General features: G+C 65.9%; 48 protein-coding genes (2 of these 48 cut by a window edge). 11 read left to right on the forward strand and 37 right to left on the reverse strand.

All coding sequences use genetic code 11. The features are described from left to right. On the forward strand, positions 1-776 hold the 3' portion of the coding sequence (locus tag AC3QL3_RS17520) for a hypothetical protein (RefSeq protein ID WP_492895370.1). Its footprint begins 256 nt before the window's first position; 776 of the gene's 1,032 nt are visible here — the last part of the coding sequence; its start codon lies off the left edge, out of view; it ends in the stop codon at positions 774-776. Here AC3QL3_RS17520 and AC3QL3_RS17525 read toward each other — a convergent pair. Then, positions 773-3,265: a winged helix-turn-helix domain-containing protein gene (locus AC3QL3_RS17525; RefSeq protein ID WP_492895371.1), complete on the reverse strand. Its 2,493-nt coding sequence runs from the start codon at positions 3,263-3,265 to the stop codon at positions 773-775. The genes AC3QL3_RS17520 and AC3QL3_RS17525 overlap by 4 nt on opposite strands. A 102-nt stretch (positions 3,266-3,367) precedes the next feature. Continuing rightward, positions 3,368-3,766 (reverse strand): hypothetical protein, encoded by a 399-nt coding sequence (locus AC3QL3_RS17530; RefSeq protein WP_492895372.1) that lies wholly within the window; start codon positions 3,764-3,766, stop codon positions 3,368-3,370. A 145-nt stretch (positions 3,767-3,911) separates the two neighbouring features. Between AC3QL3_RS17530 and AC3QL3_RS17535 the strand changes: the two genes are divergently transcribed. The 4 genes from AC3QL3_RS17535 (at position 3,912) to AC3QL3_RS17550 (ending at position 8,694) form a co-directional block, all read left to right on the forward strand. Further along, on the forward strand, positions 3,912-4,808 hold the full coding sequence (locus AC3QL3_RS17535; RefSeq protein ID WP_492895373.1) for an ATP-grasp domain-containing protein: 897 nt from the start codon (positions 3,912-3,914) through the stop codon (positions 4,806-4,808). Between the two features lie 266 nt (positions 4,809-5,074). Beyond that, positions 5,075-6,616, forward strand: coding sequence for a choice-of-anchor Q domain-containing protein (locus AC3QL3_RS17540; RefSeq protein ID WP_492895374.1), 1,542 nt, complete (start codon positions 5,075-5,077; stop codon positions 6,614-6,616). A 229-nt stretch (positions 6,617-6,845) separates the two neighbouring features. Further along, entirely contained in the window at positions 6,846-7,592 is a 747-nt protein-coding gene (locus tag AC3QL3_RS17545) for an electron transfer flavoprotein subunit beta/FixA family protein (RefSeq protein WP_492895375.1), read from the forward strand. 160 nt (positions 7,593-7,752) lie between these two features. After that, positions 7,753-8,694, forward strand: a complete 942-nt coding sequence (locus AC3QL3_RS17550; RefSeq protein ID WP_492895376.1) for an electron transfer flavoprotein subunit alpha/FixB family protein — start codon at positions 7,753-7,755, stop codon at positions 8,692-8,694. 54 nt (positions 8,695-8,748) lie between these two features. On the opposite strand, the gene AC3QL3_RS17555 is transcribed toward AC3QL3_RS17550, so the two are convergent. Together AC3QL3_RS17555 and AC3QL3_RS17560 are read right to left on the reverse strand one after the other, a co-directional pair. Continuing rightward, positions 8,749-10,335 (reverse strand): GMC family oxidoreductase, encoded by a 1,587-nt coding sequence (locus AC3QL3_RS17555; protein WP_492895377.1) that lies wholly within the window; start codon positions 10,333-10,335, stop codon positions 8,749-8,751. A 30-nt stretch (positions 10,336-10,365) separates the two neighbouring features. Beyond that, a complete protein-coding gene (locus AC3QL3_RS17560) occupies positions 10,366-11,175 on the reverse strand; it encodes an MOSC domain-containing protein (RefSeq protein WP_492895378.1) in 810 nt (269 codons plus the stop codon). An 86-nt stretch (positions 11,176-11,261) separates the two neighbouring features. On the opposite strand from AC3QL3_RS17560, the gene AC3QL3_RS17565 reads away from it, so the two are divergent. Further along, a complete protein-coding gene (locus AC3QL3_RS17565) occupies positions 11,262-12,545 on the forward strand; it encodes an NTP/NDP exchange transporter (RefSeq protein ID WP_492895379.1) in 1,284 nt (427 codons plus the stop codon). A 4-nt stretch (positions 12,546-12,549) separates the two neighbouring features. Here the strand turns inward: AC3QL3_RS17565 and AC3QL3_RS17570 are convergent, their stop codons facing one another. The 6 genes from AC3QL3_RS17570 to glyA form a co-directional block, all read right to left on the reverse strand. Further along, on the reverse strand, positions 12,550-14,880 hold the full coding sequence (locus AC3QL3_RS17570; RefSeq protein ID WP_492898973.1) for a TonB-dependent receptor: 2,331 nt from the start codon (positions 14,878-14,880) through the stop codon (positions 12,550-12,552). Between the two features lie 453 nt (positions 14,881-15,333). Beyond that, the gene (gene ribB / locus AC3QL3_RS17575; protein ID WP_492895380.1) at positions 15,334-16,449 is read right to left on the reverse strand and encodes a 3,4-dihydroxy-2-butanone-4-phosphate synthase; all 1,116 of its coding nucleotides are present in this window, start codon (positions 16,447-16,449) and stop codon (positions 15,334-15,336) included. Next, complete coding sequence (locus AC3QL3_RS17580) at positions 16,446-17,051, reverse strand: riboflavin synthase (RefSeq protein ID WP_492895381.1); 606 nt, start codon at positions 17,049-17,051, stop codon at positions 16,446-16,448. The genes ribB and AC3QL3_RS17580 overlap by 4 nt, the downstream gene beginning before the upstream one ends. Before the next feature lie 2 nt (positions 17,052-17,053). Next, a complete protein-coding gene (gene ribD / locus AC3QL3_RS17585) occupies positions 17,054-18,172 on the reverse strand; it encodes a bifunctional diaminohydroxyphosphoribosylaminopyrimidine deaminase/5-amino-6-(5-phosphoribosylamino)uracil reductase RibD (protein ID WP_492895382.1) in 1,119 nt (372 codons plus the stop codon). A gap of 85 nt (positions 18,173-18,257) precedes the next feature. Beyond that, a complete protein-coding gene (nrdR, locus tag AC3QL3_RS17590; protein WP_492895383.1) occupies positions 18,258-18,782 on the reverse strand; it encodes a transcriptional regulator NrdR in 525 nt (174 codons plus the stop codon). 132 nt (positions 18,783-18,914) lie between these two features. Then, positions 18,915-20,171: a serine hydroxymethyltransferase gene (gene glyA / locus AC3QL3_RS17595; RefSeq protein ID WP_492895384.1), complete on the reverse strand. Its 1,257-nt coding sequence runs from the start codon at positions 20,169-20,171 to the stop codon at positions 18,915-18,917. 180 nt (positions 20,172-20,351) lie between these two features. Between glyA and ettA the strand changes: the two genes are divergently transcribed. The 3 genes from ettA to AC3QL3_RS17610 all read left to right on the forward strand — a co-directional run bounded on the left by ettA (position 20,352) and on the right by AC3QL3_RS17610 (position 24,316). After that, positions 20,352-22,013 (forward strand): energy-dependent translational throttle protein EttA, encoded by a 1,662-nt coding sequence (gene ettA / locus AC3QL3_RS17600; RefSeq protein WP_492895385.1) that lies wholly within the window; start codon positions 20,352-20,354, stop codon positions 22,011-22,013. Between the two features lie 160 nt (positions 22,014-22,173). Next, complete coding sequence (gene pyrF / locus AC3QL3_RS17605) at positions 22,174-23,001, forward strand: orotidine-5'-phosphate decarboxylase (protein WP_492895386.1); 828 nt, start codon at positions 22,174-22,176, stop codon at positions 22,999-23,001. A 100-nt stretch (positions 23,002-23,101) separates the two neighbouring features. Continuing rightward, complete coding sequence (locus tag AC3QL3_RS17610; RefSeq protein WP_492895387.1) at positions 23,102-24,316, forward strand: hypothetical protein; 1,215 nt, start codon at positions 23,102-23,104, stop codon at positions 24,314-24,316. A 37-nt stretch (positions 24,317-24,353) separates the two neighbouring features. On the opposite strand, the gene def is transcribed toward AC3QL3_RS17610, so the two are convergent. Continuing rightward, entirely contained in the window at positions 24,354-24,884 is a 531-nt protein-coding gene (def, locus tag AC3QL3_RS17615) for a peptide deformylase (protein ID WP_492895388.1), read from the reverse strand. Between the two features lie 160 nt (positions 24,885-25,044). On the opposite strand from def, the gene AC3QL3_RS17620 reads away from it, so the two are divergent. Together AC3QL3_RS17620 and AC3QL3_RS17625 are read left to right on the forward strand one after the other, a co-directional pair. Continuing rightward, positions 25,045-26,997, forward strand: a complete 1,953-nt coding sequence (locus tag AC3QL3_RS17620; protein ID WP_492895389.1) for an OPT family oligopeptide transporter — start codon at positions 25,045-25,047, stop codon at positions 26,995-26,997. Between the two features lie 198 nt (positions 26,998-27,195). Next, positions 27,196-27,840, forward strand: coding sequence for a hypothetical protein (locus AC3QL3_RS17625; RefSeq protein ID WP_492895390.1), 645 nt, complete (start codon positions 27,196-27,198; stop codon positions 27,838-27,840). Positions 27,841-27,870: 30 nt separating this feature from the next. On the opposite strand, the gene AC3QL3_RS17630 is transcribed toward AC3QL3_RS17625, so the two are convergent. From AC3QL3_RS17630 to AC3QL3_RS17755, 26 genes are all read right to left on the reverse strand, one after another. Continuing rightward, positions 27,871-28,776: a glycosyltransferase family 2 protein gene (locus tag AC3QL3_RS17630; RefSeq protein WP_492895391.1), complete on the reverse strand. Its 906-nt coding sequence runs from the start codon at positions 28,774-28,776 to the stop codon at positions 27,871-27,873. A 12-nt stretch (positions 28,777-28,788) separates the two neighbouring features. Beyond that, a complete protein-coding gene (locus AC3QL3_RS17635) occupies positions 28,789-30,654 on the reverse strand; it encodes a hypothetical protein (RefSeq protein WP_492895392.1) in 1,866 nt (621 codons plus the stop codon). After that, positions 30,651-31,589 (reverse strand): class I SAM-dependent methyltransferase, encoded by a 939-nt coding sequence (locus tag AC3QL3_RS17640; protein ID WP_492895393.1) that lies wholly within the window; start codon positions 31,587-31,589, stop codon positions 30,651-30,653. The genes AC3QL3_RS17635 and AC3QL3_RS17640 overlap by 4 nt, the downstream gene beginning before the upstream one ends. Next, positions 31,553-32,758: an ABC transporter ATP-binding protein gene (locus AC3QL3_RS17645; RefSeq protein ID WP_492895394.1), complete on the reverse strand. Its 1,206-nt coding sequence runs from the start codon at positions 32,756-32,758 to the stop codon at positions 31,553-31,555. Before AC3QL3_RS17645 ends, AC3QL3_RS17640 begins: the two co-directional genes overlap by 37 nt. Beyond that, complete coding sequence (locus tag AC3QL3_RS17650) at positions 32,755-33,525, reverse strand: ABC transporter permease (protein WP_492895395.1); 771 nt, start codon at positions 33,523-33,525, stop codon at positions 32,755-32,757. Before AC3QL3_RS17650 ends, AC3QL3_RS17645 begins: the two co-directional genes overlap by 4 nt. Before the next feature lie 155 nt (positions 33,526-33,680). After that, complete coding sequence (locus AC3QL3_RS17655; RefSeq protein WP_492895397.1) at positions 33,681-34,640, reverse strand: peptidylprolyl isomerase; 960 nt, start codon at positions 34,638-34,640, stop codon at positions 33,681-33,683. 116 nt (positions 34,641-34,756) lie between these two features. After that, a complete protein-coding gene (locus AC3QL3_RS17660) occupies positions 34,757-36,163 on the reverse strand; it encodes a hypothetical protein (protein WP_492895399.1) in 1,407 nt (468 codons plus the stop codon). Between the two features lie 124 nt (positions 36,164-36,287). Then, positions 36,288-37,769, reverse strand: a complete 1,482-nt coding sequence (locus tag AC3QL3_RS17665; protein WP_492895400.1) for a hypothetical protein — start codon at positions 37,767-37,769, stop codon at positions 36,288-36,290. A gap of 177 nt (positions 37,770-37,946) precedes the next feature. Further along, positions 37,947-38,360: a hypothetical protein gene (locus AC3QL3_RS17670; RefSeq protein WP_492895401.1), complete on the reverse strand. Its 414-nt coding sequence runs from the start codon at positions 38,358-38,360 to the stop codon at positions 37,947-37,949. After that, positions 38,350-40,749, reverse strand: coding sequence for a type II secretion system secretin GspD (gspD, locus tag AC3QL3_RS17675; protein WP_492895403.1), 2,400 nt, complete (start codon positions 40,747-40,749; stop codon positions 38,350-38,352). Before gspD ends, AC3QL3_RS17670 begins: the two co-directional genes overlap by 11 nt. Beyond that, entirely contained in the window at positions 40,749-41,501 is a 753-nt protein-coding gene (locus AC3QL3_RS17680) for a hypothetical protein (RefSeq protein WP_492895404.1), read from the reverse strand. The genes gspD and AC3QL3_RS17680 overlap by 1 nt, the downstream gene beginning before the upstream one ends. Continuing rightward, positions 41,498-42,121 carry a type II secretion system protein GspM gene (gene gspM / locus AC3QL3_RS17685; protein WP_492895405.1) on the reverse strand — a complete coding sequence of 208 codons (624 nt, stop codon included), beginning with the start codon at positions 42,119-42,121 and terminating at the stop codon, positions 41,498-41,500. Before gspM ends, AC3QL3_RS17680 begins: the two co-directional genes overlap by 4 nt. Next, positions 42,111-43,631: a PilN domain-containing protein gene (locus AC3QL3_RS17690; RefSeq protein ID WP_492895406.1), complete on the reverse strand. Its 1,521-nt coding sequence runs from the start codon at positions 43,629-43,631 to the stop codon at positions 42,111-42,113. The genes gspM and AC3QL3_RS17690 overlap by 11 nt, the downstream gene beginning before the upstream one ends. Continuing rightward, positions 43,632-44,657, reverse strand: coding sequence for a type II secretion system minor pseudopilin (locus AC3QL3_RS17695; protein WP_492895408.1), 1,026 nt, complete (start codon positions 44,655-44,657; stop codon positions 43,632-43,634). It abuts the gene before it with no gap. Then, positions 44,654-45,373, reverse strand: coding sequence for a prepilin-type N-terminal cleavage/methylation domain-containing protein (locus AC3QL3_RS17700; protein WP_492895409.1), 720 nt, complete (start codon positions 45,371-45,373; stop codon positions 44,654-44,656). Before AC3QL3_RS17700 ends, AC3QL3_RS17695 begins: the two co-directional genes overlap by 4 nt. Then, a complete protein-coding gene (locus AC3QL3_RS17705) occupies positions 45,370-46,002 on the reverse strand; it encodes a type IV pilus modification PilV family protein (RefSeq protein WP_492895410.1) in 633 nt (210 codons plus the stop codon). The genes AC3QL3_RS17700 and AC3QL3_RS17705 overlap by 4 nt, the downstream gene beginning before the upstream one ends. Positions 46,003-46,030: 28 nt before the next feature. Next, a complete protein-coding gene (locus tag AC3QL3_RS17710; RefSeq protein ID WP_492895412.1) occupies positions 46,031-46,447 on the reverse strand; it encodes a GspH/FimT family pseudopilin in 417 nt (138 codons plus the stop codon). 131 nt (positions 46,448-46,578) lie between these two features. Continuing rightward, a complete protein-coding gene (gene gspG / locus AC3QL3_RS17715; RefSeq protein ID WP_492895413.1) occupies positions 46,579-47,004 on the reverse strand; it encodes a type II secretion system major pseudopilin GspG in 426 nt (141 codons plus the stop codon). A gap of 53 nt (positions 47,005-47,057) precedes the next feature. Then, positions 47,058-48,275 (reverse strand): type II secretion system inner membrane protein GspF, encoded by a 1,218-nt coding sequence (gspF, locus tag AC3QL3_RS17720; protein ID WP_492895414.1) that lies wholly within the window; start codon positions 48,273-48,275, stop codon positions 47,058-47,060. Between the two features lie 127 nt (positions 48,276-48,402). Then, complete coding sequence (gspE, locus tag AC3QL3_RS17725; protein WP_492895415.1) at positions 48,403-50,148, reverse strand: type II secretion system ATPase GspE; 1,746 nt, start codon at positions 50,146-50,148, stop codon at positions 48,403-48,405. A gap of 173 nt (positions 50,149-50,321) precedes the next feature. Next, complete coding sequence (locus AC3QL3_RS17730) at positions 50,322-51,038, reverse strand: exosortase H-associated membrane protein (RefSeq protein WP_492895417.1); 717 nt, start codon at positions 51,036-51,038, stop codon at positions 50,322-50,324. A gap of 86 nt (positions 51,039-51,124) precedes the next feature. Next, positions 51,125-55,048 (reverse strand): phosphoribosylformylglycinamidine synthase, encoded by a 3,924-nt coding sequence (purL, locus tag AC3QL3_RS17735; protein WP_492895418.1) that lies wholly within the window; start codon positions 55,046-55,048, stop codon positions 51,125-51,127. Positions 55,049-55,181: 133 nt separating this feature from the next. Continuing rightward, a complete protein-coding gene (locus AC3QL3_RS17740; RefSeq protein WP_492895419.1) occupies positions 55,182-55,949 on the reverse strand; it encodes a DsbC family protein in 768 nt (255 codons plus the stop codon). Positions 55,950-55,965: 16 nt separating this feature from the next. Continuing rightward, on the reverse strand, positions 55,966-56,706 hold the full coding sequence (locus AC3QL3_RS17745) for a DsbC family protein (protein ID WP_492895420.1): 741 nt from the start codon (positions 56,704-56,706) through the stop codon (positions 55,966-55,968). Between the two features lie 341 nt (positions 56,707-57,047). Next, positions 57,048-57,530, reverse strand: coding sequence for a hypothetical protein (locus tag AC3QL3_RS17750; protein ID WP_492895421.1), 483 nt, complete (start codon positions 57,528-57,530; stop codon positions 57,048-57,050). A 21-nt stretch (positions 57,531-57,551) separates the two neighbouring features. Then, positions 57,552-57,671 carry the 3' portion of a LamG domain-containing protein gene (locus AC3QL3_RS17755; RefSeq protein ID WP_492895422.1) on the reverse strand. Its footprint extends 1,080 nt past the window's final position, so only the last 120 of its 1,200 coding nucleotides appear in the window; its start codon lies off the right edge, out of view; its stop codon occupies positions 57,552-57,554.

Consider the following 57,671-nt stretch of genomic DNA (forward strand, 5'->3'; position numbering starts at 1 on the left):
CCGGCTCGACGCTCGATGCGATGCAGCGCGAAGTCGCCAGCTACTGGGATGCCGCCGGCCGTTTGCACCGCCTCGCCGCGATGCCGGGGCTGGCGACGATCGGCGCCGTCAGCCAAGCGCATGCGATCACCGATACGCCGCGCGTGGTCGGCAGCGCGCGCCGCAACGATCGCGTGCGCATCGCGTTCGACTGGACCGAGTCGAGCGGCATGCGCGCGCTCGCATCCGCCAACGCGGAAGAAACGCGCGCGATCGCGATCAACGCCGACGGTCATCGCATCGGCGGCTGGGAGCGCAGCGGAGAACGTGTGCGCCCACTGCAATGGCGCGACGGCCGCTTGCTGGCGAACGCACGCGACGCCGAGCCCGGCGAAATCTTCGGCGCCAGCCGCGATGCCGCCACCCTGCTCGGCTGGCTTTCCGCAAGCGGCGCCTACCTGCTCCAGCCCGACGTCGGCATCCGCCGTCTGCGCGGCGAGACGCGCGTACGCTTGCGTGCCGGCAGCGACGACGGCCGCGTGCTGGCCGGCGAACGCGGTAGCGGCGACGAACGCGACGCGTGGCTGTGGCTCGACGCGGACGGTTTCGTTTCCCTGCGCGACTGGCTCGCGCAGCGCGGCGTGACGTTACCGCCGGACTGGCGCCCGCTTGCACTGACCGCGGTCAGTGCCGACGGCAAGCGCGTCGGCGGTTGGGGTAAGCGCGACGGCGACCGCCTCGATTCCTTTCTGGTCGATCTCGAAGAAGTCGTCTGCAGTCCGCGCGCGACGCGCTAAGGCGACAGGCGCGGATCGCGTTCGCCGGCCAGAGCGCGCAACTTCGGCTCGGCGGCAGCCGCCAATGCAAGCTGATCGGAGGCGCGGTAGTACGCACTCAGCGCACGCGCCGCGTTGTAGTCCTTCTCCGCATACGGCTTCAGGCGGCCGGCGACCGGTACCGCCGCCTCGAACTCGCGCCGCTCGATCAGATGGCCCAGCCAGACCGAAGCGAATGCGATGATCGTGCTCGGTTCGCCGACTTTTTCGGCCGCCGCCAACGAAGAGGCGAACAACGGGCGCGCCTCGTCGTAGCGGCCGCGCGCCTGCAACAGCTGGGCGCGACTGAAGTCGAGCAGGGCCGTCTGGTCGGCATCCAACGGCTCGCCCGACAGCTGCATGCGTCGCTCGATCAGCTGCGCGGCCAGCTCGAGCCTTCGCACGCGCAAGGCGGCATCGACGCCGATGAAGCAGCTCCACGACACCGCGATCCCGGTAGCGAACCCCTCGCTGCTGGCGGCGCGCTGTAGCGACTCCAGCGCAAGATCGGCCACCTGCGCGTAGTCGCCGCGCTGACGCAGCCAGTCCAGCCGCAGCATCACGAATTCCGAATCGACCGCCGCAGCGCCGGCGCCGTCGTAGCGATCGATCACGCGACCGGCTTCGCCGAGCTGTCCGACGTTGAGCAAGGCGCGCGTGTACGCGGCGGCGATGCGCGTCTTCATGCGTTCGTTGTCGACCGGCTGCGCCAGTTCGAACGCCTGCCGGCCGGTTTCGAGCGCGCCGGGGAAATCGAGCAGGCCGAATTGCACGTAGATCTTGTTGTGCAGCGCCGTCAGCAGCATGTCGCGCGCGCCGAATGCGGTCAGCACGCGTATCGAGCGCTCCTGCGCTTCCAGCGCCGGCGCCAGACGGCCGCGATACAAGTCGGCCGCAGCCACGTTGATGTCGAGCTTGGCGATGCCGATGCGATCGTCGGCGCGATCGAGCGCGACGCGCGCGCGGCCGAAGTCGGCCATCGCTTCTTCGAAGCGGCCGCGGTTGGCGTAGGTGGCGCCGCGACCGGCATAGGCGTTGCCGAGCAGCTGCTCGCTGCCGCTCTCGCGCAAGCGTGGGATCGCTTCGCTGAAGGCGGTTTCGGCGGCGACGAAATCGGGGCGTTGCAGCTCGGCGCTGCCAAGGCCTAGCCAGGCTTGCGGCAGCAATTCGCGCGCCTGCGGCGAGGCGTCGTCGATCAAGGCGCGAAAGGTCTGCCGTGCCTCGTCCAGGCGTCCGCGGCGCAGCGCGGTCTGGCCTGCGCGCAGACGGAATTGCGGATCCTCGGCTGCCAGTACCGCATTCGCGCCGAGCAATTGCTGCGCCTGCGCGAGATCGCCGCTGAGCAGGGCGGCGTCGATGCGCTGCAAGACCTCCTCGTGCGAGGACGGCGGCGCCAGCCGGCCGGTCGGATGCAGATCGCGCAGCATCGGTTCGAGCGCGGCGCGCACCGCGTCCAGCGGAATCGGGGCGGTGCCCGAGTAGCTGCGCAGCGTTTGACCGTGAAACAGATCGAGCGCGACGCGCCAGCCGGTTTCGGTCTTGCGCGCATGCGCCTGCACCACGTGCGTGGCGCCGGTCAGCGCCAGCAGGCGCGACAGTTCGGCGCTCTCCAGCTGGCCGGCCGGCTTCGCGTCCGCGGTGAGGCTGAGGATCTGGTCGTTGGGCAGGACGCGACGCTCGCCGCCTTCCTTCAGCGCGACACCGATATAGTCCATCACGCCGAGCCGCATCCAGGCGACGTCGGCCGGCGCCGCCTCGACCAGCACCGGCATGACCAGATAGGTGCCGTCGCTTTCCGATTGCGAGGTGGGATGCAGCGCCGACGACGCGGCAGGCGGCGCAGCCGCGGGGCGCAGCACGACCAGGTAAACCGCGCCGATCACCGCGGCCACAGCGAGGATGCCGAACACGCCCAACAGCCAGCGGCGCGGACGCGGCGATGCGGCAGACGCGGTGGACGGCGCCGCTTCCGCGCCAATCGATGACGACGGCGCGGCCAGCACGGCCCCATCGGGCAACGATTCGGTGAAGGTCGACTCGGCCGGCGCAGACGGATCGGACCCGTCCAGTTCCGATCCGCTCAACTCGGATTCGACGGTCGCCACTGCGCCCATCGCTGCCCGCTCCGGCGTGCCGTGCTCGTCGCCGGCGTCCAACTCGACACGCTCGGTCGGAACGACCCAGCGATAACCGAAGCGCGGCATCGTGCGGATGGTGTCTCCGTCGCCGTCGCGCAGCACTTGCCGGACGCGCGACAGCGTCTGCGCCAGCGTGTGATCGTTGATGTCGGCGCGCCCCCACACCGCCGCGATCAGCTCGTCGCGCCCGACCGCGCGGTCGCGATGCTCGACCAAGTAGACCAGGCAGTCGAACGACTTCAGCGGCAACGCGATGCGCTGACCGTCACGCCACAGTTCGCGCTGCCGCGGATCGAGCTGGTAGCTGCGGAAGCGATAGACGGTCTTGAGCATCGAACGGAGCGGCGCCGCCGGCGGGCGAAGTCGCGCATCATGGCATAGCGCGCCGGCGATCGATCCGTGCGGCGCTTCGAGCGGCGACTCCGGTGTGGCGGATCAAGACTCGATGCGCAATCTCACGCCGGCGACCACGCGCTCGAGCTTGAGCAGCTTCGCGATGCGCGGCGCCTTGATCGCCAGTTCGGTGTCGGAGATCCAACGCAGTTCCAGAGCTTCGTCGTTGTCGAGAATCAAGGCATTGCCACCGTCAGGCGGCAGCTCCTCGCCTGCAGCCAGAATCGACAGTTCCGTGCTGCTGCGGGTGGTGGCACCGCAATCGCGCCTGAACGCGACCGCGTGCAACGCGCCGGACGGCGATGCGATGCTGGCGGTGACCTCGTTGCCGCTGAGATCCAAGCAGCCGGCCAGACCTGCGAAAACCGTAGCGAGCAGCGCGATGGCTGCGACGCGTCGCAGCGCCCACCACGACGCGAAAGTCTTGTTCGGCTCGATCATGTTTGGCTCGACTGCATGGGTGTCCGCAGTATGCCGCCGCCCGCGACTGAATCGCGCGCATCGCGAACGCTTCGACCGCGGTGAAGCCGGAGCGCGCTCGTGCGATGCTTCGCCGTTCGCCGCAACGCCCGGAGTAGCACCGCCGATGAATCCGCCCCGCATCGCCCTGGTCAGCGTCGCCGCCGCGCGCGCGCTCGACGAAGATCTTCCACCGCTGCTCGATGCGCTGCGCGACGCCGGCGCCGAGGCCGAGGTCGCCGACTGGGACGACACCGCGCTGGACTGGTCGCGCTTCGATCTCGCCGTGCTGCGCTCGGCCTGGGACTACACCGATCGCCTGCCCGAGTTCCTCGCCTGGGCCGCGCGGGCCGGCACGCAGATGCGCCTTTTGAATCCGCCCGAAGTGCTGCGCTGGAATACCGACAAGCACTATCTGAGCGATCTCGAACGTGCCGGCGTCGCGATCGTGCCGAGCCGCTTCGTCGAACCCGGCGCCGCGCCGGCTGCCGCGCTCGACGCCTTCCTCGCCGCGCACGCCGACAGCGCCGAGCTGGTGGTCAAGCCGGCGGTCGGCGCCGGCTCGCGCGATGCGCAGCGGCACGCGCGCAGCGCGCGCGAGGCGGCGATCGCGCACATCGCGCGCCTGCTCGATGCGGGCCGCAGCGTGCTGCTGCAACCCTATCTCGAACGCGTCGACGAGCACGGCGAGACCGCCTTGATCCATTTCGACGGCGTGTTCAGCCACGCGATCCGCAAAGGTCCGCTGCTGTTGCGCGGCGAAGGCTCGACCAAAGCGCTGTTCGCCGCCGAGCGGATCACGCCGCGCGCAGCCGAGGCGGCCGAACGCACGTTGGCCGAACGCGCGCTCGATGCGATTCCGTTCGCGCGTCCCCTTGCCTACGCGCGCGTCGACCTGATCCACGACGCCGACGGCACGCCGCGCCTGCTCGAACTCGAACTGGCCGAGCCGTCACTGTTCTTCGCGCACGCGCCGGGCGCCGCGGCACGCTTCGCGCAGACGATCCTCGCGCGCGTGCGCTGAAGCGCGTGCACGCCTCTGACGTGCGTGCTGGTCAAGAAATGAGCATGCGACTTGACAGCCGCATGACAGCGCCGTTTCCGTCACTTGCTCCAGAGCTTGTCCACAGGGCCATCCACGGACCGTGTGGACAAGCGGCTCGCCGGCCGGCGATCGCCGATGAGGATTTCCGACGCGTTCTTGCGTAACAGCGAGTAAGCGAACAGCGAATTCGAATGTCGCGCCGACACGCGGCACGGCACAGCTTCGCTCGATCAGGGGAAATCCGCATGCCTTCGACCCGCTTCCGCCGAGTCACGCCAGCGTCATCCGAGTCGCGTCCCGCCTTGCCTCCTCGCGCGCTCGCCGCAGCCCTGCTGATCGCACTGGTGCCGATCGTCGCCAACGCGGCCACGATCTCGGTCACCACGCCCGACGATGCCAGCGGCGCCAGCATCCTCACCACCTGCACGCTGCGTCAGGCGATTCTGTCGATGAATGCGGGAACGCTCAAAGGCGGTTGCGCCAATGCCACGCCCGAGGCCGCTTTCGGCAGCGACGATACGATCACCTTCGCCGCCTCCAGCATGAGCGGCGCCGTGACAGCGGGCACGGTCACGCTGCAAGACCCCGACGACGGCGCCGCCACCGGCGGCACGCTGGAGATCAGCGCGAACCGGCTGACCATCGACGGCAGCGAATGGCGCGACGGCGCGTACGGCGGCGTGACGATCGCGCGGCCGGACGGCGCGGCAGATTCCTTCGGCATCCTTCGCGACACCGCCGCGGCCGGCGCTTCGCTCACGCTGAAGGGCTTGATCATCCGCAACGGCAAAGCGTTCGGCGGTTCCTGTGACGGCGGTGCACACGGCGGCGGCCTCTGCGTGCCGAGCGCCGACCTGAGCCTGATCGCCAGCACGGTCAGCGGCAACTCGGCGGACTACGCAGGCGGCGCGATCCATGCGGGCTCCGGTACGCTGACCCTGATCGACAGCCTCGTCCGCGGCAACTCGGCTTATCGCGGCGGCGGCATCCATACCGGCTCCGGCGCGCTGACCGTGAGCGGCAGCCGCATCGAAGACAACTACGCCTGGCGCGGCGGCGGCATCCTTTCCGACTCCGCCACGCTGAACCTGATCCGCAGCACGATCAGCGGCAACTCCGCGCGCCGAGGCGGCGGCATCTTCTCCGAGTCCGGTGCGCAGACGCTGAGCGACTGCGCGATCAGCAGCAACTGGGCTTACTACGACGGCGGCGGCATCTATTCGTCCACCGGCACGTTGACCCTGAGCGGCAGCACCGTCGACGGCAACGCGGCGCGCTATACCGGCGGCGGCCTCTTCTCCGACTCCGGCACTTTGAACCTGAGCGACAGCACGATCAGCGGCAACTCGACCTTTCGCACCGGCGGCGGCATCCTTTCGCGCGGTACGCTCGCGCTGATGCACACCACCGTGTCGCTGAACAAAGCGGGCCAGTCAGGCGGCGCGATCGAAGGCAGCGGCCACGGCAGCATCGAACGCTCGATCGTGGCCGGCAACATGCAGGCCTCCGGCGACGACATCGCTCTGACCGGGGCGTGGAGCGGCCGCTACAACCTGTTGTCGGCGACGAGTCTCGAACTCGGTCCGCTGCAGGACAACGGCGGCCCCACGCGCACGATGCTGCCCGGCGCCGGCAGCGCGGCGATCGACGCGATCCCGGTGCCGGACTGCGGCGCGGCCGTCGACCAGCGCGGCGTGATCCGGCCGCAGGGCACGGGCTGCGACATCGGCGCGGTCGAAGTCGTGTCGGACCTGCTCTTCGTCGACGGTTTCGATCGAGCGCACTGAGCGGCCGTGAACACACGGCTGGTCAAGAAATAAGCACCCCGGCTTGACAGGCGCATCACACGGTCGTTTCCGCTACTCGATCCCAAACTTGTCCACAGCGCTGTCCACGCCGTTTGTGGAAAACCCATCGCCCTGTTGCGATGCCGCACCGACGCGCCGTTTCCGCTAAAATCGAAGTTCTTTGCGCCGGCCGCACGGCCGCGCGGCTTCCAGCGAGGTTCGATATCCGATGAAGATCCTGGTCGGTTACAAGCGCGTCGTCGATTTCAACGTGCGCATCCAGGTCAAGCCGGACGGCTCCGGCGTGGTCACCGACGGCGTCAAGCTGTCGGCCAATCCGTTCGACGACATCGCGCTCGAAGAAGCGCTGCGCTTGCGCGAGAAAGGCATCGCCAGCGAAGTCGTGGTCGTCACGATCGGCCCGGCCGATGCGCAGGCGCACATCCGCAACGGTCTGGCGATGGGCGCCAATCGCGCGATCCACGTCGTCACCGGCGAGGCGATCCAGCCGCTGACCGCCGCGCGCGCGCTGCTCAAGCTGATCGAGAAAGAACAGCCGCAGATCGTGCTGCTCGGCAAGCAGGCGATCGACGACGACTGCAACCAGACCGGCCAGATGCTGGCGGCGCTGTGGGATCGCCCGCAGGCGACGTTCGCCTCGAAGGTCGAGGTGAACGGCAATGTCGCGCGCGTCACGCGCGAAGTCGACGCGGGCCTGGAGACGATCGAAGTCGACCTGCCGGCCGTGATCACGACCGACCTGCGCTTGAACGAGCCGCGCTTCATCAAGCTGCCCGACATCATGAAGGCGAAGGCGAAGCCGATCGAGACGATCGAGTTCGCCAGTCTCGGCGTCGAATCGGGCGATCACCTCAAGACCACCCACTACGCGCCGCCGGCCAAGCGCAGCAAGGGCGTGATGGTCAAGGACGTGGCCGAACTGGTGTCGGCGCTGAAAGCCAAGGGCTTGGTGTAAGCGCGTTGTTCCTTCTCCCGCCGGCGGGAGAAGGTGCGCGCAGGGCGGATGAGGGAGTTCCCGAAATGCCGCCACGAGTTTCCTCTCACCCGCGCCTCCGGCGCGACCTCTCTCGCAAGCGGGAGAGGTGACTGATCTATCGAATCGGACGGAAAGAACGATGAGCAAGATCCTGATCGTCGCCGAACACCTCGACGGCAAACTGAACTCCAGCACCGCGCGCTGCGTCACCTGCGCGAAGGACCTCAAGGCCGAGTCGATCGACGTGCTCGTGCTCGCCGCCGATGCGGCCGGCGTCGCCGCCGAAGCGGCCAAGCTCGACGGCGTGAGCAAGGTTTTGACGGTCGCGCGCGGCGAGAACGCGCACGCGCTCGCCGCGGTGTTCGCGCCGCAAGTCGCGGCCGCCGCGAAGAACGGCTACACGCACGTGCTGGCGCCGTCGACCACCTTCGGCAAGGACCTCGCGCCGCGCGTCGCCGCCCTGCTCGGCGTGGCGCAGGTGTCGGACCTCTCCGCGGTCGAAGGCGCGCATACGTTCAAGCGCCCGATCTACGCCGGCAACGCGATCGTCACGGTCGAAGCGCCGGCCGACCAGCTGCTGGTCGCGACCGTGCGCACCGCTTCGTACGCGGCGGTCGGCAGCAGCGGCAGCGCGGCGGTCGAAGCGCTCGCGCTCGACGTCGCCCTGCCCAGCCATACGCGCTTCGTCGAACTCGCCCAGGGCAAGAGCGATCGCCCGGACCTGCAGAGCGCGAGTCGCGTCGTCTCCGGCGGCCGCGCGCTCGGCTCGAGCGATGCGTTCAAGATCATCTACGCCCTGGCCGACAAGCTCGGCGCCGGCGTCGGCGCTTCGCGCGCGGCGGTCGACGCCGGCTACGTGCCGAGCGACCTGCAGGTCGGCCAAACCGGCAAGATCATCGCGCCGGAGCTGTACGTCGCGATCGGCATCTCCGGCGCGATCCAGCACCTGACCGGCATTAAGGACGCCGGCACCATCGTCGCGATCAACAAGGACGCCGAGGCGCCGATCTTCGAGATCGCCGACTACGGCCTGGTCGGCGATCTGTTCACCCTGGTGCCGGAACTCACCAACGCGGTGTGACCGCGCCACGCTTTCCCCTCTCCCGCTGTGCGGGGAGGGAAAGCGTCGTCCGTCTCAGCCTGCCGACAGCAACTCCGCCGCGCGCTCGGCGATCATCATCGTCGGCGCATTGGTGTTGCCGCTGACCAAGTTCGGCATCACCGAGGCGTCGATCACGCGCAGGCCGTCGATGCCGCGCACGCGCAACTCGCTGTCGAGCACAGCCGCATCGTCCCGCCCCATGCGGCAGGTGCCGACCGGGTGGTAGATCGTTTCCGCCTTGCGCCGCACGAAGTCGGCCAGGTCGGCCTCGCTGCGTGCGGCGGCGCCGGGGAAGATCTCTTCGCCGCGATACGCCGCAAAGGGTTCCTGCGCGAGGATTTCACGCGCGATGCGCGCCGCCTCGACCATGACCTTGAGATCGAAGCCTTCGGCATCGCCGAGATAATTGGCGTGGATCGCCGCCGGCGCCGCCGGATCGGCCGACTTCAGCCGGATCGAGCCGCGGCTCTTGGGGCGCAGGAAGCAGGCATGCACGGTGTAGCCGGAACCGGGCAGCTTGTTGCGGCCGTGATCGTCGAGCAGGGCCGGCACGAAATGAAATTGCACGTCGCAGCGCGCATCGGGCGCGTAGCGCGTGCGCACGAAGCCGCCGGCTTCGGCGATGTTGGAGGTGCCGATACCGCGGCGCCGGAACAGGAATTCGAGCGCGACCGCGGCGTCGTTGACGGTGTCGTAGGTGACCTTGCGCGTCGAACGCACCAAGGTGCAGATGTCGAGATGGTCTTGCAGATTGGCGCCGACCTCGCGCGCATCGAGCGCGACCGCGATGCCGTGCTCGCGCAAATGCTCGGCCGGACCAATGCCCGACAACATCAACAGCTGCGGCGAATTGATCGCGCCGCCGGCGAGCAGCACCTGCCCGGCCTCGATGCGTTCGAGACGCCCACGCTGGCGATACTCGACCCCGACCGCGCGCGCGCCGTCGAGCAGCACGCGCGTTGCTTGCGCGTGCGTCAGCACGCTCAGGTTCGCGCGCGCGCGCGCCGGCTTCAGGTACGCCGCCACGGCCGAGCAGCGCATGCCGTCGCGCTGGGTGACCTGGTAATAGCCGACGCCTTCCTGCGTGGCACCGTTGAAGTCGTCGTTGCGCGCGATGCCGCACGCGGCGGCGGCGTCGATGAAGGCCTGCGACAACACGTTGTGGTAGCGCAGGTCCGATACCGCCAGCGGACCGCCGGTGCCGTGCCAGGCGTCGGCGCCGCGCGCGTTGTCTTCGCCGCGCTTGAACACCTCGAGCACGTTCGACCAACCCCAGCGCGGATCGCCGGTGGCCGCCGCCCATTCGTCGTAGTCGGCGGCGGCGCCGCGCGCGTAGCACATCGCATTGATCGAACTGGAGCCGCCGAGCACGCGTCCGCGCGGCCACCACAAGCGGCGCTGCTGCAGCGCCGATTCCGGCTCGGTCGAATAATCCCAGTTGATGCGCTTGAGCGCGAACAGCTTGCCGAGACCGGCCGGCATGTGGATGAAGGGATGCCAGTCGCGGCCGCCGGCTTCGAGCAGCAGCACGCGATGCGCGGGGTTCGCGCTGAGGCGATTAGCCAGCACGCAGCCGGCCGAACCGGCACCGACGATGACGAAGTCGTAGCTCGAAGCCATCGCACCCTTCCCGCCTGACCAGCACGCACGTTAAAACGATCGTTCGAGAATCTCAACCGCATCGCCCACCCGCAGGCGACCGCGGCCACGCGGAATCAGGTTCTGCCCGAAGGTGACCCCGCTCGGCGAGCGCCGATAGCCGACCAGCGCGCGCAGCGGTTCGCCGGACGGATCGAACTCGCCGCGTTCGTAGTCGACCGTGGTGAACACGCAGCGCGTGCACGGCTTCACCACGTCGAACTCGATCGCGCCGATGCGGATGCGCTTCCAGCCGTCTTCGGCGTGCGGCTCGGTGCCGGCGACGACCAGGTTCGGACGGAAGCGCAGCATCGGCACCGGCCGCGCCAGCTTCGCGTTCAACGCATCGAGCGCGGCTTGCGAGATCAGCAGCAGCGGATAGCCGTCGGCGAAGCTGACTTCGTCGCCGGGACGGCCGTAGTCGGGGCTGACCGCGCGTACGCAGTCGGCGTCCATATGCACCAGGCGCGCGGGGAGGCCGAGGAACGCGCCGATCCACGCATCGGCTTGCGCCGACGCCGTACTCGCTTGCACCGTGTTCTTCCACACCGTCACCTCGATGCGCGAGGGGGAAGCGGACGGCTGCAGATGCAGCGGCGGCATGCCCGGCGCGCTCAAGCGCAGCGCGGCGCCGTCGATCTCGGCGCGCACCAGGGTCAGGCGCGAATGCTGGCGTGCGGTGAGAAAACGGCCGTGCTCGTCGGTGACCATCCAGCGGCGGTCGCCGGCGAGTCCGCGCGGCTCGACCACGGCTTCCTGCGGCGCCAGCGCCGCGCCGGACTTGAGCGGGAACAGATGGATGGTCGAGAGGACGGCGCTCATCGATCCAGTATGCAGCAGCGGCTCAGCGCCCGCTCGCGCGGACGCGCGATGCCCTGCTAGGCTTGCGCCGCCTTCGAGGGACACCCGTGTCGAGCCGCCCCGCCATCCAGCGCCACGAAGTCTTCGCCGTCGTCGTCGCGTTCGTGTATTTCTTCCTCGTGCTGGCGGCCTACTACGTGATCCGGCCGGTGCGCGATCAGCTCTTGGCCGCGGTCGGCTCAACCGCGCTGCCGATTTTCTACGCTGCGGTGTTCATCGCGACGCTGGCGCTGACGCCGCTGTTCGGTGCCTTGGTCGCGCGCTTTCCGCGCCGCCGCTTCGTGCCGGTGGTGTATCTGTTCTTCATCGCCGGCATGATCGCGTTCATTCCGTTGTTCAACGCGCAGGATGCGATCGACGCGCGCCTGCTCGGCTCGGCGTTCTTCGTCTACGGCAGCGTGTTCAATCTGTTCGTGGTGTCGGTGTTCTGGAGCTTCATGGCCGACCTGTTCGACGCCGAACAGGCGCGGCGCCTGTTCCCGATCATCGCGCTCGGCGGCGCGGTCGGTGCGATCGCAGGTCCCGCCCTGACCAAGGCGCTGGTGTTCGTCATCGGCGTGCCCGGCCTCTTGATCGTCTCGGCCAGCCTGCTGAGCCTGTCGATCGGGTGCATCTTCGCGTTGTCGCGCTGGGCGCAGCGGCATCCGGTTTCCGGCGACGAGCGGCGCGAACAGCGCATCATCGGCGGCAGCTTCCTGGCCGGCGCGATCGAGACGTTCAAGTCGCCGCTGATGCGGCGCGTCGCGCTCTTGATGCTGCTCGGCGATGCGGTCGGCACCGTCATCTACGCGCTGCTCGCCGACTACAGCGGCGCGACCTATCCCACGCGCGAAGCGCGCACGAACTTCGCCGCGAGCATCGATCTGTACGCCAACATCCTGCAGGTCGTGCTGCAGCTCACCGTGACGCGCAGCTTGATGGTGCGTTTCGGACCGGCACCGCCGCTGGCGATCGACGGCGCGATCAAGGCGCTGATGCTGGCGGGCCTGGCGGTGTTCAGCGGCGCCTGGATCGCGGTCGCCACGGTGATCACGCGCGCCAGCGCCTACGGCGTGTTCAAGCCGGCCTTCGACAGCCTGTACACGCACGTCGACGCCGAGACGCGCTACAAGACCAAGAACTTCATCGACACCTCGGTCTGGCGCTTCGGCGACTTGGTCATCACCAGCGGCTTCAACGGTCTGCGCACGCTCGGCATGACCTTGCCCGGCTTCGCCGCGCTGGCGATGCTCGCCGCCGGCTGCTCGGCTTGGATCGGTTGGGGCACGGCGAAGTCTCTGGTGGACCCGAAGACTCCGCCGCCGCCGCGCGACGCCGATCGCGCGGCTTAGTGCCTCAGTGCCAGTTGTAGTCGAGCGACACGCCGACGATGCGCGGTTCGTTGTAGACCGCCGCCATGTAGTTCTCGATCACGCCCTTGAGATTCTTTTCGTTGGTGATGTTGCGCGCGAACAGCGCCACTTCGTACTCGCCTGAGTTGGCGGTGTAGCCCAGCTTCAAGCCGCCTTCGAAATTGCCGCTGGCGTTGAATTCCTTGGAGTCGTACAGGACGAAGCTGGTGTAACCCTGCTTGTTCCAGTCGGTGGCGACGAAGAAAGTGCCGTTGCCGACCGGGATGTCGTAGCGCGCGGCCAGATTGATGCTGTACTTGGGCGCGTTCGGCAGCGGATTGCCGTCGATCTGCGCGAAGGTGTTCGCGCCGATCTTGATGGTCGGGTCCTTCACCGTGCACACCACCACGCCGTTGAGCGCGCACACCTGCGCATACACGCGCTTGTCCTGGATTTCGCTGTGCAACAGGCTCAAGCCGGCGGTCAGCGAAAGGTTCGTGATCGGACGCCAGTCGAGGTCGGCTTCCAAACCGCGCGCACGTGCCTTGTCGGCGTTGAACAAGACGCCGTTGCCGTTGGAGTCGTTGCCGTTGAGCTGGATGTCGTCGACCGTGTAGGTGAAGGCGGCCACGTTCAAGCGCAGACGATTGTCGAACAGGCTGGTCTTGATGCCCGCTTCCCACGACAGGATCGTTTCCGAATCGGCGGTGGTGAAATCGGCGTTGAACACCGCCGAGCGGCCCTGGATGGTCGGTCCGCGGAAGCCGCGCGCCACGCGGGCGTACACGTTGACGTCCGGATTGATCGCGTAGATGGCGCTCAGATCCCAGCTCGGCGTGGTGTCGGACATCTTCACGTCGCGGCGGCCGGTATAGGTCGATACGCCGGCGGCGCTGTCGGCGGTCTTGAGCAGGCGCGTGTGCTTGCTGTCGCGCGTCTCGCGCACGCCGGCGGTCACGGTCAGCGCATCGGTGACTTGATAGCTCAACTGCCCGAAGCCGGCCCAGGAGGTGTTGCCGTTGCGCAGGCGCACCCAGTTGTTGGGATTGCGCGCCGGCGGATTGAGGAACCACGCGCGCTGGTAGAAATCGGTGGTGTCGCGACCGTCGAAGTAGAACGCGCCGATCTGCCACTTCAACGCCTGCTCGCCTTCGCTGGCGAGGCGGAATTCCTGCGTGAACTGATCGAGATCGCGCACCTGGCCCATCGACTGGCCGTAGCCGTTGGGCGCGCCGTTGACCGGGAAATTCGCGGCGGCGCCGCCGTCGGTATCGCCGCGGCTGTAGCCGGAGGTGGTCTCGTAGGCGCTGATCGAGGTCAGCGACATGCCGGCGAAGTCGTAGATCGCCTTGATCGAGCCGCCGTAGGTCTTGTACGCCTGCGGGTTGTCTTGCGCTTCGTCGTAAGCGACCTTGTCGCGCGGCACATCGACTTCGTTGGAGCCTTTCACGATGGCGTTGCGCAGGAACAGCGTCGAGGTGCCGTCGTAGTCGCGCGCATGCGCCGAGGCGAGCACCGAGAAATTCTCCGATGGCGTCAGCAAGAATTGCAGGCGCAGGTTGCGATCGTCGAAACCGCCCATTGCGTCCTTCTTCGGCGTGACCGTGCCGTCGGCGCTCGGGCCTGCGTAGATGTTGTCGACCCAGTTGTCGCGGTGCTGATACAGCGCCGACACGCGGAAGGACAGGATGTCGGTGACCGGACCGCCGAAGCCGCCGTCGAACGAAATGCTGTTGTAGCTGCCGTAGTTGAATTGCGCGCGGCCCGAATACTCCTGGCTCGGCTTGATGCTGTCGAACTTGATGATGCCGGCGGTGGTGTTGCGCCCGAACAGCGAACCCTGCGGGCCGCGCAGCACTTCGACTTGATCGAGGTCGTACACCGGATTCGACTTCAGCACGACGTGCTCGAGCACGACGTCGTCCTGAATGATCGAGACCGGCTGCGAAGCGCCGAGATAGAAATCGATGTTGCCGAGGCCGCGGATGTAGAAGCGCGGGAAAATGCGCCCGGTCGTGGTTTCGGCGTACAGACCCGGAACACGGCCGGATAGCGCCAGCAACGTGTCGTCGCCGCCGGCGGTGAATTCGCGCATGGTCTCGCCTTGCACCACGCCGACCGAAACGGGCACCTTCTGCAAGTTCTCCTCACGCCGCTCGGCGGTCACCGTGATGGTGTCCAACGACGCCGTCGACGGCTCAGCCGAGGGCCCGCCCCCAGTCTGTCCGTCGGCGCTGGTTACGGCGGGCTGCGCACTCTCCTCAGCCGACGCCGTTGCCGCCAGCGAAACCAACAGCAGGCTGGCGCAAGCGCGGGCGAGCGCATTTCTGCGCAGGACGGCGAACGGCTGGCGGGAACGGACGACACCGTGAGACGACGGCTGGCGTACAGCGGAGGAAGCATGCATCGGGACGGGATCCTTACGTAATCGATGGGCGCGGCGGCGGCGGGCTGACCAGCCCGTCCGTGGCGTTTCGCGGCGCGCCACGGTACGTCGAGTGTGTTGCGCGCCGGTTGCATCCCCCCGGTCCGCAGCCGCGCAACGGCTGCGGCGCTCGACGACGACCGCGCATCGTTTCACGGCGATTCGCGTCCGTCGCGGTACGGCATCACGCCCTGGAGCGGCGGCGGCGCGCGGCCGCGGCGGCCGTCTTTCCCGACCGGCCGCTGGCGCGGACGGCCACGACGGATCGGGCCGGGCTGGGCGGAGTTCGGTGATTCGATGTCAGCGCTGCGCCTCAGAGGCACGCAATCGCGAAACGGAAGGCCGCTGCGCCGGCCGGCACGGCTAGTCTTTCGAGGCGATGCCGCCCGTGCTGTCTTCGTAGCCGACCACTTCCAGGCCGAAGCCGTCGAGTCCGTGGAAACGTCGCGGCGTGCCGAGCACGCGCAGACGGCGCACGCCGAGGTCGACCAGGATCTGCGCGCCGCGGCCGTGCTGACGGCCGTCGTAGGCGGCCTCGTTGCGCTCCTGCCGCTCGCGCGTGAGCCGATCGAGCGCTCGCGCCGCCTCGTCCGCATCCGACAGCACCACGACCACGCCGCGCCCTTCTTCGGCGACGCGGCGCAGCGCGGCGCTGACGGTCAGGCCGCATGGCGTGTCGGTCAGATGCAGCACGTCGCTCAAGGTGTCGCGCACGTGCACGCGCGTCAGCACCGGCGCGCCGTCGTCGATGCTGCCGCGTACGAGGGCGAAGTGCGGCGGCGCGGCGAGCGTGTCGCGATAACCGATCAGGCGGAACGGGCCGAACTCGGTGTCCACCTCGCGCTCGAACGCACGCGCGACGGTCTTTTCGGTCTCCAGCCGGTAGCGGATCAGGTCGGCGATGGTGCCGACCTTGAGTCCGTGCTGGCGCGCGAACTCGATCAGCTGCGCGCCGCGCTTCATGGTGCCGTCGTCGTTGACGATCTCGACCAGGATGCCCGAGAGCATCGGCAAACCGGCCAGTCGCACCAGGTCGATCGTCGCTTCCGTGTGCCCGGCGCGGGTCAGCACGCCGCCCTCGCTGTAGCGCAGCGGGAAGATGTGGCCGGGCCGGGCGAAGTCGGCAGCTTGCGAGGTCGGATCGGCCAGCGCGCGGATCGTGCGCGCGCGATCCGCCGCGGAGATGCCGGTAGTCGTGCCGTGGCGATAGTCGACCGAAATCGTGAATGCGGTGCGATGGCTTTCGCTGTTGTCGCTGACCATCTGCGGCAATTGCAGCTCTTCCAGCCGCGCGCGCAGCATCGGCTGGCAGATGATGCCGCTGGAATGGCGCACGATGAAGGCGATCGCTTCTTCCGTCACCGCTTGCGCGGCCATGATCAGATCGCCTTCGTTTTCGCGGTCCTCGTCGTCGGCGATGACGACCATGCGGCCGGCGCGGATTTCCGCTGCCAGCTCTTGCACCGTTGCGTAACTCATGCGGACACCTCGCGTTCGCCGTGCAGTCTTTCCACGTATCGCGCGACCACGTCGACCTCGAGGTTGATCGCATCGCCGACCTTGCGTGCGCCGAAGGTCGTCGCCGCCAGCGTATGCGGGATCAGGGTGACGCCGAAGCGATCGCCGGCGACTTCGTTGACGGTGAGGCTGGTGCCGTCGACGCAGACCGATCCCTTCACCGCGATGTAGCGCATCAAGGCGGCCGGTGCACGGAACGTCCAGCGTTGCGAGCCGCCGTCGTCGCGTACTTCCGCGACCGCGCCGACACCGTCGACGTGGCCGGAGACCAGATGCCCGCCGAGCCGGTCGGCCAGGCGCAGCGATTTCTCCAGATTGACCGCATCGCCGAGCGCGAGCGCGCCGAGCGTGGTCAGGCGCAGCGTTTCCGCCGACACGTCGGCGGAGAAACGAGTGCCGTCGAGTTCGACTGCGGTGAGGCAGACACCGGCGACGGCGATGCTGTCGCCGAGCGCGACGTCGGCGAGGTCGAGCGCGCCGGCTTCGATCACGATGCGCGCGTCGCCGCCGCGCTGCGCGCGTTGCGCGATGCGGCCGACGGCTTGGACGATTCCTGTGAACATGACTACTCCATGGCCTGATTCGTTGGGCGCAGCAGCAAACGCAAATCCTCGCCGAGCTGACGCCGATCGACCACGCGCAGCTTCCAGCTCGTCGTCATCTCGCCCAGCGGCGGCAGCGCCAGCAATGGCTGCGCGGCATCGCCGAGCAACACCGGCGCGACGTACAGCAAGAGCTCGTCGACGAGGCCGGCGGCGAACCAGGCGCCGCTCAGCCTGGAGCCCGCTTCGACCTGCAGTTCGTTGACGCCGCGCTGGGCCAGCTCGGCCAGCACCTGCGCCAGATCGAGGCCGACATCGCGCGTTTCAACCGCGACGCGCTCGGCGCGCTCGAAATCCGCGTGCGCGGGATGCGCGCCGGCGGCATGAAAAATCAGCGTCGGCGCGCTGCCGTCGAGCACGTTCGCTCCGCGCGGCGTGCGTAACTGCCGATCGAGCACGATGCGCAGCGGCGCGAAACCGGCGCCTCGTTCGGACGCAGCCGTGGCAGGAAGGCGCACGGTCAGCCGCGGATCGTCGGCCGCTACGGTGCCGCTGCCGGTCAGAATCGCCGAGCTGCGCGCACGCCAGCGCTGCACGTCGGCACGCGCCGCTTCGCCGGTGATCCATTTCGATGCGCCGTTCGCCAAGGCCGTGCGGCCGTCCAGGCTCATCGCCAGCTTCAAGCGCAGCCACGGCCGGCCGCGCTCGACGCGCGCGAAGAAGCCGCGGTTGAGTTCGCGCGCCGCCTCGCGCATCAGACCGGATTCGACCGCGATGCCGGCCGCACGCAGACGAGCGACGGCACCGCCTTCGCGCTGGAATGCGTCTTCGCTGGCGATCACCACGCGTGCGACCTGATGCGCGATCAGCGCATCGGCACACGGCGGCGTGCGGCCGTGCAGGCCGCAGGGTTCGAGGGTGACGTAGGCGGTGGCGCCGCGCGCACGCGGCCCGGCCGCGCGCAGCGCGAACACTTCCGCGTGCGGCTCGCCGGCGCGCTGGTGCCAGCCCTCGCCGACGACCTCTGCCTCGTGCGCGATGACGCAACCGACGCGCGGATTGGGCTGCGTCGTCGTCAGGCCGCGTTCGGCCAAGCGCAAGGCGCGCGCCATCAGCGCGTGGTCGAGAGCGGAAAACGTCATGGCAACCGGATGAGAACGCTGCGGCCGTCATCGCCGCGAGGGCGGAAATGGCGAGCCGGGAGAAACGGCGACCGCACTGCCACTGCTAACGCTTTTTGCCCGGCACGGCGACGCGCGCCTCGCCGAGCAGGGGCAGCTGCAGGCCCTCGATCACCGGCAGATCGCGTTCGAGCCGCTCGATCTCTTCGCGGAACGCCTGCACGTCTTCGAAGCTGCGGTAGACCGAGGCGAAGCGCACGAAGGCGACCTGATCGAGCTTCTTCAGCGCGCGCATGACCAGCTCGCCGATCTGCCGCGACGGCACTTCGCGCTCGCTGCTCTTGCGCAGATCGTCGATGACCGCGCGCATCGCGGCGTCGACCGCATCGCCCGAGACCGGGCGCTTGTGCAAGGCCAGCTCGAAGCTGGTGCGCAGCTTGCGATCGTCGAAGGCTTCGCGACGACCGTCGTTCTTGATCACGCTCGGCAGCTTGATCTCGGCCGTCTCGAAGGTGTTGAAGCGCTCACTGCATCGCTCGCACTCGCGCCGGCGCCGGATCGTGGCGCCGTCGTCGGACACGCGCGAGTCGATCACGCGGGTGTCCTCGTGCTGGCAGAAGGGGCAGTGCACTAGGGGGCCGGGATTGGGGATTGGGGATTTGAGATTGGAGAGAGCAAGAGCAGCCGACAGGGGAACGAACGCGAACGGGAAACGGGCTCGTTCTTACCGAATCCCCAATCCCCAATCCCCAATCCCGGCCCCTCATCCATACACGGGATACTTCTTGCACTGCGCCTCGACCTTCGCGCGCGTCTGCTCGACCACCTCGGCTTTGCCGGGGGCGTCGAGCAAATCGCAGATCCAGTTGGCGAGGTCGACGCAGTCCTGCTCGAGGTAGCCGCGCGTGGTCACCGCCGGCGTGCCGATGCGCAGACCCGAGGTGATGAAGGGCGAGCGCGGATCGTTCGGCACGGCGTTCTTGTTGACCGTGATGTGCGCTTCGCCGAGCGCGGCCTCGGCGTCTTTGCCGGTGACCTCGCGTCCGATCAGGTCGAGCAGCATCAGATGATTCTCGGTGCCGCCGGAAACGATCTTGTAGCCGCGCGCGATGAAGGTCTTCGCCATCGCCTGCGCGTTCTTCACCACCTGCTGCTGATAGGTCTTGAAGGCCGGCTCCAGCGCTTCCTTGAACGCGACCGCCTTGGCCGCGATCACGTGCATCAGCGGCCCGCCTTGGATGCCGGGGAAGACGATCGACTGCAGCTTCTTCTCGATCTCCGGCGCCAACCCCTTGGCGACGATGATGCCGCCGCGCGGACCGCGCAAGGTCTTGTGCGTGGTCGAGGTGACCACGTGCGCATGCGGCAGCGGACTCGGATAGACGCCGGCGGCGACGAGACCTGCGATATGCGCCATGTCGACGAACAGGTAGGCGCCGATCTGATCGGCGATGGCGCGGAAACGCGCCCAGTCGAGCACCTGCGAATAAGCCGAGAAGCCGGCCACGATCATTTTCGGCTTGTGCTCCAGCGCCAGCTTCTCGATCTCGGCGTAGTCGACCTTGCCGGTCGCAGGGTCGATGCCGTACTGCACGGCGTTGAAGATCTTGCCCGACAAGTTGACCTTGGCGCCGTGGGTCAGGTGGCCGCCGTGGGCCAGGCTCATGCCGAGGATGGTGTCGCCGGGATTGAGCAGGGCGAAGTACACCGCCTGGTTCGCCTGCGAGCCCGAATGCGGCTGCACGTTGGCGTAGTCGCAGTCGAACAGCTGCTTGACGCGTGCGATCGCCAGGCTCTCGGCGATGTCGACGTATTCGCAACCACCGTAGTAGCGCTTGCCGGGATAGCCTTCGGCGTATTTGTTGGTCAGCACCGAACCTTGCGCCTCGAGCACGCGCGGGCTGGCGTAGTTCTCCGACGCGATCAGTTCGACGTGATCCTCCTGACGCCGGCGCTCGGAGGCGATCGCCTGGGCGAGTTCGGGATCGAAACCTTCGATACGGGCATCCTTGGAGAACATCGCGGGAACCTGTGCAGACGGACGGGGAGCGCATGTTACCGCTTTGTGGCGCGCTTTTCGGTGCTGTGGCGGGCCGAACATGACGCGCCGCCCGCCGATCGGCGATAATGCGAGGCTTCCCGTTTCCATCGGACCCGGCTCTGTCTTCAGCGCCGTCGCGTTCTTCGCCCGGAGTCAGGCATGCAATACATCTACACGATGATCGGCGTCAGCAAGGTCGTCCCGCCGAAGCGTCAGATCATCAAGGACATTTCGCTGTCGTTCTTCCCCGGCGCCAAGATCGGTCTGCTCGGCCTGAACGGCGCGGGCAAGTCGACCGTGCTGCGCATCATGGCCGGCGTCGACACCGATTTCGTCGGCGAGGCGCGCCCCAATCCGGGCACCAAGATCGGCTATCTGGAGCAGGAACCGAAGCTCGATCCGAGCAAGAACGTGCGCGAAGTGGTCGAGGAAGGCGTGTCGGAGATCATCGGCGCGCAGAAGCGGCTGGAAGAGGTCTACGCCGCCTACGCCGAGGAAGGCGCCGACTTCGACAAGCTCGCCGCCGAGCAACAGCGGCTGGAGAACCTGCTCGCCGCGAACGACGCGCACGCGCTCGAACGCCAGCTCGAAGTCGCCGCCGACGCGCTGCGCCTGCCGCCGTGGGAGGCCAACGTCGCCAAGCTCTCGGGCGGCGAGAAGCGCCGCGTCGCGCTGTGCCGCCTGCTGCTGTCAAAGCCGGACATGCTGCTGCTCGACGAACCGACCAACCACCTCGACGCCGAGTCGGTCGAGTGGCTGGAACACTTCCTCGCCGACTTCCCCGGCACCGTCGTCGCGGTCACTCACGATCGCTACTTTCTGGACAATGCGGCAGAGTGGATTCTGGAACTCGACCGCGGCCGCGGCATTCCGTGGAAGGGTAACTATTCGTCCTGGCTGGAACAGAAGGACGAGCGCCTCAAGCAGGAAGAAAGCCAGGAAAAGGCGCGCCAGAAAGCGATCCAGCGCGAGTTGGAATGGGCACGCCAGAACGCGAAGGGCGGCCGCTCCAAGGGCAAGGCGCGCCTGGCGCGCATCGAAGAGCTGCAGTCGGTCGACTACCAGAAGCGCCAGGAAACCAACGAGATCTTCATTCCGCCGGGCGAGCGCCTGGGCAACTCGGTGATCGAATTCAAGAACGTGTCCAAGTCGTTCGGCGACCGCCTCTTGATCGATGACCTCAGCTTCAACGTGCCGGCCGGCGCGATCGTCGGCATCATCGGCCCGAACGGCGCCGGCAAGTCGACCTTGTTCAAGATGATCACCGGGCAGGAAAAGCCGGATCAGGGCGAAATCGCCAAAGGCCAGACCGTCAACATCGCCTACGTCGATCAGAGCCGCGAGAAGCTCGAAGGCAACCACAACGTGTTTCAAGAAGTGTCGGGCGGCGCCGACATCCTCAACATCAACGGCATCGAGATTCAGTCGCGCGCCTACATCGGCCGCTTCAACTTCAAGGGACCCGACCAGCAGAAACTGGTCGGTACGCTGTCGGGCGGCGAACGCGGCCGTCTGCACCTGGCCAAGACGCTGCTGCAGGGCGGCAACGTGCTGCTACTCGACGAACCGTCGAACGACCTCGACATCGAAACCTTGCGCGCGCTCGAGGACGCCCTGCTCGAATTCCCGGGCAACACCTTCGTGATCTCGCACGATCGCTGGTTCCTCGACCGCATCGCCACGCACATCCTCGCGTTCGAGGGCGATTCGCACGTCGAGTTCTTCCCCGGCAACTACCGCGAGTACGAGGAAGACAAGAAGCGCCGCCTCGGCGACGACGCGTCCCAGCCGCACCGATTGCGCTACAAGAAACTGGCTTGATGCCCCTCTCCCGCTCGCGGGAGAGGTTTCGGATGAGGGTGCTTCCGGAGCAGCAATACAAGGTTCCCCTCATCCAGCTTCGGCACCCTCCCTCCGTCCGACGACGGATGCCGATCCCGCGAATGGGAGAAGGGAATACACCTTGTGCAGGTTCGGGCGCATGACCTTTATCGAGATGCTCAGGCAGGCTTGGCGCCGCAACGACTCGCTGGTCTGCGTCGGCCTCGATCCAGAGCCGGCGAAGTTCCCCGGCGCGCTGCGCGACGATCCGGATGCGATGTTCGAATTCTGCCGCGCGATCGTCGACGCCACGGCCGATCTGGTCTGCTGCTTCAAACCGCAGATCGCGCATTTCGCCGCGCAGGCGGCCGAGGATGCGCTCACGCGCCTGATCGCGCACATCCACGCGGCGCATCCGGGCGTGCCGGTGATCCTCGACGCCAAGCGCGGCGACATCGGCTCGACCGCGCAGCACTACGCGACCGAAGCGCTCGATCGTTACGGCGCCGACGCAGTCACCGCCAATCCCTATCTCGGCCGCGATTCGGTGCAGCCGTTTCTCGACCGCGCCGACAAGGGCGTGATCGTTCTTTGCCGCACCTCCAACCCGGGCGCGCGCGACCTGCAGGATCTGCTCGTTCGTGGTGCCGGCGGCAGCGAGCGCAGGCTGTATCAGCACGTCGCCGAAACCGTCGCGCGCGAGTGGAATGCGAACGGGAACTGCGCCGTGGTGGTCGGTGCGACCTACCCGGAAGAACTCGCCGACGTGCGCCGCCGCGTCGGCGACTTGCCGATCCTGGTACCCGGCGTCGGTGCGCAAGGCGGCGACGTCGCGGCGGTGCTGCAGAACGGCAAGACCGCGGACGGCACCGGTCTGATCATCAGTTCCTCGCGCGCGATCCTCTACGCCGGTAACGGCGAGGATTTCGCCGACGCGGCGCGCACGGCTACCGCCGCTTTGCGCGCCGACATCAACCGCTATCGTTGAACTCCGAGTTCCGGCGTATTAGCTTCCGCGGCATCCGATTGCGCTGATCGTCGGATTTCGAAACCCGGCCTCTTGGGAGCCGTCGATGCATGCATTTTCGATGACGCTTCTCGTTGGACTCGGCCTCGCCGCAGCGGATGCCGGCAACGCCTCGAGCCAGCCCGTACGCGTGGCCAAACCCGACGGTGCGAACGGACCGATCGCGGGTTGTTTCGGAAGCAGCGTCGCTCTCTCCGGCAATGTCGCCTTCGTGGGCGACCCGTGCGAAGGCGGCCAAGGCGCCGTCTACCGACTGCGGCGCCGCGGTGCCGGCTGGATCGTCGATGCGCGCATCGAGGCGCCGGCGGAACCGCCGATCACCGGCGGCTTCGGCGCCTCGATCGCCTTGAATGGGAACGTGCTCGGCATTGGCGCGCCGCAAGGGGGCAAGGGCGGCTACGTCTATCAGACCGGCAATATCCTGGCCGAGCCACCGAGCATTGCGGAAGGCAGCGTGCCGTCCGCGTCGACTTACGCGGGATTCGGCGCCTCCGTGGCCGCCTATCGCGACTCGCTCTCGGGAAGCCCTTTTCTCGCCGGCGCATCCGCCGGCGGCTGCCCTTCCGGACTCGAACGCGGCTTTGTGATGGGCGTGCCCGAAGGGATGCGGACCTACGTCTGCGCGCCTACCCAATTGGGCGAATGGGCCGGCTTCGGACAAGCGCTGGCGTCGCACGCCAATTCCCTTCTGATCGGCGCGCCGAGCATCGGTCCGCCGCTGGGCGCGGTAGGAACGGGCTATCTCTACGACCTCGGCATTCCCGGTCTGTACGCGCCTTCGCTGCAAGCTGTCTTCGTCCCGACCGATCCCGACCCGAACCGCCGATTCGGTCGTGCGATCGACATGAATGCGTCCGTCGTCGTGTTCGGCGCTCCGACCACGACGGTTTCGACGCCGGGGAACGTATGGGTTTATGAAGGGGCGTCGGCGAATTGGAAGCTCGCCGCGACTCTGGCCGAACCCGCGTCGCAACCCGCTTCAACGTTCGGCTCGAGCGTAGCGCTGGGAGCCGACGTGCTCTGGATCGGCAGCCCTTCTAGCGGCGGCGGCGCGATCTACGAGTACGCCCGCTCGTCCGCCGGCTGGAGCCTGAGTGCCCGCGTCGAGGCTCAAGCGCAAGACAACTTCGGCGGCCTCGGAACTTCTCTCGCGCTCGATCGTGCCACCTGGATCGCCGGCGCGCCTTCCGCCAACGCGTACGACTCGCAGCATTGGACGGGGGCGGTCTACTTGTCGAGCGCCGATTATCTGTTCGAGGGCGGCTTCGATCGTTGAAGCGGTTCGTCGCGAAATTCGCAGCACGGCCAAGGATTCAGTCGTCGGCGAGTTCGAGTCCCGGAAACAACACGTCGGCAAAGCCGAAGCGCGAGAAATCGGTGATCCGCATCGGGTAGAGGGTGCCGATCAGGTGATCGCACTCGTGCTGCACCACGCGCGCATGGAAACCTTCGGCGACGCGGTCGATCGGCACGCCGTCGGGATCGAAGCCGGTGTATCGGATCGACGCCCAGCGTTCGACCACGCCGCGCAGACCCGGCACCGACAGGCAACCCTCCCAGCCCTCCTCGCGTGCGTCCGTCAGTGGGGTCAGGGTCGGATTGAGCAGGATCGTGCGCGGCACCGCGGGCGCCTCCGGGTAGCGCTCGTTGCGGTCGAAGCCGAAGATCACCAGCTGCAGGTCGACGCCGATCTGCGGCGCGGCCAGGCCGACCCCGTTGGCTGCGTGCATGGTGTCGAACATGTCGGCGATCAGCTCGCGCAGTTCGGGCGTGCCGAAGCGCTCGACCGGCTGCGCCACGCGCAAGAGGCGCGGATCGCCCATTTTCAGGATCGGATGAATCATGCCGGCACCTCGGGTCGCTAGCGCGACATTATCGCGCAGCGGAGCGGCCGGCTCGTACTGCGGCCCGAGCCGCGCGTGACGCGTGGCGGAGCTTGTGTTTTGATACGGCCGCGGACCGCGTCGTGCTGTTCGCGCGACCACCTCCAGCAAGGGGCAAAGCATGAATTCCCAACCCGCTGCGGCCAAGCCCGTCGCGCAGCTCACGGTGCGCGCCGTGATTCTTTCGATGATCCTGGCGATGATCCTCGCCGCCGCGAACGCGTATCTGGGCTTGTTCGCCGGCCTGACCATCGCCACGGCGATTCCCGCAGCGGTGGTCTCGATGGGCGTGCTGCGCCTGCTCGGCGGCGGCACCATCTTGGAAAACAACATCGTGCAGACCGGCGCCTCCGCCGGATCTTCGATCGCGGCGGGCGTGATCTTCACCATTCCGGCCTTGATCATCCTCGGTTACTGGCAGGACTTCCGTTATTCCTGGGTGCTCGCGATCGCCGGTCTCGGCGGCCTGCTCGGCGTGCTGTTCTCGGTGCCGCTGCGCCGCTCGATGATCGTCGAGGACCCGCTGCCGTTTCCGGAAGGCAAAGCGGCCGCGGAAGTGTTGAAAGCGGGCGAGAATCCCGGACCGGGGCTGAAGATCCTCGGGCTCTCGGGCGCGATCGGCGCGGTGGTCAAACTCGCCGCCGAAAGCGGCCTGCGCATGATTCCGGACGCTGCGGCCGGCGGCACCTTCGTCGGTAAGGCGATCGCTTACCTCGGCACCAACCTCTCGCCCGCCCTGCTCGGCGTCGGCTACATCGTCGGACTCAACGTGGGCATCGTCGTGCTGTCGGGCAGCATCCTGTCCTGGCACATCGCCATTCCGCTGTACAACACGTTCTTCCTCGACGGCAACACGGCGCTGGCGGCGCAGGTCGCCGGCAAGGACGCGGTCACTACCGCGTTCGCGATCTGGAGCACGCAGGTGCGCTACCTCGGCGTCGGCACCATGCTGATCGGCGGCGTGTGGACGTTGTTCTCGCTGCGCAAGTCGCTCGCTTCCGGCATCAAGAGCGGCCTCGCGGCCGCGCGCAAGGGCAACAGCGGCATCGTCGCCGAGACCGAGCGCGACCTGCCGATGAAGTGGATGCTGATCGCGTTGATCGCGTTCGTCGTGCCGCTCGCCCTGCTCTATCAGGCGATCGTTTCCAACTGGGGCGTCAGCATCCCGATGACGATCATCATGATCGTGGCGGGGTTCCTGTTCGTTTCGGTATCGGCCTATCTGGCCGGTCTGGTCGGTTCGTCCAACAACCCGGTATCGGGCATCACCATTGCGACGATCCTGTTCGCTTCGCTCGTGCTGGTCGCCCTGATGGGGCGCGATTCGCAGATCGGCGCGGTCGCGGCCATCATGATCGGCGCGGTGGTCTGCTGCGCGGCGGCGGTGGGCGGCGACAACCTGCAAGATCTCAAAGCCGGTTATCTGGTCGGCGCGACGCCGTGGAAACAGCAGGTGATGTTGGCGATCGGCGCGTTCTCCTGCGCGTTGATCATGGCGCCGGTGCTGAATCTGCTCGCTACCGCATACGGCATCGGTGCACCGACGGCTGCGCATCCCAATTCGCTGTCCGCACCGCAGGCGACGCTGATGGCGTCGGTGGCCAAGGGCATGTTCGGCGGCAAGTTGCCGTGGACGATGATTGGCATCGGCGCGCTGATCGGCGCCGCGGTGATCGCGTTCGACGAATGGCTGAAAGCGCGCAAGTCCAGCTTCCGTGTGCCGGTACTGGCTGCGGCGATCGGCATCTATCTGCCGCTGGAGCTGATGGTGCCGATCTTCCTCGGCGGCCTGCTCGCGCATTTCGTCGAGCGCAAGCACGGCGTCGATCCGCATGACGAAGCCGAACGCGATCGCATCCATCGCCCCGGCACCTTGTTCTCCGCCGGCTTGATCACCGGAGAAGCGCTGATGGGCATCGCCATCGCGATTCCGATCGTGATCAGCGAACGCGCCGACGTGTTGGCGCTGCCAGCCTCGTTGCATTTCAACCAGTGGGTCGGCCTTGGCGTGCTGGCGCTGATCGGCTGGCTGCTGTATCGCACGGCGGTTCGCAAGTCGCCGTCCGGCGCCTGATCCGCGATGAATGCCACAAGGACGTGGCATTCAATCAATAGAAATTTCCTCGGCGCGGCAACGAAAACTTAAGAACGCCGGCACGAGTACCGAGCAAAATCCGGTACGGGAGTTCGATCCGCCGTTCCTAGGCGGTTCGTGGGGAAGACACGATTCGTACCCGACCTATTCGCCTGGCACGCAACCGGAGTTTCGCCCATGCTGAGTGTTGCCGCTCTAATCCTCGCCGCCTCCGCCAGCGGCGCAGTGGATTCGATTTTCCTGGACCCGTTCGAGGGTACCGACATCGATGGCTGTCCTTTCGGTTCGCCTTCGCGGGCGAGTTTCAGCAATATTTTCTATCCATCCGGTGACGGCGGCTCCAATCCCAGCAACCCGCCGCTGCGTCACAACGTCGATCTGAGCCTATTCGAGAACATTTGGGGACATTTCACCTCGACCGACGCGACCGTCTACTGGCCAGGCACGGCGGGTGCTCTTCCGGTGCTCAGGGCGTTCGGGCGGAATCAGTATCTGGCGGCGAAGTTCCACGTGCCCGCCAACGTATCCCTCAGTCTCGCCGGACAGTTTCAGCATGCGAGTTACTACGGCGGCCCACCCTTGACGATGTCGATCAGTCAGACGTGCGCGGATTTCGAGCCGGAGAACGCGGCTTGCCAAATAACGAACGCCGAATCGGGACGCTTGATGATCAACTGGAAGACCATCGAGCAGGCCAGTCGATGCTTGCTGGCGCCAGGCACCGACTACTTCGTGAACATCAAACTGTCCGATCCTACGGACTACGATCCGAACTGCAATCGCAGTTCCTGCTACATCGGCGTATTGAATCTGCACAACTGACCGGAGCAGCAGGCCGCATTCTTCGCGCGGCTAACGCCGCGCGGAGGCACGTTTCTCGCGCAGCCAGAGCGCGGGAACGCGCAGAGCGTAGTGCGACCAGATACCCAACCAAACCACGCCGCGCAGCATGGGATTGCGCGCGGCCGGATCGAACTTGACGAAATAGCGCCACATGCCGCGATGCTTGTGGCGAGCGACAAAAATCGCACGATGATGGCTCGAACTTCCTTGAGCATGGACGACGCGTAAGGAGTTGACGATCGCAACATCCCAGCCGACTGCGCGCACGCGGCGGCACAGATCGAGATCCTCGGCGTGCAGGAAATAGCCTTCGTCGAAGCCGCCGATGCGGTCGAAGACGTCGCGGCGCAGGTACATGCATGCGCCCGATACCGCTTCGACGCTTTCGACATCGGCTTTGGCTGCGCCGGCAGCCGGCATCGCAATTCCTTCCAGCATCGGCCAACGCGAAGCAAGCCGCGACAAGCCTACAACGGTCGACAAGGCGCGACGCAAGGTCGGATCACGGCGCCGATTGCTGCGTTCCGACACGCCATCGGGTGCGCGCACGTCGACGCCCAACAAGCCGATGCTGCGATCGGCCGCGGCTAAACGCAGCCCCTCGATAGTGCTCGGCTCCAGCAGGCAGTCCGGATTGAGGAACAGCAAGGCGTCGCCGCGCGCCGATCGGGCGCCGCGATTGCAGGCCGTGCCGAAACCGAGATTGGTCGGGTTACGCAGCACCAGCAATCTGGAATCGTTTGGATGCTCGGCGCAAACCTTCTCGATTTCGCCATCGGTCGACGCGTTGTCGACCAACACGATCTCGACCTCCACTGTCGAGGAGAATGCGGCTGCGACCGCTTTGCGCAGCAGCGGACCGCTGTCGGCGGCGACGATGACGACGCTGGTCAGACCGGGAGCGATGTCGGTCATGACCGACATCGCTCAAACCGCGCCGAGCAAACGTTCACCCTGATCGCGAGAGTATTCCCACAAGGCCGGCCAGGCTTCGAAAGCATCGGCCAGCTGTCGCGTTTCGTTGCGCAGCAAGGTCGCGCAGGCGCTGTGGTCCGCTGTCTCGCTCCAGTCACCCAGCCGCGGCGGCGCTTTTGCGATCAGCGCGCGGCCATTCGATTCGATGATCGAGCGCACGTCGGCCTGCCAATACACCGGCGCGTCCTGGGCACCGTCGTATTGCTGCTGCAGGCGTTCGACCAGATCGGCGCGCGCGTAGGCCAGATACTCGCGCAGCTGAAGCAAACGCCCGCTCTCGCTCGCGGCTCCGATGTCGCGCAAGTGCGCGGCCAGGAGCTGCAGGCGCTCGGCCGGCGCCTCGGCATAGAAGTCCGACAGTTGGCGCTGCACGAAGTCGCTGACGAAGTAGTTGAAGCGCGGCGTATGCGCGGCCAGCGTTCTGATCGAGCGTTTGCGTTGCGTTTCCTGCACGTGGCCGACGGCGACCGGCAGCTCTAGCGTCAGTGCCTTCGAATGACACAATCGAACGATCTGCGAGAACAGGGCATCCTCGCCGCGCCCGACCGGGTTCGTGCACGGCAGCAGCACGCTGTTGTCGAAGGCGAACGGCGTGAAAGTGGCCGCGGCCGACGCCCGCGCCTGGCGGCATCCGTACCAGATGCTGCCGAGTTCGACGTTGCGCAAATAGCTGTCGCGGTCGCGCACGAATTCGGCGCGCTCTTCCGCTGGAAGCTGGTACAGCCAGGTGCCCGATTCGGTACGTGAGCTGCCGTAGCTGCCCTGGTGGGTGGTGAGAATCGGCGCATCGCCGTCGAGGTGATCGAGCCGGCTGAGAGAAAGGCCGCGCAGCGCGTTGCGTTCGATCGCATAGTCGGCTCTGCCCGTCAACGCGCCGAGCGGGCTTCCCACCGCCGCGAGATGCAACTCGAACGGGTCCGCATCGACCTCCTCGCCGGCACCGAGCGCATTCTCGACATTGCGGTAGAACTGCGTGCTCGCGCGCGCCAAAGGGTTGGGGTCGAGACCGCTGCGTGCCTGCTCGGGGCGGCGCAAAGGCAGGCGATGGTCGTCGTCGAACAAGGCCAGACGCGCGCCGGCCGAAAGCAACAGGGCGAGATTCCAGCCGGCGCCTCCGCCGAAACGGCCGCCGTCGCGGGTTCCTCCCAAAAGGTGCGGAAGGACTGCTGCGGCAGCCGGTACGGCGCGTGCGAGACGCGCGAGCAAGCGCTCTCGTTCGGAGCTGCCGACGTAGGTGAGCTTGCAGCCGGAGGAGCGCGCAAACTCGCGCAGCAGGTCGCGATGGCGGTTCGCCGCTTCGCGTGAGGTCGAGTCGTCGAGCAGAACGTAATGTCGATTGGCGCGGAAACGGCGCTCGTAGTCGGCCAGCGAACCGAGCAGGTGCTCGAGCTGGGCCGGGCGATCGCAGGCGCGAATGAATACCGCACGTAGCGGCGCCGGCTCACGCACGGCCGAGCGAGCAAGACGCGTGAGGAAATCGCTGTCGGACACGAGCAAACCGCGCGCGATCAGGCCTTCGAACACGCGCGTGACGCCATCGCGCTGCGTCTGCAGTCCCGGTACTGACGCGATCACGCGCGCGACGTGTTCATCCAGTGTGCGGAATTCGCGGCTCTGGTCGAGCGCCTGCAGCACCTGAAAGGTCATCACGTGCGTATCGCCGCTGCGTTTGACCTGGAAAATGCACTCGTTGTTGGACAGCGACGCGACGACGCCGTCTTCAGACGCGTACAGCGGCGCGTTCGGGTTCGGCCGCGGCGGTTGCGACACGGCCGGAATGTTGCCGTAGTCGATCTTGTAGTTGAGTTCGGTGCTCATTCTTTTGACGGTTTGCGGCGCCACCAGGATCGGTCGCGGGGGGCATATTCGGTCTGTGGAGGGCGCGCCGTTGCGTCGGCGCGCAATTGCGCAACTTCGGCTTCGAGCTCGGCAATGCGAGCGCCGGCGCTCATGTTCTTGCGGATTTCGTGATTGTAGTGCGCATACACCGATTCCTCGCGATCGCCGAACAGCGAAAGCTCGGGCAGCGCCGGCAATTCTCGTTTCGCGCACACGGCGATGTAGTACAGCGGCGCGTGCTCGAGGCCGGCGACGACCTCGCCATGCTGCTGCGCGGTCCAGGTTTCGCTATTAGCCAGAGGCGATTCCATTGCCCATACCGCGGAATGGAACAACAGCTTTTGCCCGAACAGGCGAACTTGCGGGAAATGGCGCTGCAGCAGCGCCAAGAGCTCGTCCCGATACAGTTCGCGCACGTGGAATTCGTTGCGGAAGCCGGCGAGTTCGCTGTAGGTGCGCTTGTCCGGCGAGGAAATGAGCAGGACACCGTCATCGGAAAGCACGCGCGCAAACCCGTCCAGCAGCTCTTCCTGCGCGGCGAGGTGCTCCAGCGTTTCGAACGAGACGACCAGGTCGAAGGCGTTCGGAGAAAACGGCAACGCCGTCGCGTCGGCACGCTCGAAGCGCAAGCGAGGCTTCTCGCCGTAGCGGGAGCGCGCGTGGGCAATCGCATCGGCGGCGATATCCACGCCGACCACCTCGGCGGCGACGTCCGCCAGCAAGGCCGACCCGTAACCCTCGCCGCAGGCGGCATCCAGCACACGCTTGCCGCCGGCAAGGCTGCGCGCGAAGGCGTAGCGATGCCAATGCTCGTACCAGATTTCGCGCACGCATTCGGGGGTGAAACGCTCGCCGGTGAACGGCAGCGGCGCATCGCTCATGGCGCCCACTCCCCTGTCTTCAGGTCGTTCCATCGATGCGCGAGACGGACCAAGCCGAATTCGCGCGAGGCACCGCGGATGATCACGCCGCGCTCCACCGTGTCGAATATGCGCACGCCCTCGGTGTCCATCGGATGGATGCGTATGCCGTAGCTGCCCGGCAGCAGAGCGAGATCGTCGAATTCGAGTTCGCACACGTAGTCGCCATCGGCAGCGCGTTGCGGTTCTCGGCCGTCGATTTCAGTGCTGACGCCGTAAACCGGCGTGCCGTCGGCGCGCACGATGCCGACCATGACACAAGGCACGCGGCCGTCGCGAGACCGCAGGCGCACGCGCACGCGCAGGGCGTCACCGGCCTCGAGCATCAGCGCCTGTTCCGATTCGCTGCCGTTCAACTCCACGCTGAGCACGCAGAACTCGACCCCGGCCTGAGCGACTTCGCGCCGTTCCGGTGCAGGCGCCGATTTGCGCTCGTGGTAGGCGAGGTAAGCCTGTGTCACGTCGAACACGTCGCCCGACATCGCGATCTCCCCGCCGCGCAGCCAACACGCATGGCGGCAAAGCTTCTGCACATGGTACATGCTGTGCGAAACGAGGATCAGCGTGCCGCCGCCGGCGAGATAGTTCTCGATCCATTGCACGCATTTCTTCTGGAACGACTCGTCGCCGACCGCGAGTACCTCATCGGTAACGAGCAGATCGGGTTTCAGCGACGCGATTACCGCGAACCCCAGTCGCACGACCATGCCGGAGGAGTAGTGCTTGACCGGCTCGTCGATGTAGTCGCCGATGTCGGCGAATTCGATGATTTCGGGCAGCCGCTCGCGCAGCTCGGGACCGGCGAGCCCGTGCAGCGCTGCCGCCATCTCCACGTTGTCGCGACCGCTGTACTGCGGATGGAAGCCGGCTCCCAGTTCGAGCAAAGCGCCAAATTCACCGTTGACGCGGACCGTGCCGGCGGTCGGCGTCAGCACGCCGGCGATCAGCTTGAGCAGGGTCGATTTGCCGGCGCCATTCTCGCCGATAAGACCAAGCGACTCGCCACGACGGATTTCGAGATCGATGTCGTGCAGCACGCTGATGCGTTCCGGATTCCCGCTTCCCAGCAGCAGACGGCCAAGCGAACGCAGGCGGTCGGCGTTGCGATGCACTTTCGGATACGCCTTGCCGAGCCCACGCGCTTCGACCAGTAGCTCGCTCACAGGAAGTCCTCGAAATGCGGGTCGAGCCGTCGAAACAGCCGATGGCCCACAAACAAGACGACGATGCCGACGAGGAGCGCTATGCCGAGATGCCGGTAATCGAAACGGCCGTAGTCGAGCAGCAGCGCACGAAACGATTCTGCGTAGAAGGTGAACGGATTGAAGTCGATGAGGCTGCGAAAGCGCTCCGGCAGCAGGGCTCGGTCGTAGTAGACGGGCGCCGTGAACATGAGGAGCGGCAGGACCTGGCCGAGGACCTGAACCAGATCGCGCACGAACACCTGGATTGCCGCGCAGATCAAGGCGCATCCGAGCGTTAGTGCGAACAGTGGCAGGTACAGCAAGAAGGCGACCGGGAGAAATTGCAGCGCGATTCCGTAACCGATCGCCGCCAGCACCAGCATGACCGCCGCGAAACCGACGAAGTGAATCGTGAAGCTCGTTGCCGCGGTAGCGACGACGAGAATTTCTCGCGGCAAGGCGACTTTGCCGATCAGTGCCGCATTGTCTTGAATCGCCGTGGTGGATCGCAGCACGGCGTCGGAGAAAGCCGTCCAAGGCCAGAACGCCACCGCAAGGAACGGAATGTACGCGGGCGCGTCGGCGCCCGGAACCCTCGCCTTGAACACGTGCATGAAGACAAAACTGGTGATCGCGAGCTGCAGCAAGGGCTGCAGTAGCAGCCACAAGCCGCCGGAAAAGCTACCGGCGAAACGGCTGCGCAGCTCGCGCCGGATGAAGCGAAGCGTCAACGCGATATTGGACATCGGTCGACCGTCGGTGTGGAGTGGTCCGGTCTCGACGAGGCAAATGCATTCGCATCGAGGATTCTCCCATTACGGGAATGGCATGCCACAGCGACGCGATTCGTTCGTGCATCCGTCAAGATCAGAGTCACGTCGCTTGAGCCGCAACGAGGAAATCACTTTCCTCCGGCGGCGGCCTTCTCTTCTGCCTGCGCCGGCGTAGGAACCGCGCCGTAGCGGGTACGCAGGGATTCGACGAGCGCTGCATTGGCGTCCAACGGACGATTGCGCATCGTATCGGTGTGGTTCCTCACCGTCTTGTCGACGAATTCCGAGCGCAAGCGCTGGAGGATTTCCGGTCGCGCTTCGTCGAAACTGCGTTGACGAGCATCGGTACGGTCCACCAGACGGATCACGTGAAACCCGTATTCGGTCTTGACCACGGGCGAGATCTCCCCTGGCCGCTTGAGCGCCTTGGACGCTTGCGAGAACTCGGGCACGTACTTAGTGCTGCCCGCATCCTTCATCAGACCCTGGTTCTTCTCTTTGCTCGGGTCTTCGGAGTACTTCTCGATCAAAGCGTCGAATTGATCCGGCTTGGCCTTGGCCTCTTTCTCGACCGTGGCCGCGAGGGCCTTGGCTTCGTCTTCGCTGTGCGACTTCGTTGAAATGAGGACGTGCTTGACGTTGAGCGTCTCGGGAATCAGGTATTTATCTTTGTGCCCGATGTAGTCTTCCCGCGCAAGCGCGTTGAAGTCCGGAATCTTGATGTTGTCCTTGAAGTGCTGCAGCTCCACTTTCCCGAGCACGTCGTCGGTCGCGAGCGCGATCTGATTCTGGACGCCCGGATCCTTTTCCAATCCCGCCGCACGCGCATCCGCAGCCAGCTGCTTCTGCACGAGAAGATTGAGAATCACCGACTCCAGCCGCTTGGGGCTGTCGAAGAATCCCGGCCGCTCGTTCTCTGGCATGCGTGCCGCGAAAGCGTCGATGTCGGCCAGCGTGACGATGTTGTCGCCTTGCTTGGCGACCGTCGTGCTCGGCCCAATCGAACCTTGAGCATTCGCGGGATTGGACAGACTGAAAATCGCGGCCGCGAGAAGACCCGCGCATGCAGACGATCGCATGGACGACATCAAGCATTACTCCAGTTTCTAAAATGACGCGCTCCCGCATTGGAAATGCGGGAGCGTCGAATGGTTCCCGGTACGAACCCCGCCGCCTCTCGCGAGAAGGCGGGGTCGCAATGTCGTCAGTTGGCGATGTTGTGCAAGCTGACTGCAGCTCCGAATACGCAATTGCTGGAGGTGCAGTTGGGGTCGCTCGCAGCCGGATCGGTCAACTTCACGTTGAGGTAGTAGTCGGTGTTGGGGGCGAGTTGACAACGCCCAGCCTGCTGTATGGTCTTCCAGCTGATCATCGTTCTACCAGCGACAACTCCTTCCACCAAGCAGGCGGAGCTGCCTGCGCTGAAGTCACCGCAATTGGGGCTGATCGACATCGTGAGCGCCGGTCCGCCGAAGTAGTTGGCATGAGTGAATTGGCCGGAGGCCGAAGAGGCAACACCAGAAGGCACGTGGAACTTCGCTGCCAGGAACTGATTGCGGCCGAACGTCTTCATCACCGGGAACGAACCGGAGTAGCCCGGCCATGCCTTGGTGGCATCGGTGGAAGTGAAGTGACCCCAAATGTTCTCGAACAAGGTGAGATCCACCGCGCGGCGCGTCGGCATGTTGTTGATCTGACCGCTGCCGCCGTCGCCAGACGGATAGACGATGTCGCTGCGAACTGCGCGCGTCAGCGTTCCGCTCGTGCAGGAGCCGACGCTTCCGTCGGTGACGTCGACGATCAGATCTTGACTCGACGTCGAACCGACCGAGTTTTCGCACACGAGCTTGAGCGTATACGTACCCGCCTGCGAGGCGGTGACGGAACGCGAGACCGTGGTGCCCGGCGTCGTCGCGGTCCACCCCGTCAACGTTGCCAGAGGCGCGCCGCCCAGCGATGCCGTGCCGGTGCAGCTCGTGGCGCCCGATACATTCCAGCTGACGTTGAACGGAACGTTGACGGCAGGCTGTGCCGGGGTCGCGCTCAACAGGAAGTTGTCGGGTTGCGGCCGCGTCGGGGCGCCGACGGCGACCAACGAACCTTGCTTGAAACCGCTGTCGTTCGTGCAGGTGACGCTGAGATTGTAGTTACCCGCCGTAGCCGGCGTGACTTGCACCGTGTGCGCCGTCGCGCACTGCGCGCCTTGACACGCCGTGGTGCCGACCGGCCAACCAGAAAGTCCGGCGGTTCCGCCGTAGGTGCACAGCGTCGCTGGCTGCCCAGCCGACCAGGTGACCGTCGCCGGAGAACCGACGGTAACTTGCTGAGGAACGCTCAGCGCGGCCTGGAAGTCGGCACCCGAAGTGCCGCAGCCATTTCCAGCGAGCGTTACGCCGGTGGCTTGAAGATCCGTGCTGCCCGGAACCAGCTGCAGGCCTTGTCCGTCGGTGGTGGCTACGCAATTGGTGGACTGAGCCGTCGTCATGCGGACGGTGACCTGCGCGACGGCAGACGAACTGATTACGGACAGCGCCAGGGCGGCGGCCGGAATCAAGCGACGCGAAATGGGAGCGAGCATTGGATTTCCAAGCGAATAGGGCGAACGCTGCATTATAGCCTTCCTTGATTGCTTTGCCATATCGAAGACTTAGGGTGATTCTGAGGCGCTTCGCACAGGCCATAAAAAAAAAGGGGGCCTTGCGGCCCCCTCGGTAACACCAGTTACATCATCCCACTTACGAGCAAGCGCCGCCCGCGGTCGCCGCCGAGCAGGAACGGCTCGCGCGGTGACGGAACAGACCGCCGTAGTTGGCGAGACGATCCGGGTTGTTCTCCGGGTTCGCGTTGATGACGTTGTAGCCGTAGAAGCCGGTGGCCGGCAGACCGTACAGGGTGACCGCACCCTGGGTCGGGCTGATACCCGTATCCAGGTAGTGGGTACCGCCCGTCAGGTCGAGCTTCAGCCAGCCCGCGGAAGCGATCGGCGGGATGTTCGAGTTCAACACCGAACCGAACACGCCCGACACTTCGCCCGTCGTCGCATCATTGATGAAGCTGATGATGTTGACTTCGTAACGCAGCGAGCTCGGCGCATCGACGACCGGCGGCGAGAAGTCGTCCGGCTGCGTCGTGAAGCCTTCTTCCTGATCGTACAGGTTGATACCGACGCGGATGTTCGACGTGCCGGTGAACGCGCTCTCGAACGGCGGGAACGGAACGCCAGCGTAGATCGCACCGTCGACGTAGTAACGCTTGGTCGGGAAGGTGACCACCCAGTCGGAGCTCGCACCGATGCCGCCGCCAACGAGGTACTCGTTGTACAGAGCGTCGGACATGTACACCGCGCTGACCGCGTCTTCGCCCTTCGCGTAGTCGGCGATCAACAGCTGACCACTGATGAAGAGGTAAGCGCGCGCAACACCGCCGGTCGCTTCATCCGAGTTGGCCTGCTGCAGCGACGGTTCCAGAGCGGACGAACCCGAGTAGATCGGAATGGCGGTGAAGCCGTCGATCGCGTCGGCGTTGTAGCCGAAGAACGTGCCTTCCTGACCATTGATGACCGCAGCCGAGCCGAACAGACCGCTCGTCGGAGCATCGAGATCGCCGGAAACGTTACCGTTGGTGATCTGACCGCAACCCGGGGGCGTGCCGGCATTCGGCTCGTACGGGCTTTCCTGGTCGTGCGTGATGCGACCTTCGGTCGCGCTACCCGGACGGATATCGCCCATCGAGATGATCTCGAAGTAGCCTTCACGCGTACGCTCGATGTTCTGCGGGCCGTCGTCCGGCGCGTTGAACGGAGCCGGAGCGCCACCCGCGTACGCGTTCTTACGGAACGCGACCTGGCCACTGGCCGGGAACGGCGGATAGGTACAGCTCTTGTCGGCCGTCTTCACCACGGCGCCGCCGGTGTCGGCGTGATCCGGCTGCGTGATGACCGCAGTCCAAACGTCGTGCGCGGACAGGAACAGGTTGAAGTCGAGCACTTCGCGGCTGTTGTAAGCCTCGAGGAAGCGAACCTTGACCGCCTTGCCGACATCCGTGGTATTGACCACGGACAGCATGGTGTCCTGACCCTTGTTGACGGTGTAGTACGGATAGATAAGAACCTGACCGAGACCATCGGGGTTGAGGTCGACGGCATTCGCCAGGCCCGCGAAACCAGCGACGCCGGCGATACCGGCGACGACGGCAGTCGTCAAGCTGTTTCTCTTCATCGCAACACTCCTAAATTTGACCACAGGGCTTTTTGCTTTACCGCCAACCTCGCTCCGATGATGGAACGCATGCCTCGAGGGCAAGGGCGAGGTTAGGCAACAGCGCCGCCATGTTAAGGCAAAGGAAACGGACACGCAATCCCTCTCCTCACTCCTCAATTCCGGCAACGAATTCAGTTACTTAGGAAGGAAGTACCAATCCCCATCGGTGAGGATCCAGGTTTCGTTTTGAGTGGTCGTCACCTCGGCCGGAACCGTCGTGGCGCCAGGCAGGGTCACCGAGTAGGTCACGTCGACGAAGACCTTGCAGTTGTCCGCCTCGCACTCCTTCCGATTGAACTTCGCCACCTTCCAGCGCACCGGGCGGTTGTTCATCGACGCCGCGTAGTCCTCTCGCGTCTTGGTTTGGCGAAAACCCGGGGTGAGATAGTCGTAGGCCTTCTCGCCCTGGCGCGCGATCAGATAGTTCCAACGCTCCACGGAACGCCGGTCGATATTGTCCGGGCTCGACTTGTCGGTGCAGCCGGCGACGGCGCCGAGTACGGCAGCGAGCGCGAGCGCCGCGCAGAACTTGAACGGCTTAGTGGTCACGCGGCTGGTCCTCTTGTGGCTTGGCGGCTTCCGGGATCGGGTAAGTTCGTGCGGGTGCCGGCGCGGGTGATTGCGGCTGCGCGGGTTGCGACGACGCCCCTTCCCTCACGCGCAGCGGCGCCAGCGATTCAAACTGCTTGCTGTAGTCCAGTGTCATCTGCGTTCCTTCGTCGCTGTTGTTGATGACGCGTGGCGTAATCAACACGATCAGCTCTGTCCGATCCTTGTGTTCCTTTGTCTGACCGAACAAATTTCGGAGACCTGGCACCTTGTTGATAAGCGGTATGCCAGAGTCGCTGTTCGTTCGACTATCTTGGATCATGCCGCCCAACAAAAGAGTCTGCCCGCTCTGCACCGTCACCTGCGTCTCCAACTGACGCTGAAGAATAGGTGGATTGGCGCCCGCTGCAGATCCCGACGGTAGCGGCCCTGGATTACTCACTTCCTGGCTGATATCGAGAAAGATCAAGCCACCGGGGTTTACACGCGGTTTGACTTGTAACTTCACACCGGTGTCGAGGTACTGCACACTCGACAACCCGCTGAAATTGTTCTGCGTGCCGTTATTGTTCAATCCAGTATACGAAACCTGCTGAATCGGAATTTGTTGACCTACGCTAATCGCGGCTTCCTGATTGTTGTTAACAACCAGGGATGGTGCCGAGAGATTCTTCGCTACACCACTTGTCTCAAGCGCGCTGAGTTGGACTTGAAATTTACTATTCAAGAACGAATAAAAGAAACTTGCGCTGTCAGAACCGGGACCTTTTGTGCCCAAGGTACTACCCGAGCGATTGTAGGGATTGGGATACTGATATCGGCTTCCTTCTGGATTGCCGGCCGTCCGCGGATTGTAATACCGCCCGCCATTAGGCCCGGTCATCTGATTCCCCAGCCACCACTGCACGCCGTACTGCAAATCCCCCGTCAAAACGACTTCGAGCACACGCGCCTCAATCTGCACTTGCAGAGGCACCGTATCGAGCCGGCGGATCGCTGCCTGGATCTGCTCCCATTCGAATGCCTGGGCCATGATCATCAGCTGATTGGTTTCTTCGATCGCCGAAATACGAAGATCGGTCTCACGCTTTCCGGACCCTCCCGCCGCAGTCGCCGTACCGCCGGTGGCCGGCGGAGTGACCGGTGCCGACTTTTCCTGATTCGACTGCGGGCGCAACGAGCTGCCGTAATTGAGGCTGTTGTTGCTATTGCTGCCGCCGATGCCGCCGCGACTGCCCAGCGAAGTGGAGCGAAGTCCCTGCCCGACCTTGCCCGACGTCGAACTGCGTCGCGCCCCGCCGGAGGTGCCTAGGAAGATTTCGCTGAGATAGTCGGCGAGATCCGGCGCCTTCAAATTCTTGACGTTGTAGATGTAGAGCTGCTGCGCGTTCTCCGCACCGCCGCGATCAAGCCGGTACAGCCACTCTTCCGCCTGCTTCAGATACGCCGGCTGCGGCGTGATCGCGACGATCGAATTGGTCGCTTCGATCGGCATGAAGCGGAACATACCGGCGAGCGGCGATTCGCCCTCGGTGCCAAACAGCTTCTGCAAGTCGGGAATCATCTTGCCGACTTCGACGTGCTGCAGAGTGAACACGCCGATTGACATGCCCTTCATCCAATCGACGTCGAAGGTGTCGATGGTGCGCTGGTAGTTGTCGAGCTCGCTCGGCGTACCTGCGAGTACCAGCAGGCTGCGGTTCGGGTCGATCTGCACGAACGCATCGGCTTTCGCGTAGGGTTTGAGTAGCTTGGCCGTCTCGCTCGCCGAGATGTACTTGAGCGGAAAGATGCGCAGGCCGTAGCCGGGCTGCTCGCTGGCGCCGACGCGTGGTGTCAGCTTGCCGGGAATGGCGTCCTTGGCCTGCAGTACGGTGTAGCGGTTGCCCTCGCGCACCAGCGCGTTGCCCGTCCATGACAGCAGCATCTCGAGCACTGGCAGCGCGTCTTCGCGCCGGATCGGTCTGGAAGTCGAATAGGTCACGTTGCCGCCCACGTTCGGCGCGATCGTGTAGTTCTCCTGCAGCATGTCGCCGAGGATCGCCTTGACCACCGCCTGCACCGGCTGATTCTCGAAATTGAACGTGACCTGGCCTTCGCCGCTCGGCGCGCGCGGCGCCGGTTGCGGGTTGACGAACTTGGCCGTGCCGATGTCGACCTCGGGCTTGGCCGGCGGCCGGTTCGCCTTCACGTCCGGGCTAACCGAGATGCCGCTGACGGTATCGTCCACTTTCAGCGGTGGCGCCGGCTTCAGGATTGTGTCCGCGGTGAGGATGTCGCTGTTGTCGCGCTTCTCCTCTTTCTTGGCCGGCGTGGCGCAGCCGGCCAGCAGTGCGAGGCCGAGGGCGCTCAGGAATATCGTGGTTCTCGATCGCACGTAGCTCTCCATCACTTCTTCTCGGTCGCGGAGTTGCCCCCGCCGTTGCGCAGACGCTCCGCCTCTTCGCGCATCTGGCGGCGCCGCTCGTCGATGCGGCGCGCGAGGTCGGCGCTGCTGTTGGCTGCGTCGTTTTTGGCGCCGGCCTTGGCGCCAGGATCGGTTTTGCCCGGCTGTGCCGGTGTCGCCTTGCCGCCCGCAACGGGTCTCGCCGGCACACGCGGCGCCGGCTTGGGCGGCGGTGGCTGGGCCACCGAGGTTTCCAGCAACACTTCGGTAGTTTCGTTGGCGGCGCTCTTGAACACCACGCCGCGCGGCTTGACGTCGACCAGGGTCCAACTCGCCTGTTCGCCCTCCAGCGGCATTCCGACCCGCAACGCGACCGCTTGGTTCCGCGCCTTGTCCTGCACCATCGCGATGCGCACGTTGTTGGCGGCGTCGAGGATCACGCCGGTCAGCGCGATGTTCAACGGACTCTGCGGCGGCGCATCGCTGTCGCTGCCTTCGTCGGCGCTGACCGGCGTCGGCTCACGATCCTCGTTGAACAACGGGTGCGCTTCGATGCTGGCGAACGCGGAAGCGGCCGGTATCGTCACCGGCTTGCTGTCGATCGTGCCGATCTGGGCGTGGCTGGCTTCGCCTTCGCTGTCGGCCCAGCTGTAGCCGCGGCCGAAGCCGGCGTATTGGACGACTGCGAGCAAGGCCAGCACGCCGCAGGTACCGGCCAAGGCTTGGGTGAGAAGACGGGCGGTGCGTACGTTCATTTGCTGCCCTTCGCCGCCTTGCCGCCGGCCTGACGCAGGTAGCCGGACAGGTTGAAGCGCACGTCGAGCGGACTCGCCACCGTCTTCGCGCCCGGCGGCGTATAGCTCTGCTGCTTGTAGATCATCACCTGATCGACGAACAGGTAAGGCTTCCCGTTCTCGAGATCGTAAAGGATCGCCGCAAACGGTTCGAGGTCGCACTTCAGCCGCGCCTGCACGGTGACGCGCTTGTAGATTTCATCGTCGGCGCCGCTGAAGTTCTGCGTGCCGACGCTCTGGCAGCGCTTCTCGTCTTTGGCGTGATCCTTCAGCGATTGATTGAGGCGCTGGATCAACGCAGCCGAGGCCGCGTTCGCATCCGCTTCGGAGAGAAAGGCTTGGTTGCCCTGCTCATAGTCCTTGACCTCACTCAGCCGCTTCTCGATCTCCGGTTTTTCGGCCGTGGTCTGGCGAAAGCGCAGCTGTTGCTCACGCAGATCCTGCATGTCGGCGCGGAACTGCAGCTGCGGCGCGACGAACCACCAATGCACGCCGATCAGATAGACCAGCAACAAGACAATCGCGAGCAGGGTGACGGCGAGGAGGCGGCCGTCCTTGGGCTGGAAGCGGCTAGTCTTCACGCTTGACCTCCGCGTCCTTGCTCGGCTCGGCCTTGGCCGGTCCGGTTTGCTTGTTTACCTCGCCCTTGCCCGGAACGGGGCGACTCGTCGGCGCCCGACTCGTTGCGGGTGCCTGCGTCGGTGCGGGATGGTTCTTGCCGTCGGCCGCACCGGGGGCTGCCGGTTGGGTGCGATCGTTGCGCGCCGGTACGTCGAGCACGGTCTTGGGCTTTTCGGTCGGCTTCGCTGCGGCCTTGTCGGCCGACTTGGCGGCTGCCTCATTGCCGCCATGCGCGGGCGACTTGGATGCCTCGGCTTTGTCGGCCTTGGCGTTTTTGTCGGTCTTCTTGTCCTCGCCCGGCTTGGCGGCGGCGTCCTTCGCCACCGCGGCGGATTTCGGCGCCGGGGCCGGATCGCATTCCTTCAATTCCGCATTGATCTGGAAGCGCTCCTTGCCGGTGCGCGCGTCCGGCTGTACCTGTCCCTGGAAACCGGGATTGCCCAGGCACGGCGACGCGGCGAGCAAGGCGATCAGCTTGGCCGCTTCCTGACCCTGCCCCTGCAGCTGGACTTGTTTGTTCTCGATCTGCAAGCGCTCGAGATAGGTGTCTTCCGGCACGCGCTCGGTCAGGTCGTTGAGCAGCGCCACCGTCAGCGGTCCCTTGCGCTTGCGATCGGTCAGGAAGTTCGCGCCGGAAATCGAATCGGCCAGCGTCTTGCGCAGCGCGGCGACCTGTTTGGCTTCGGTGCCGGCCTTGTCGACTTCCGCGCGCATCGCCTCGACCGCCGCGGCGCGATTGGCCAGCGACTCGTTCATGTTGACCACGAGCAGAATCACCGCCAACGCGGCGAGGCCGAGATTCAACGGCAGACGCATGTCGCGCCGCCGTGCGCGCCGCTCCGGCGGCAACAGGTTGGCGTGGCGGCGTGCGCTGCCGGGCTCGCCGCTCCAGCTGTCGACGCCGTCGAGGTCGGCGGCGCCGGCCGGCAGCGCGGACAGTTCCTGATCGAGCTGGGTGCGCGGAATCAGCACCAGCTCGACCTGCGCATTGCGGCCGCTGCTGTCGCGACCCAAGACGCGGCTGTCGAAATACACCTGGTCGGCCTTGAACGGCGTCTGCCGATCCATCTCGAACGACAGCACCTGGCGCAGATTGTCTTCGGCGGCGGCCGGCAGGCCCAGCTTACGCGTCAGCACGCGCTCGGCCGGAATGCAGAACACCGTGCGCACCATCGGATCGGCGATCGCCGTGCGCAGACGTTGGAACTCGGCCAGCTGCGCCTCGGCCGGCAGGTCGCGACGGATGCGCGCGTACTCGCGGATGTCGTTGGCGTGCTCGCGCCAAACCACGATCTCGTCGCTGCGCAGATCCAGCAGCAGCGATTCGGAGCGCTCCGACAGCACTTTGCGCCAGCGTTCCGGCAGGCAGGCGAGCAGCTCCCGACCCCACCAGGCGAAAAAGCCCGGCAGCGGCGTCTTGGCAAGGCGCGTCCGCAGACGCGCAAGTTGTCTGTCGAGGGCAGGATTCACTTAAGAGGCTTCCCCATCGCGCCAGCGCAGAATCGAATACGGCCTTCCGCTCGTACCGACTCCACCCATGCGAATGGTCGCATCCAGGGTCGTGCTGGCGCCGTTCGGCAACTTCGCACGGGACTTCACACTATACGTGAGCCCTCCGCCGCCCGCCATGAGCGGGGTCCCATCGGGCAGGGTCAGGCCGGCCCCGGCCAGGTCTTCCGGCGACATCGACTGGCGCATCTGGATCAGCTGCTGCAGCTGCTCCGGCGGCACGTCCGGATACATCGCCTGCAGCACCTCCAGCGGCGCGGAGCCGACATTCGCCCCGGACCGGCCGGAGTAGATCGTCAGCGCCGGCTCGACCTTGGAAAACAGGTCGTAGTTCATGCCGAGCACCTGCTGCAGCTCCGACACCGTGTCGAACGGCGCATTCTTCGGCCCGTAGGACAGACCGGCGGACTTGTAGTCGGCGATTTCGGCGCCGTTGGGCTGGGCCAGGTCGTCCTGATCGCACCAGTCGACGATCGCCGCGCCGATCGACTCCGCTTGCTCCAACGGCGCGCCGCCGCGCGAAACGAGCAGGTTGATGATCAATCCGAGGCCGGCCGCCTGCCCGCCCGGATTGGAATTCGCGCCGAGATTGGGCATGCCGCTTTGGCAGACGGAATTGAGATCGATCTTGCCCGACTCGTCGGTGATCTGAACTTCGATTTCGGCCTCGCCGAAGGCGAACCGGTACGGCCGGCCGTCGCCGACCCAGCGCTCCACCGGATCGGTCTTGCGCAATTCGTACACGGCCAGATTCAGCCCGGCCTCGGCGGCGTAGCGCGCCTGGGTGGTGTCGAACATATGCCGCGCTTGCAGATTCTCGGTGCGCGCGATGAGCGAGAAGCTGCCGAGCAGAATCGCCAGCATCGCGATCACCCACAGCACCAGCACGAAGGCGACTCCGCGCGTACGTGTCGGCGCGAATTTCGCGACTCCGTAACGCCGCACGGCGATAGGCGTCGAGCAGACGTTGGCCGAGCTGCCAATCATTGTCCCGGCCTCCGCGAGCGCATCCCGCCCGAACCCGTCTGCAAACCGACACCACGCATCGTCTGGCCGGGCTGCGCGCTGCGCATCGCACCGACGTCGAGCATCAGCGGAATGTCCATTTCCGGAAATTCCACGTGCGCCTCCGGGCGCATACGCACGACCACTCGCACCATCATCGGCGTCACGCTCGGATCCTCCCATTCGTCGAGCCAGTCGGTCAGCTCGCCGTTCTCATCGAGCGTGCGGTATTCGAAATGGCCATCGGCGATCTCGTCGAGCAGGAGCACCGGTTCGTTTGCTTTCTGCTCCGGGTCGAAGCCGTTCAGCATCTCGTTGCCGAACATCAGCTGACGGCCGCCGCGACGGCTGCCGACGAACTCCAGCGTCTGCACGTAGGCGCCGCCCTTGGACAGATAGCCGGGCATCGGTGCGACGAAGCGCATCGATTTGCCGTTACCCTCGAACACGATGTTGGTGTTGTTGCCTTCGTCGGTGCCGAACGACAGCGGCATGATGCGGCTGATCTGCCGGCGCAGGAATTCCTGTGCGACACGCAGACGATTGACGCGGTCGATCACCAACTCGCCCGAGTGGGTCGCGTTGACCGCCGTGCGGATCGCGCCGTAGGTGCCGGCCAAGAGCAAGGCCAGGAGCATGATCGCCAGCATCACCTCGAGCAAGGTGAAGCCGCGCGCGGGCGTGATGCGCGATCTCATCGCGTTCCTCCGCCGAAGCGCTGGTTGTTCGTGCCGGGCCGCTGACTCAAGCCCGATCGTTGATTGAGCCCGACTCCCTGCATGCCGCCGTTCGGATCGGGATTCTGCGAGCGCAGCGTGCTGAAGGTCGCCGTGCGCGGACGGCCGCCGAAACGGCCGCCCCAATAGACGGTCAAGTCGACCTGGTACAGATCGAACGGCGTCGCCTGCATGCCGCCGCCGAGACCGGCGTTCGCGACCGACATGCGGCCGTTCTGCTGCGCGTTCTGTCGCCCGTTCTGCTGCGTGCCGATTTGATTGCCGGCGTTCAAGCTCGGCTGCGGTGGCGGTTCGATCGCGCTCGCGTCCACCAGCTGGACGTCGAGCTCCCACGAGTAGACGTCGTCGAAGCGGCCGCTGCTGCGGCCCGACTCGATCTGCTCGCCGACGCCGACCGCATCGAGTTTCGACTGCGCCCACAATGCCGCCATCGTGTAGTCCGACGACTGCCGCGTATTGCGCATCGAACCCGCCAGCACCTGCATCAACACGCCGATGCCGATCGCGAAGACGAGAAACGCCGCGACCATCTCGATCAGGCTGAAGCCGCGCATGCGGCGCGCATTGGTGGGGGGGCGCTGACGATTCATCGGAGTGAGTGGACCGCGCGGATCGCGGCTAGTTCGGTTCCGGCGCTTCGTCGAGCGCGATTTCGCCGGTCAACCAGGCGACGTTGACGCGCCACTCGCGCTGGCCCTGGAAAACGGAGATGTGGCCGCCGGTCGAGCTGCCGTCCGGGAAGAAGCGAATGCCGCCGGTGTTGCCGCTGGTGACCTCGGTCTCCGCCGTGGTCAGGCGCAGGTTCATGCCCTTGGGCAGCTTGACCGCCCCCTTGCCGGGAGCGCTGTAGGAATTGCTGTCGAGATCGAGCATCAGCACGGTCTGCTTGCCCTTCACGATCGCTTGGCCGCGCGTGTAGCGCAATGCCGCGACCAGATCGCGGCTGGCGCCGCGGATCTTCGCGCTTTGCAGGCTCTTGGAGAACGAGAACGTCACCGCGGTCAGCGCGATCGCGAGCAGCACGATCACGGCCATCAGTTCGATCAGGGTGAAGCCGCGGGAAAGCCGCGATTGGAGATTTGGGATTGGGGATTGGGAAAAGCGGGAAACCGGCAGAGCGGTGCGCTCTGCCGAATCCCCAATCCCCAATCCCGAATCCCGGCCTGTCATTGCCAGTTACCGTAATCCAGACTCACACCATCGCCGCCGGCCTGGCCGTCCTTGCCGAGGAAGACGATGTCGAAATCGCCGTGTTCGCCGGGCGACTTGTATTGGAACGGATGGCCGAACGGATCCTTCAGATCCGATTCCTTCGCATACGGACCCTGCCAGTTCGACGCGTTGCCGGGCTTGGTGATCAGATCTTCCAGCCGCGCCGGCGGCGAGCCGTTGTCGAGCGAGTACGCCTCGATCTTGCCCGACAGCGCTTGCACCTGCGCCTTGCCCGAGCCGTACTTGCCCTTGTCGACGTTCTTGCCGACCTGCTGCACGACGATGCCGGCGACGATGCCGATCAGCACGATCACCGCCAGCATTTCGATCAAGCTGAAGCCTGCCGCGCGCGGCAGGCGATGGGTACGCTTTGCTTTCATGTCTGTTTCCTCTTTTCCGAATCCCGAATCCCGAACATCCAATCCCGGTTCCATCACTGCACCGCGCCGGCGATGTTCATGATCGGCAGCACGATCGCCATCATGATCATCGCGACGATCACCGTCATCACGATCGTCGTCGCCGGCACCAGCGCCGCGAGCAGACGATCGAGCGTGTTCTTGACCTCGACGTCGAAAGTGTCGGCCACCTTCAGCAACATCGTGTCGAGCTCGCCCGATTCCTCGCCGACGCTGATCATCTGCAGCGCGAGCTTGGGAAAGCGCTTGGACTGCGTCAGCGCGTAGCCGAGACCGCCGCCGGTCTTGACCTCTTCGCTCGCGTTGGACACCGCCTCGGCCAGCACGGTGTTGCCCATCACGTTGCGTGCGACGGTGAGGCCGTTCAACAACGGCACGCCGTTCTTCAGCAAGGTGCCCAGCGTACGCGCGAGGCGCGCGGTTTCGATCTTGCGGATCACGTCGCCGACGACGCGCATCTTCAGGATGCGTTCGTCGATGCGCAGTCGCGACACCGGGTCGGCCATCTGCCGGCGCAGCCAGCCGGCGCCGAAAACGACCAATCCGATGATCGCCCACCAGAAATTCTGCAAGGTCGAACCGACCGCGAGCACGATCTTGGTGATCAGCGGCATCTCGATGTTCATGTCCTGGAACATCGGCGCGAACTGCGGCACCACGTAGATCAGCAGCACCATCAGCGACAGCAGCACCATGCCGACCAGGAACGCCGGGTAGATCATCGCGTTGATGACGCTGCTCTTGAGCTGCGCGCTGCGCTCGAGATAGTCGGCCAGACGCGCTAGCGTATCGTCGAGCGAACCGCCGGCCTCGCCGGCGCGCACCATGTTCACGTACAGGCGCGAGAAGCTGCCGTGCTCGGCCTCGAGCGCGTCCGACAGCGGCGTGCCTCCGCGCACCTGATCGCGGATGCGCTCGAGCATACGCTTGGCTTTGTCGGTCTCGGGCAGATCGAGCAGGATCTGCAAGGCGCGATCGAGCGGCTGACCGGCGCCGAGCAAGGTCGCCAGCTGCTGGGTGAACTGCACCACCTGCGCTTCGCGCAAGGTTGCGCGCTTGAACAGCGAAGCGAACAGGCTGGCCGAATCGCCGCCGTCCGCCTCGCGCACTTCGAGCGGAATGTTGCCGGCGTCCTGCAGTTTGCCGATCGCTTCGTCGTGCGTGCCGACGTCGAGCTGCCCTTCCAGCGTTTCGCCGGAAGGCGTGACGGCTTTGTAGTAGTAGAGAGTCATTGGAGCTGGGATTGGGGATTAGGGATTGGGGATTGGGAAGGGCAAAGGCCGACAGCGACCGGTCGTGGGGACTGCGCTCGTCGCGCTTTTCGCAATCCCCAATCCCTAATCCCGAATCCCGGCTTCATCAGTTTTCCGACGACGTCACGCGCAGCACTTCCTCGATCGTCGTGCTGCCTTGCAGCGACTTGACCAAGCCGTCCTCGAACATCGTGCGCATGCCTTCGGCGCGCGCCTGCTGTTCGATGTCGCCCATGCCGGCGTGCTGCATGATCTGGCGGCGGATCGCGTCCGACATGACCAGAAATTCCATGATCGTGGTACGGCCGTAGTAGCCGGTCGGATTCACCACGCTGGAGCCGGGCTTGTACAACTGGATCGGGCGTTCGTCGGTGAACTTCTCCAGCTCGTATTCCTTGATCAGCTCCGGCATCGCCTCGACTCGCTGCGCATTGGGCAGATCGAGACGACGCACCAGACGCTGCGCCAGGATGCCGTTGACGGTCGAGGTCAGAAGATAGTCTTCCACGCCCATGTCGAGCATACGCGTGATGCCGCCGGCGGCGTTGTTGGTGTGCAGGGTCGACAGCACCAAGTGACCGGTCAGCGCGGACTGGATCGCGATCTTCGCGGTTTCCAGATCGCGCATTTCGCCGATCATGATGATGTCGGGATCTTGTCGAACGATCGAACGCAGCGCGTGCGAGAAGTCGAGTCCGATCGACGCCTTGGCCTGGATCTGGTTGATACCCTCGATCTGGTATTCGACCGGGTCCTCGACCGTGATGATCTTGACGTCGGCGGTATTGAGCTTGGACAGCGCCGTGTACAGCGTGGTGGTCTTGCCCGAACCGGTCGGGCCGGTCACCAGCATGATGCCGTGCGGCAGCTCCAGTACGTTGAGGAATTTCTGCAGGAACTGATCGGTGAAGCCGAGCGTGTGGAAGTCGAACACGACCGCTTCGCGATCGAGAATACGCATGACCACCGATTCGCCGTGCGCAGTCGGCACGGTCGATACGCGCAGGTCGAGCTCCTTGCCCTGCACGCGGATCATGATGCGGCCGTCCTGCGGCAGGCGGCGCTCGGCGATGTTCAGCTTGGCCATGATCTTGATACGCGAGATCACCGCCGCGGTCGACGCCGCCGGCGGCGACTCCACTTCGTGCAGCACGCCGTCGATGCGGTAGCGCACCTTCAAGCGGTTCTCGAACGGCTCGACGTGAATATCCGACGCGCGCTGCTCGACCGCGCGCTGGATGACGAGGTTGACCAAGCGAATGACCGGCGCTTCCGAAGCGAGATCGCGCAGATGCTCGATGTCGTCCTCGCTGCGGTTGTTGTCGTCGGTCAGGTTCTCCACGATCGTGCCCATCGCCGAGCGGCCCGAGCCGTAGTAGCGCTCGATCAGGTCGTCGATTTCGCTGCGCAGTCCGATGTTCAGCTTGATCTCGCGGCCAGTCGCGAGCCCGAGCGCCTGCAACGGAAACGCGTCGGCCGGGTCGGCCACCAGCACGGTCACGTCCTGCTCGCTCTCGCCGATCGGGCAGATGTGGTGGTGCTTGAGGAAGCGCACCGAGGTCTGCACATTCTGCGGCGGCGTCTCCGGGAACTCCTTGGCCGACAGCAGCGGCAGCTTGAGCAGCTCGGACACCGCTTCCGCCATCTCGCGTTCGGACACCAGACCGAGCCGGGTCAACAGCGAGACCAGACTGCCCGAGGCCGGATCCTCCTCGTGCAGGCGGCGGCCGCGCACCAGGTCGGTTTCTTTCAGGCGGCCGCGCGCGACCAGGAACTGGCAGATGCGGTCGTCGAGACTAACTTCGGCGACGTGCCGCGGTGCGGCTTGTTCGAGTGGAGCGACTGCGGCCATGTTCCCCAGACACCTAGCTCATTGGGCGGAAACCGATTGTTCCACAATCGGCCGGCCACCTCTCAATACTTACTTCGTCACTCCCGTGAGGCGCTTCACGACAACCGAAGGCCGGCCCAATGGGAGTCCTCTGACTTTGGCTCGATCGGGCCCCGCACAGGGCGCTCGATGGATCAGGCCTGGCTCTGACCCCGGTTTTCGCCTTCCGGTTCCCCGCGCCGCACCAGTTCCTCGATGAACGCGCGATTCAGCCCGATCCACAGCGCCACCGGCACCACCGCCGGCAGGATCAGATAACCGAACTGGTAGGCGAACGCGATCGCGTTCGGCGCCAGCCCGGCACGGGCGACCGCCGCGGCGCCCTCGGTGCCTGAATTGAACGCGAGCACCTTCAGGCTCTCGGCGATCACGCCGCAGGCCTGCGCGATCCAAATCAGCACGAAGGCGATCAGCATCTGCAACAACCGGCGCCGCACCGTCAGCGGCGTCGCCAAGGCGAGGCCGGCGAACAGCGGCAGCGAATACGCATAGACCATCGGGTTGATGGTCGGCTCCAGCACGCCGACGCCGCCGGGCCCGTTCGGCCCAGCCGGAACCGTGACCATGACGGACGTCGTCAATTGCACCAGATAGCCGGCGCGGGCGACCACCTTGCCGCCCGCATCGAGAATCTCCGCTCCCTGCACGACCGCGGTGAACAGATCGCCCCAGACGCCGAGCAGCACCTCGCGCGCGATCGCCACCGCCGGCTGCACCCACAACGGCGCCAGCCAGAACCAAACCACGAAGCACAACGGCAGCCACAACAGCGCCTTCAGCGCGAACTCGCGGATGGGGGATGGAGCCGGGATTGGGGATTGGGGATTGGGGATTGGTGAAAGATCTGCCATGACGGCCTCGATGGGATCAGCGAAAACTGCCTGGATGGACCAGCCTTCTTTGTCGAATCACCAATCCCCAATCCCCAATTCCCGCCTCACCCGACCCAAACGCGCGCGTTGCGGAACATGCGCATCCACGGCGAATCTTCGCCCCACTCGCGCGGCCGCCAGCTCAGCTGCGCGCTGCGGAATACGCGTTCGGGATGCGGCATCAAGATCGTCACACGGCCGTCCGCGGCGGTGAAGCCGGCGTGGCCGTCGGCCGAGCCGTTGGAATTGAGCGGGAAGCGCGTGGTCGCCTCGCCGTAGTTGTCGACGAAGCGCACGCTGGCGATCGCGCGCGCCGCGTCGGTGCCGTCGGCAAACTCGGTGCGACCCTCGCCGTGCGCGACCGCGACCGGAATGCGCGAACCGGCCATGCCGGCGAAGAAGATCGACGGCGAATCGAGCACCTCCAAGGTGACCAGGCGCGCCTCGTACTGCTCGCTGGCATTGCGCACGAAGCGCGGCCAGTGCTCGGCGCCGGGGATGATCGCCTTCAGGCTCGCCAGCATCTGGCAGCCGTTGCAGACGCCGAGCGCGAATGTCGAAAGATCGGCGAAGAACGTCGCGAATTGCTCGCGCAAGCGCTCGTTGTAGAGGATCGACGCGGCCCAGCCGCGTCCCGCGCCGAGCACATCCCCGTAGCTGAAACCGCCGCACGCGGCCAGGCCGCGGAATTCCTGCAACCGGCGCCGGCCGCTCTGCAGGTCGGTCATGTGCACGTCGACCGCTTCGAAGCCGGCGCGCGTGAACGCCGCCGCCATTTCGACCTGACCGTTGACGCCCTGGTCGCGCAGGATCGCGATGCGCGGACGTGCGCCGGTCGCGATGAACGGCGCGGCCACATCCTCGGTCGGATCGAAACAGAGTTCGGGCGCGATGCCCGGATCGCAGTCGTCGCAACGCCAGGCATTCTCTTCGTCCGCCGTGGCCGGATTGTCGCGCCGCTGCTGCATCGCATGGCTGGTCTCCGACCAGGTGCGCATCAGGTCGGCCCACTTCCAGCTCGCCACCACGCTGCCTTCGAGGCGCAGCTTGACGCGCATGCGCGCATTCGGCGCGCCGATGCGATGGGCGAGTTCGCGCACGCCGTGCGTGGCGAGCAGCGCGAGGAACGCTTCACGATCGCCGCTGCGGATCTGCACGATCGCGCCGAGTTCCTCGCAGAACAGCGCCGCCAGCGCGTGTTCGGCCCAGTCGTCGAGTTCGAGGTCGAGACCGCAATGCCCGGCAAACGCCATCTCCAGCGCCGCGACCATCGCACCACCGTCGCTGCGGTCGTGATAGGCGAGTAGCAGGCCCTGCGCATTCGCCGCCTGCACCGCAGAGAAGAACTTGGCAAATCGCTGCGGATCGTCGAAATCGGGCGGTGCACCGCCGTCGCGGCCGAACACCTGCAGCAGGGCCGAGCCGCCGAGACGGTTCGCGCCGGCGCCCAAATCGAGCAGCCACAGCTCGCTCTCGCCCTGGTCGAGTACGAGTTGCGGCGTCAACGCCTGACGCACGTCGAGCGTGCGCGCGAAGGCGGACACGATCAGCGATACCGGCGAAATCGTGCGCTGCTCGACCGCTGCCGACGGGACCGCAGGCGGCTGAGACGGGTTCGCAGGATCGGACGACGGGCGCTCGCGCCAGCGCACCTGCATCGACAGCGAATCCTTGCCGACCGGAATCGACACGCCGAGCGCCGGGCACAATTCCATGCCGACCGCGTGCACCGCGTCGTACAGAGCGGCGTCCTCGCCGTCGACGCCGACCGCCGCCATCCAGTTCGCCGACAGGCGCACTTCGTCGAGTTTGACCTCGGCCGCGGCCAGATTCGTCAAAGCTTCGCCGACCGCCATGCGCGCGCTCGCGGCAGCGTCGAGCAGGGCCAGCGGCGTGCGCTCGCCCATCGCCATCGCCTCGCCGGCGTAGCCGTCGAAATCGGCAATGGTGACCGCGCAATCGGCCACCGGCACCTGCCACGGACCGACCATCGGATCGCGTGAGCACAAGCCGCCGACGGTGCGGTCGCCGATCGTGACCAGGAACGCCTTGCTGCCGACCGCCGGCAGGCGCAGCACGCGCAACGTCGCTTCGTCGAGATCGATGCCTTCGATGTCGGGCACCAGATCGATGCGCGCAGCGCGGCGGTGTGCATCGCGCTGCATGCGCGGCGGCTTGCCGAACAACACGTCGAGCGGGAGATCGATCGGCAAGTGCCGCGAATCGGGCGCCGGGAAGCGCGCATCGGCCAACACTAGCTGGCGTTCGGTGGTGGCGTGGCCGACCACGGCGAACGGGCAGCGCTCGCGCGCGCAGATCGCTTCGAACGCGGCGAGGTCGGTCGCGCGCACGCCGAGCACGTAGCGCTCCTGCGATTCGTTGCACCAGATCTGCATCGGCGACAGCTGCGCGTCGTCGCTCGGAATCTTGCGCAGCTCGATGCGGCCGCCGACGCCGGAATCGTTCAAGAGTTCCGGAATCGCGTTGGACAAGCCGCCGGCGCCGACGTCGTGCACCGAAACCATCGGATTTTTCTCGCCGCGCGCCCAGCACGCGTCGATGACTTCCTGGCAACGCCGCTGCATTTCCGGGTTGTCGCGCTGCACCGAGGCGAAATCGAGCTGCTCGGTGCTGCTGCCGCCTGCCATCGACGAGGCGGCGCCGCCGCCGAGCCCGATCAGCATGGCCGGACCGCCGAGCACGACCACCGCGTCTCCGTCCTGCAAACGCTGCTTGTCGACGTGCGTCGCGCGCAGATTGGCGAGGCCGCCGGCGATCATGATCGGCTTGTCGTAGCCGCTGCGCGTCTGCGGTGTGGCGCCGGGTTGCTCGAAGGTGCGGAAGTAACCGCCCAGACAGGGCCGGCCGAATTCGTTGTTGAACGCGGCGCCGCCGAGCGGGCCGTCGCGCATGATCTCGAACGCGCTGGCGAAGCGCGGCGGTAATGGCCGCTCCTGCTCCCACGGCCGCGGCAGCTGCGGAATGCGCAGATGCGAAACGGTGAAACCGACCAGGCCCGCTTTCGGCTTGCCGCCGCGACCGGTGGCGCCCTCGTCGCGAATCTCGCCGCCCGAGCCGGTCGAAGCACCCGGATAGGGCGAGATCGCAGTCGGATGATTGTGCGTCTCGACCTTGATCGCAAACGGCACGTCTTCGCCGTGGCGACGGAAGGTCGCGTCGGCCGGATCGGCGAAGAAGCGCTGCGCTGCGCTGCCGGCGATCACCGCGGCATTGTCGTGGTACGCCGACAGCGTGTGCGCCGGCGATTGCTGATGCGTGTTCTTGATCATCGCGAACAGCGATTTCGCCTGCGCTGCGCCGTCGAGCGTGAACGAGGCGTTGAACACCTTGTGCCGGCAGTGCTCGGAATTGGCCTGCGCGAACATCATCAGTTCGGCGTCGCTCGGCGCACGGCCAAGTTCGGCGTAGCTTTCGGCCAGATAAGCGATTTCGTCGTCAGCCAGCGCGAGGCCGAGCTGTGCGTTCGCTTGCGCGAGCGCGGCGGCCGCATCGGCGCCGAGTTCGACTCGCGTCAGCGGCGCCGGCGCACCGGCATCGAACAGATGCGCGGCCGCATCGAGCGTGTGGGCCACCGATTGCGTCATCGGATCGTGCAAGGCGCGCACGACGGCGTGCCAGGCGGCGTTGTCGGTGGTGGGCAGACCGTCGAGATCGAAGGCGAGACCGCGCTCGATGCGCCGTACGGCGAAACCGCAGCCTTGCAGGATGTCGGTCGCCTTGCTCGACCAGGGCGAACGCGTGCCCAGGCGCGGCAGAATCCACAAGGTCGCCGGGCGCGGCTCGCCCGCTTCGGCTTCGATCACCTCGCACAAACGCGGCAGATCGAGCGCAGCGGTATCGGCCGCGTCGACGAAGTAGACGTAACGGACAGCGCGTACCGTGCAATCGGGCGCCACGCGCGCGAGTTCGGTGTTGAGACGGTCGATACGGAACGGAGACAGCGCAGGCAGGCCGTCGAGGGCGATCATGGCGCTCGGGCGATCAGGAACAGCTCTCTATGATACCGGATGCCCGCCGCGACGCGGAGAGAGGCGTTGCCTCGACCCCAAAAAACAAACGCCCGGCGCGAGCCGGGCGTCGTTCACATCTTGTAGCCTGATCTCAATTGCCGGCCAGATGCACCGAGTCGAGCGATTGCAGCTTGGCCACCATCTGATCCGGCGGCAGGTAGCCACCGATCTTGGTGCCGTTGGGCGCGAGGATCGTCGGCGTGCCGTCGACGCCGACCTGGGTGCCGAGCTTGAACTGCTCGGCGATCGGGTTGTCGCACTTCGCCGGGGCCGGATCCTTACCCGTCTTCGCCGCAGTGAACGCCGCGTTGCGATCCTTCGCACACCAGACCGAAACGGCCTTGTCGTAGGACGGCGTGTTGAGCCCGCTGCGCGGGAAGAACAAGTAGTCGACCTCGATGCCGCGCTTGTTGTACTCGGCGATCTGCGTGTGCATCTTGCGGCAGTAGCCGCAGTCGATGTCGGTGAACACGGTCACCTTGTACTTCGGCTTGCCGCCTTCGGCCGGGAACACGATGCGCTGATTGGCCGGCACCGCGTCGAGCTTGACCTTGCTCTGCTCGGCGATGCGCGAGGCGGTCAGATCGCGCTTGTTCTGCGCGTCGTACAGCGTGCCCTGCATCAGGTACTGGCCGTCGTCGCTGATGTAGATCATCTGGCTGCCGATGATGACCTGGCGGTAGCCGGGGATCGGCGCCGGCTCGATCTTGTCGATCTTCGCCTGCGGCACCAGTGCCTGGATCGCCTTGCGCGCAGCGGCGTCGGCCGGAGAGTCGACGGCCTGCGCTTGCGCCAGCGAGGCGAGCGCACAGGCGCCGGCGAGGATCGAAATGCGGAAGCTGCGGTCGAGAAGGTTCATGGCGTTCATCCTGCGATCAATTCTGCGCCACGGCTTTCTGGGCCAGGCGGTCGAGTTCGGCGGCGAGCTGGTCGGGCGACTGCGCGATCTGGGTCGAGATCTGCGAGCCGTCCGGAGCGAGGATCGTCGGCGTGCCGTTGACGCCGAGCGACAGCGCCAGCTGGCTGAGTTCGGACACCGGATTGGGGCAGGTCGCCTTGCCCGGATCCTGCCCGCCCATCGCGGCGGTGAACGCGCTCGGACGATCCTTCGCGCACCACACCGCTTCGGCCTTCTTGTCGGCGCCGGGGTGGATCGTCAACGGATAGAACAGATAGTCGACCGCGATGCCCTTCGCGTTGTAAGCCGCGATCTGCTGATGGAAGCGGCGGCAGAACGGGCAGTCGATGTCGGTGAACACCGTCACCGTGTGCTTGGTCTGCACTGGCGCCTGCGGCGCGAACACGATGCGCTTCTCCGGTCCGACCTTGTCGAGCGCGATCTTGCGCGCCTTGGCGCGCGACTTCGCGGTCAGGTCGCGCTTGTTGGCGACATCGTAGGCATTGCCGTCGACGATGTAGCGGCCGTCCTTGCTGACGTAGAGGAACTGGCCGCCGGCGATCGCTTCGTAGAAGCCCGGAATGGTCGACTCCTGCACCGCGTCGACCTTGATCTTCGGCGCCAGCGAGCCGATCGCCTGCTTGACCGTCTCCTCCGGCGTGGCCGCAACGGCCGTAGTGGCCATCAGCAGGCCGAGAATGAACAGGGGAAGGCGCATGACGACCTCGCAATTCGGAGTGATGTGGGGTTCAAGACCGGCGCCAAGCGTTTGTGCTTGCACGGTATCGGCGAACCCTCGCGAACGCGGTACGACCGCGCTCGGCGCGGCTTGGTTCCGCAACGTCGTGCGATTCTCGCACGCGGGGGCGGATGGGGAAAGTGAAGCTCTTGACAGGTCCTCGCCCGACTTGGCGTATCTATAGGTTATGCGAGCGCCATCGCAGGTAAGGGCGTGTCTCGGGTCAAGAGGAAATCGCCTCGTCGACGTTCCGAACTCGAGCTGTAACGAACGGCCAGAGGCTTGCCGGCGGTTCGCGCCGGCAAGCCGCCTCATCGATTTCAGCGCGTCGAATCGAGCAGGAAGCCGAGCGTCGCTTCGTCGAGCACGCCTTGCTCTTGACCGATGCCGAGCAGGCGCGCTTCGAGGTCCGCCGCCGCCGCGGAGGTGAATGCGGCCGCGCCGGCACTCGCCTTGGCGTCGTTCGATTCCACACTCAGCACGCTGCCCTTGACCGTATAAGAGACTTGCGTCCCGTCCGCCTCGGTCGATTCGATCAGCACGCCGTTGTAGCCGAGCTTCGAAGCTGCCGCCTCATTCGCCTGCGCCGCGCGGCTACGTACCGACGCGAGCTGCGCGCGAATCGAACCGACCAGCGCCGGATCGGCCAGCGTCACGCTCGGGTTGGGGCGACCGGAAAAGACCAGATACGTGACACGCAGAGCCGACGTGGACGCCCCCGGCTGCGTGTCGGCGGCCATCGCCGTCGACGCCAGCAAGCAGGCACCGCTCAACAGAAACGCTTTCAAGCAAGACTTGAACATGATCGTGTCCTCCGAGGTGATTTATTGAATGTGCTCGTGTCCGGCGCCCTGAATGTCGTCGGACCAGACTCGGAAGTAGCCGCAGAAAGCCGAGTACGGACCGCGATTGGCCGTCTCGGGATTGCTGATCGTATTGCCGGA

Source organism: Dokdonella sp. GW821-FHT11D02, from assembly GCF_058808595.1.

Excerpts from the sequence above, each read along its gene's own strand:
- AC3QL3_RS17525 (WP_492895371.1), bottom strand. The coding sequence starts at position 3,265 with ATGCTCAAGACCGTCTATCGCTTCCGCAGCTACCAGCTCGATCCGCGG.
- AC3QL3_RS17530 (WP_492895372.1), bottom strand. The coding sequence starts at position 3,766 with ATGATCGAGCCGAACAAGACTTTCGCGTCGTGGTGGGCGCTGCGACGC.
- AC3QL3_RS17535 (WP_492895373.1), top strand. The coding sequence starts at position 3,912 with ATGAATCCGCCCCGCATCGCCCTGGTCAGCGTCGCCGCCGCGCGCGCG.
- AC3QL3_RS17540 (WP_492895374.1), top strand. The coding sequence starts at position 5,075 with ATGCCTTCGACCCGCTTCCGCCGAGTCACGCCAGCGTCATCCGAGTCG.
- AC3QL3_RS17545 (WP_492895375.1), top strand. The coding sequence starts at position 6,846 with ATGAAGATCCTGGTCGGTTACAAGCGCGTCGTCGATTTCAACGTGCGC.
- AC3QL3_RS17550 (WP_492895376.1), top strand. The coding sequence starts at position 7,753 with ATGAGCAAGATCCTGATCGTCGCCGAACACCTCGACGGCAAACTGAAC.
- AC3QL3_RS17555 (WP_492895377.1), bottom strand. The coding sequence starts at position 10,335 with ATGGCTTCGAGCTACGACTTCGTCATCGTCGGTGCCGGTTCGGCCGGC.
- AC3QL3_RS17560 (WP_492895378.1), bottom strand. The coding sequence starts at position 11,175 with ATGAGCGCCGTCCTCTCGACCATCCATCTGTTCCCGCTCAAGTCCGGC.
- ribB (WP_492895380.1), bottom strand. The coding sequence starts at position 16,449 with ATGAGTTACGCAACGGTGCAAGAGCTGGCAGCGGAAATCCGCGCCGGC.
- AC3QL3_RS17580 (WP_492895381.1), bottom strand. The coding sequence starts at position 17,051 with ATGTTCACAGGAATCGTCCAAGCCGTCGGCCGCATCGCGCAACGCGCG.
- ribD (WP_492895382.1), bottom strand. The coding sequence starts at position 18,172 with ATGACGTTTTCCGCTCTCGACCACGCGCTGATGGCGCGCGCCTTGCGC.
- glyA (WP_492895384.1), bottom strand. The coding sequence starts at position 20,171 with ATGTTCTCCAAGGATGCCCGTATCGAAGGTTTCGATCCCGAACTCGCC.
- ettA (WP_492895385.1), top strand. The coding sequence starts at position 20,352 with ATGCAATACATCTACACGATGATCGGCGTCAGCAAGGTCGTCCCGCCG.
- pyrF (WP_492895386.1), top strand. The coding sequence starts at position 22,174 with ATGACCTTTATCGAGATGCTCAGGCAGGCTTGGCGCCGCAACGACTCG.
- AC3QL3_RS17610 (WP_492895387.1), top strand. The coding sequence starts at position 23,102 with ATGACGCTTCTCGTTGGACTCGGCCTCGCCGCAGCGGATGCCGGCAAC.
- def (WP_492895388.1), bottom strand. The coding sequence starts at position 24,884 with ATGATTCATCCGATCCTGAAAATGGGCGATCCGCGCCTCTTGCGCGTG.
- AC3QL3_RS17620 (WP_492895389.1), top strand. The coding sequence starts at position 25,045 with ATGAATTCCCAACCCGCTGCGGCCAAGCCCGTCGCGCAGCTCACGGTG.
- AC3QL3_RS17625 (WP_492895390.1), top strand. The coding sequence starts at position 27,196 with ATGCTGAGTGTTGCCGCTCTAATCCTCGCCGCCTCCGCCAGCGGCGCA.
- AC3QL3_RS17630 (WP_492895391.1), bottom strand. The coding sequence starts at position 28,776 with ATGACCGACATCGCTCCCGGTCTGACCAGCGTCGTCATCGTCGCCGCC.
- AC3QL3_RS17635 (WP_492895392.1), bottom strand. The coding sequence starts at position 30,654 with ATGAGCACCGAACTCAACTACAAGATCGACTACGGCAACATTCCGGCC.
- AC3QL3_RS17640 (WP_492895393.1), bottom strand. The coding sequence starts at position 31,589 with ATGGAACGACCTGAAGACAGGGGAGTGGGCGCCATGAGCGATGCGCCG.
- AC3QL3_RS17650 (WP_492895395.1), bottom strand. The coding sequence starts at position 33,525 with ATGTCCAATATCGCGTTGACGCTTCGCTTCATCCGGCGCGAGCTGCGC.
- AC3QL3_RS17655 (WP_492895397.1), bottom strand. The coding sequence starts at position 34,640 with ATGTCGTCCATGCGATCGTCTGCATGCGCGGGTCTTCTCGCGGCCGCG.
- AC3QL3_RS17660 (WP_492895399.1), bottom strand. The coding sequence starts at position 36,163 with ATGCAGCGTTCGCCCTATTCGCTTGGAAATCCAATGCTCGCTCCCATT.
- AC3QL3_RS17665 (WP_492895400.1), bottom strand. The coding sequence starts at position 37,769 with ATGAAGAGAAACAGCTTGACGACTGCCGTCGTCGCCGGTATCGCCGGC.
- gspD (WP_492895403.1), bottom strand. The coding sequence starts at position 40,749 with ATGGAGAGCTACGTGCGATCGAGAACCACGATATTCCTGAGCGCCCTC.
- AC3QL3_RS17680 (WP_492895404.1), bottom strand. The coding sequence starts at position 41,501 with ATGAACGTACGCACCGCCCGTCTTCTCACCCAAGCCTTGGCCGGTACC.
- AC3QL3_RS17695 (WP_492895408.1), bottom strand. The coding sequence starts at position 44,657 with ATGATTGGCAGCTCGGCCAACGTCTGCTCGACGCCTATCGCCGTGCGG.
- AC3QL3_RS17700 (WP_492895409.1), bottom strand. The coding sequence starts at position 45,373 with ATGAGATCGCGCATCACGCCCGCGCGCGGCTTCACCTTGCTCGAGGTG.
- AC3QL3_RS17705 (WP_492895410.1), bottom strand. The coding sequence starts at position 46,002 with ATGAATCGTCAGCGCCCCCCCACCAATGCGCGCCGCATGCGCGGCTTC.
- AC3QL3_RS17710 (WP_492895412.1), bottom strand. The coding sequence starts at position 46,447 with ATGGCCGTGATCGTGCTGCTCGCGATCGCGCTGACCGCGGTGACGTTC.
- gspG (WP_492895413.1), bottom strand. The coding sequence starts at position 47,004 with ATGAAAGCAAAGCGTACCCATCGCCTGCCGCGCGCGGCAGGCTTCAGC.
- gspF (WP_492895414.1), bottom strand. The coding sequence starts at position 48,275 with ATGACTCTCTACTACTACAAAGCCGTCACGCCTTCCGGCGAAACGCTG.
- gspE (WP_492895415.1), bottom strand. The coding sequence starts at position 50,148 with ATGGCCGCAGTCGCTCCACTCGAACAAGCCGCACCGCGGCACGTCGCC.
- AC3QL3_RS17730 (WP_492895417.1), bottom strand. The coding sequence starts at position 51,038 with ATGGCAGATCTTTCACCAATCCCCAATCCCCAATCCCCAATCCCGGCT.
- purL (WP_492895418.1), bottom strand. The coding sequence starts at position 55,048 with ATGATCGCCCTCGACGGCCTGCCTGCGCTGTCTCCGTTCCGTATCGAC.
- AC3QL3_RS17740 (WP_492895419.1), bottom strand. The coding sequence starts at position 55,949 with ATGAACCTTCTCGACCGCAGCTTCCGCATTTCGATCCTCGCCGGCGCC.
- AC3QL3_RS17745 (WP_492895420.1), bottom strand. The coding sequence starts at position 56,706 with ATGCGCCTTCCCCTGTTCATTCTCGGCCTGCTGATGGCCACTACGGCC.
- AC3QL3_RS17750 (WP_492895421.1), bottom strand. The coding sequence starts at position 57,530 with ATGTTCAAGTCTTGCTTGAAAGCGTTTCTGTTGAGCGGTGCCTGCTTG.